This window comes from Martinezella dioscoreae (assembly GCF_009176305.1).
Taxonomy (GTDB): Bacteria; Pseudomonadota; Alphaproteobacteria; order Rhizobiales; family Rhizobiaceae; genus Rhizobium; species Rhizobium dioscoreae.
Genome location: NZ_BLAJ01000004.1, coordinates 631,301 through 688,971, shown reverse-complemented (window position 1 = coordinate 688,971; position 57,671 = coordinate 631,301). Strand labels below are relative to the sequence as shown.

48 protein-coding genes (2 of these 48 running past the window's edge) are annotated in these 57,671 nt (G+C 58.9%); 29 read left to right on the top strand and 19 right to left on the bottom strand.

The window, feature by feature from the left end:
- From GDN47_RS20425 to GDN47_RS20390, 8 genes are all read left to right on the top strand, one after another.
- On the top strand, window positions 1–1,230 hold the 3' portion of the coding sequence (locus GDN47_RS20425; protein ID WP_145635734.1) for a TIGR04028 family ABC transporter substrate-binding protein. The gene continues 396 nt to the left of window position 1, outside the view; only the last 1,230 of its 1,626 coding nucleotides appear in the window; its start codon lies off the left edge, out of view; its stop codon occupies window positions 1,228–1,230.
- A 61-nt stretch (window positions 1,231–1,291) separates the two neighbouring features.
- Complete coding sequence (locus tag GDN47_RS20420) at window positions 1,292–2,233, top strand: ABC transporter permease (RefSeq protein WP_145635732.1); 942 nt, start codon at window positions 1,292–1,294, stop codon at window positions 2,231–2,233.
- On the top strand, window positions 2,233–3,150 hold the full coding sequence (locus GDN47_RS20415) for an ABC transporter permease (protein WP_113352984.1): 918 nt from the start codon (window positions 2,233–2,235) through the stop codon (window positions 3,148–3,150). Before GDN47_RS20420 ends, GDN47_RS20415 begins: the two co-directional genes overlap by 1 nt.
- Window positions 3,147–4,826, top strand: a complete 1,680-nt coding sequence (locus tag GDN47_RS20410; RefSeq protein ID WP_152094123.1) for a dipeptide ABC transporter ATP-binding protein — start codon at window positions 3,147–3,149, stop codon at window positions 4,824–4,826. Before GDN47_RS20415 ends, GDN47_RS20410 begins: the two co-directional genes overlap by 4 nt.
- A 4-nt stretch (window positions 4,827–4,830) precedes the next feature.
- Window positions 4,831–5,883 carry a putative FMN-dependent luciferase-like monooxygenase gene (locus tag GDN47_RS20405; RefSeq protein ID WP_152094122.1) on the top strand — a complete coding sequence of 351 codons (1,053 nt, stop codon included), beginning with the start codon at window positions 4,831–4,833 and terminating at the stop codon, window positions 5,881–5,883.
- A 26-nt stretch (window positions 5,884–5,909) separates the two neighbouring features.
- Entirely contained in the window at window positions 5,910–6,539 is a 630-nt protein-coding gene (locus GDN47_RS20400) for a CMD domain protein (protein WP_152094121.1), read from the top strand.
- Window positions 6,540–6,562: 23 nt separating this feature from the next.
- Entirely contained in the window at window positions 6,563–7,165 is a 603-nt protein-coding gene (locus GDN47_RS20395) for an alkylhydroperoxidase domain protein (protein ID WP_152094120.1), read from the top strand.
- 104 nt (window positions 7,166–7,269) lie between these two features.
- Window positions 7,270–8,631, top strand: a complete 1,362-nt coding sequence (locus GDN47_RS20390) for an LLM class flavin-dependent oxidoreductase (protein WP_152094119.1) — start codon at window positions 7,270–7,272, stop codon at window positions 8,629–8,631.
- 183 nt (window positions 8,632–8,814) lie between these two features.
- Here GDN47_RS20390 and GDN47_RS20385 read toward each other — a convergent pair whose 3' ends face one another.
- The 3 genes from GDN47_RS20385 to GDN47_RS20375 all read right to left on the bottom strand — a co-directional run bounded on the left by GDN47_RS20385 (window position 8,815) and on the right by GDN47_RS20375 (window position 12,252).
- Window positions 8,815–9,585, bottom strand: a complete 771-nt coding sequence (locus tag GDN47_RS20385; RefSeq protein WP_145635721.1) for an SDR family NAD(P)-dependent oxidoreductase — start codon at window positions 9,583–9,585, stop codon at window positions 8,815–8,817.
- 55 nt (window positions 9,586–9,640) lie between these two features.
- Window positions 9,641–10,840, bottom strand: a complete 1,200-nt coding sequence (locus tag GDN47_RS20380; protein ID WP_173002531.1) for an arabinose transporter — start codon at window positions 10,838–10,840, stop codon at window positions 9,641–9,643.
- 62 nt (window positions 10,841–10,902) lie between these two features.
- Entirely contained in the window at window positions 10,903–12,252 is a 1,350-nt protein-coding gene (locus tag GDN47_RS20375) for an amidohydrolase family protein (RefSeq protein WP_152094117.1), read from the bottom strand.
- A 109-nt stretch (window positions 12,253–12,361) separates the two neighbouring features.
- Between GDN47_RS20375 and GDN47_RS20370 the strand changes: the two genes are divergently transcribed.
- A complete protein-coding gene (locus tag GDN47_RS20370; protein WP_152094116.1) occupies window positions 12,362–13,273 on the top strand; it encodes a LysR family transcriptional regulator in 912 nt (303 codons plus the stop codon).
- Between the two features lie 216 nt (window positions 13,274–13,489).
- Here the strand turns inward: GDN47_RS20370 and GDN47_RS20365 are convergent, their stop codons facing one another.
- From GDN47_RS20365 to speB, 10 genes are all read right to left on the bottom strand, one after another.
- A complete protein-coding gene (locus tag GDN47_RS20365; protein WP_152094115.1) occupies window positions 13,490–14,731 on the bottom strand; it encodes a Zn-dependent hydrolase in 1,242 nt (413 codons plus the stop codon).
- Window positions 14,728–15,570 carry a BtpA/SgcQ family protein gene (locus GDN47_RS20360; protein WP_113421135.1) on the bottom strand — a complete coding sequence of 281 codons (843 nt, stop codon included), beginning with the start codon at window positions 15,568–15,570 and terminating at the stop codon, window positions 14,728–14,730. Before GDN47_RS20360 ends, GDN47_RS20365 begins: the two co-directional genes overlap by 4 nt.
- Complete coding sequence (locus tag GDN47_RS20355) at window positions 15,567–16,481, bottom strand: PfkB family carbohydrate kinase (RefSeq protein ID WP_113388576.1); 915 nt, start codon at window positions 16,479–16,481, stop codon at window positions 15,567–15,569. The genes GDN47_RS20360 and GDN47_RS20355 overlap by 4 nt, the downstream gene beginning before the upstream one ends.
- Window positions 16,482–16,486: 5 nt before the next feature.
- Window positions 16,487–17,257 carry a glutamine amidotransferase gene (locus GDN47_RS20350; RefSeq protein ID WP_113396487.1) on the bottom strand — a complete coding sequence of 257 codons (771 nt, stop codon included), beginning with the start codon at window positions 17,255–17,257 and terminating at the stop codon, window positions 16,487–16,489.
- Window positions 17,258–17,283: 26 nt separating this feature from the next.
- Window positions 17,284–18,372 carry a phosphotriesterase family protein gene (locus GDN47_RS20345; protein ID WP_113388678.1) on the bottom strand — a complete coding sequence of 363 codons (1,089 nt, stop codon included), beginning with the start codon at window positions 18,370–18,372 and terminating at the stop codon, window positions 17,284–17,286.
- Window positions 18,373–18,377: 5 nt separating this feature from the next.
- Window positions 18,378–19,385, bottom strand: coding sequence for an ABC transporter permease (locus tag GDN47_RS20340; protein ID WP_233790030.1), 1,008 nt, complete (start codon window positions 19,383–19,385; stop codon window positions 18,378–18,380).
- Window positions 19,386–19,387: 2 nt separating this feature from the next.
- Window positions 19,388–20,185, bottom strand: a complete 798-nt coding sequence (locus GDN47_RS20335; protein WP_113353532.1) for an ATP-binding cassette domain-containing protein — start codon at window positions 20,183–20,185, stop codon at window positions 19,388–19,390.
- Window positions 20,186–20,275: 90 nt separating this feature from the next.
- Window positions 20,276–21,217: an ABC transporter substrate-binding protein gene (locus GDN47_RS20330; protein ID WP_113388579.1), complete on the bottom strand. Its 942-nt coding sequence runs from the start codon at window positions 21,215–21,217 to the stop codon at window positions 20,276–20,278.
- Window positions 21,218–21,338: 121 nt separating this feature from the next.
- Window positions 21,339–21,953, bottom strand: a complete 615-nt coding sequence (locus tag GDN47_RS20325) for a cupin domain-containing protein (protein ID WP_113388679.1) — start codon at window positions 21,951–21,953, stop codon at window positions 21,339–21,341.
- 233 nt (window positions 21,954–22,186) lie between these two features.
- Window positions 22,187–23,242: an agmatinase gene (gene speB, locus GDN47_RS20320; RefSeq protein WP_113353534.1), complete on the bottom strand. Its 1,056-nt coding sequence runs from the start codon at window positions 23,240–23,242 to the stop codon at window positions 22,187–22,189.
- A 96-nt stretch (window positions 23,243–23,338) separates the two neighbouring features.
- Here speB and GDN47_RS20315 point away from each other — a divergent pair, with 96 nt between their 5' ends.
- Window positions 23,339–24,502 (top strand): aminotransferase, encoded by a 1,164-nt coding sequence (locus tag GDN47_RS20315; RefSeq protein WP_152094113.1) that lies wholly within the window; start codon window positions 23,339–23,341, stop codon window positions 24,500–24,502.
- Here GDN47_RS20315 and GDN47_RS20310 read toward each other — a convergent pair.
- From GDN47_RS20310 to hutC, 4 genes are all read right to left on the bottom strand, one after another.
- Window positions 24,479–25,015 (bottom strand): flavin reductase family protein, encoded by a 537-nt coding sequence (locus tag GDN47_RS20310; protein WP_113353001.1) that lies wholly within the window; start codon window positions 25,013–25,015, stop codon window positions 24,479–24,481. The genes GDN47_RS20315 and GDN47_RS20310 overlap by 24 nt on opposite strands.
- Window positions 25,016–25,026: 11 nt before the next feature.
- Window positions 25,027–26,367 (bottom strand): LLM class flavin-dependent oxidoreductase, encoded by a 1,341-nt coding sequence (locus GDN47_RS20305; protein WP_113353002.1) that lies wholly within the window; start codon window positions 26,365–26,367, stop codon window positions 25,027–25,029.
- A 111-nt stretch (window positions 26,368–26,478) separates the two neighbouring features.
- Window positions 26,479–27,420: a LysR family transcriptional regulator gene (locus GDN47_RS20300; RefSeq protein ID WP_152094112.1), complete on the bottom strand. Its 942-nt coding sequence runs from the start codon at window positions 27,418–27,420 to the stop codon at window positions 26,479–26,481.
- Window positions 27,417–28,160, bottom strand: coding sequence for a histidine utilization transcriptional repressor HutC (gene hutC / locus GDN47_RS20295; RefSeq protein ID WP_152094111.1), 744 nt, complete (start codon window positions 28,158–28,160; stop codon window positions 27,417–27,419). Before hutC ends, GDN47_RS20300 begins: the two co-directional genes overlap by 4 nt.
- Before the next feature lie 228 nt (window positions 28,161–28,388).
- Between hutC and GDN47_RS20290 the strand changes: the two genes are divergently transcribed.
- The 8 genes from GDN47_RS20290 to GDN47_RS20255 all read left to right on the top strand — a co-directional run bounded on the left by GDN47_RS20290 (window position 28,389) and on the right by GDN47_RS20255 (window position 41,414).
- Window positions 28,389–29,216 (top strand): transporter substrate-binding domain-containing protein, encoded by an 828-nt coding sequence (locus GDN47_RS20290; protein WP_113331814.1) that lies wholly within the window; start codon window positions 28,389–28,391, stop codon window positions 29,214–29,216.
- 97 nt (window positions 29,217–29,313) lie between these two features.
- Window positions 29,314–29,955, top strand: coding sequence for an amino acid ABC transporter permease (locus tag GDN47_RS20285; RefSeq protein ID WP_113353004.1), 642 nt, complete (start codon window positions 29,314–29,316; stop codon window positions 29,953–29,955).
- Window positions 29,952–30,620 carry an amino acid ABC transporter permease gene (locus GDN47_RS20280; protein WP_152094110.1) on the top strand — a complete coding sequence of 223 codons (669 nt, stop codon included), beginning with the start codon at window positions 29,952–29,954 and terminating at the stop codon, window positions 30,618–30,620. The genes GDN47_RS20285 and GDN47_RS20280 overlap by 4 nt, the downstream gene beginning before the upstream one ends.
- Window positions 30,617–31,408, top strand: a complete 792-nt coding sequence (locus GDN47_RS20275) for an amino acid ABC transporter ATP-binding protein (RefSeq protein ID WP_145635694.1) — start codon at window positions 30,617–30,619, stop codon at window positions 31,406–31,408. Before GDN47_RS20280 ends, GDN47_RS20275 begins: the two co-directional genes overlap by 4 nt.
- An 802-nt stretch (window positions 31,409–32,210) precedes the next feature.
- Window positions 32,211–35,426 (top strand): alpha-1,4-glucan--maltose-1-phosphate maltosyltransferase, encoded by a 3,216-nt coding sequence (locus GDN47_RS20270; protein WP_152094109.1) that lies wholly within the window; start codon window positions 32,211–32,213, stop codon window positions 35,424–35,426.
- A 1-nt stretch (window position 35,427) separates the two neighbouring features.
- Complete coding sequence (treS, locus tag GDN47_RS20265) at window positions 35,428–38,721, top strand: maltose alpha-D-glucosyltransferase (RefSeq protein ID WP_152094108.1); 3,294 nt, start codon at window positions 35,428–35,430, stop codon at window positions 38,719–38,721.
- A complete protein-coding gene (gene glgB / locus GDN47_RS20260) occupies window positions 38,718–40,955 on the top strand; it encodes a 1,4-alpha-glucan branching protein GlgB (protein WP_152094107.1) in 2,238 nt (745 codons plus the stop codon). Before treS ends, glgB begins: the two co-directional genes overlap by 4 nt.
- Before the next feature lie 114 nt (window positions 40,956–41,069).
- Window positions 41,070–41,414 (top strand): response regulator, encoded by a 345-nt coding sequence (locus tag GDN47_RS20255; protein ID WP_113353009.1) that lies wholly within the window; start codon window positions 41,070–41,072, stop codon window positions 41,412–41,414.
- Window positions 41,415–41,494: 80 nt separating this feature from the next.
- Here the strand turns inward: GDN47_RS20255 and treZ are convergent, their stop codons facing one another.
- On the bottom strand, window positions 41,495–43,255 hold the full coding sequence (gene treZ / locus GDN47_RS20250) for a malto-oligosyltrehalose trehalohydrolase (protein WP_152094106.1): 1,761 nt from the start codon (window positions 43,253–43,255) through the stop codon (window positions 41,495–41,497).
- 128 nt (window positions 43,256–43,383) lie between these two features.
- On the opposite strand from treZ, the gene treY reads away from it, so the two are divergent.
- From treY to GDN47_RS20235, 3 genes are all read left to right on the top strand, one after another.
- On the top strand, window positions 43,384–45,858 hold the full coding sequence (gene treY / locus GDN47_RS20245) for a malto-oligosyltrehalose synthase (protein WP_152094105.1): 2,475 nt from the start codon (window positions 43,384–43,386) through the stop codon (window positions 45,856–45,858).
- 97 nt (window positions 45,859–45,955) lie between these two features.
- A complete protein-coding gene (glgX, locus tag GDN47_RS20240; protein WP_145635683.1) occupies window positions 45,956–48,022 on the top strand; it encodes a glycogen debranching protein GlgX in 2,067 nt (688 codons plus the stop codon).
- Between the two features lie 748 nt (window positions 48,023–48,770).
- Window positions 48,771–49,145, top strand: coding sequence for a GFA family protein (locus GDN47_RS20235; protein WP_113396563.1), 375 nt, complete (start codon window positions 48,771–48,773; stop codon window positions 49,143–49,145).
- A 412-nt stretch (window positions 49,146–49,557) separates the two neighbouring features.
- On the opposite strand, the gene GDN47_RS20230 is transcribed toward GDN47_RS20235, so the two are convergent.
- Complete coding sequence (locus tag GDN47_RS20230; RefSeq protein WP_069614226.1) at window positions 49,558–49,830, bottom strand: usg protein; 273 nt, start codon at window positions 49,828–49,830, stop codon at window positions 49,558–49,560.
- 278 nt (window positions 49,831–50,108) lie between these two features.
- Between GDN47_RS20230 and groES the strand changes: the two genes are divergently transcribed.
- From groES to GDN47_RS20185, 8 genes are all read left to right on the top strand, one after another.
- Window positions 50,109–50,423, top strand: coding sequence for a co-chaperone GroES (groES, locus tag GDN47_RS20225; RefSeq protein WP_113353012.1), 315 nt, complete (start codon window positions 50,109–50,111; stop codon window positions 50,421–50,423).
- Window positions 50,424–50,477: 54 nt separating this feature from the next.
- The gene (groL, locus tag GDN47_RS20220; RefSeq protein WP_152094104.1) at window positions 50,478–52,106 is read left to right on the top strand and encodes a chaperonin GroEL; all 1,629 of its coding nucleotides are present in this window, start codon (window positions 50,478–50,480) and stop codon (window positions 52,104–52,106) included.
- 54 nt (window positions 52,107–52,160) lie between these two features.
- Complete coding sequence (locus GDN47_RS20215) at window positions 52,161–52,400, top strand: hypothetical protein (protein ID WP_069614229.1); 240 nt, start codon at window positions 52,161–52,163, stop codon at window positions 52,398–52,400.
- 292 nt (window positions 52,401–52,692) lie between these two features.
- Window positions 52,693–53,106 (top strand): hypothetical protein, encoded by a 414-nt coding sequence (locus tag GDN47_RS20205; RefSeq protein WP_113396496.1) that lies wholly within the window; start codon window positions 52,693–52,695, stop codon window positions 53,104–53,106.
- A gap of 84 nt (window positions 53,107–53,190) precedes the next feature.
- Entirely contained in the window at window positions 53,191–54,285 is a 1,095-nt protein-coding gene (locus GDN47_RS20200; RefSeq protein ID WP_152094103.1) for a glycosyltransferase family 4 protein, read from the top strand.
- A 13-nt stretch (window positions 54,286–54,298) separates the two neighbouring features.
- Window positions 54,299–56,509, top strand: coding sequence for an amylo-alpha-1,6-glucosidase (locus GDN47_RS20195; RefSeq protein WP_152094102.1), 2,211 nt, complete (start codon window positions 54,299–54,301; stop codon window positions 56,507–56,509).
- Window positions 56,510–56,800: 291 nt separating this feature from the next.
- On the top strand, window positions 56,801–57,277 hold the full coding sequence (locus GDN47_RS20190; RefSeq protein ID WP_113353018.1) for an Hsp20 family protein: 477 nt from the start codon (window positions 56,801–56,803) through the stop codon (window positions 57,275–57,277).
- Between the two features lie 95 nt (window positions 57,278–57,372).
- Window positions 57,373–57,671, top strand: the 5' portion of a protein-coding gene (locus GDN47_RS20185) for an Hsp20/alpha crystallin family protein (protein ID WP_152094101.1). 211 nt of this gene lie beyond the right edge of the window; 299 of the gene's 510 nt are visible here — the first part of the coding sequence; its start codon is at window positions 57,373–57,375; the stop codon falls past the right edge of the window.

Sequence of the window (57,671 nt, the reverse complement as noted above, 5' to 3'; positions counted from 1 at the left end):
GTTTCCGAGGTCATCAACAACTACGATCATAGCGAAGTCGTCGATCCCTATACGGTCAAGTTCTACTTCAAGAAGCCGTCTCCGGGTTTCCTGCAGGGAACCGCCGTGATCGGATCGGGCTTGGTTTCCCTAAAGACGCTGGCATTGCCTTTCGACCAGCTCGGCGATGCGACGAAGATCATCGGGTCCGGCCCCTTTGTCGTCGAAAGCGAGACGCTCGGCAAGCAGCTCTCGCTGAAAGCGCGGACAGACTATAACTGGGGTCCAAACAAGTTGGCGCATCAGGGCCGGGCCTATCTGGACGGGATCAAGTACATCATCACCGGCGAGGACAGCGTGCGCATCGGCGCATTGCTTTCCGGCCAGGCCGATTTCATCCGTCAGCTGCAGGCCTATGACGAGAAGCAGGTGTCCGATCAGGGTTTCGCGATCTATGCGGCGCCGACCCGCGGCGTGAACGACAGCGTCGCCTTCCGTCCGGACAATCCGCTCGTCGCCGATATTAGGGTTCGCCAGGCGCTCCTGCATGCGACCAACAACAAGGAAATCGTCGATACGCTGTTTTCGGCAAATTATCCGCAGGCGAAATCGGTCATTTCGTCGGCCGCGGCCGGCTACACGGATTTGTCGTCGAAGCTGACCTACGATCCGGCTCTTGCTGAAAAGCTTCTGGATGAGGCAGGCTGGAAGAAGCGCGCGAGCGGTGTTCGCGAGAAGGATGGCAAGCCACTTTCGCTTGCCGTCTATGAATCCTTGCCCCAGCCGCAGAACAAGGCCGTGCTGCAGCTCGTCGCGCAGCAATGGGCCAAGCTCGGTGTCAAGCTGCAGGTTCTTGCCGGAACCTCGGGAAATCTGGTGACCGACAATGTCGATCCAGCAAGGACGCCGCTGGTCGTCGCCGAGGTCGGCCGCGCCGATCCCGATGTCATCAAGAGCCAGTTCTATCCCAAGAATCGCGATGCCCTGCTGCAAAAGGGCGGCCTCAATCCCAAGGCGACCTTCTCGGATGACAAGCTGAACGGCATCCTGGAAACCGTCGCCTCCGAGACGGATCGCGACAAGCGACTGGCGGCGGCCAAGGCCGCGCAGGAATATCTGCTCGATCAGGCCTATGTCATCCCCTTCTTCGAGGAGCCGCAGGTCTTCGCTGGCGCGCCTTACGTGAAGGGGGTTGCATTCGAGGCCGTGGGACGTCCGTCCTTCTACAGCACCTGGCTCGCTGAACATTGATGAAAAGGGGCTGGCCCGGCGTGGTGCCGGGCCTTCCTTCATGCGAAGACATGGTAGTGGCATGGCAAGATACATATTATCGAGGTTCGGGCAGGCGCTGTTCGTCTTATGGGCGGCCTTCACCGTTTCGTTCGTTTTGCTGCAGTCGCTGCCTGGCGACGCGGTGCTGATCAAGTTCCAGAACCCGGATTACGGACTAAGCCCCGAACAGCTTGCCGATATCAGGGCGGCTTATGGCGCCGACGGATCCTTCCTGCATCAATATGCCCACGCAATCTGGAATTTTTTGACGGGGGATTTCGGCTATTCACTGCAGGCAGGCGTTCCGGTGAGCTCGCTGCTTGCCACCAACCTGCCGCCATCGCTATTGTTGGCAGGTTTGGGTTTTGCGGGTGCGACGCTTCTTGCCGTTCTGATCGCGATTGCCTGCAATCTCTCCGGCTTTGCCTGGCTGCGTGGCCTGATCCAGTCCATTCCGTCGCTGTTCATATCGGTGCCGACTTTTTGGCTCGGCATCATGCTCATTCAGATATTCTCCTTCCGGCTTCGCCTCGTGCCGGTCATCAATCCCGGACCCTGGGAGGGTCTTTTCCTGCCTATCCTGACGGTCGCGGTGCCGATTTCGGCGCCGCTCGCGCAGATATTGCTGAAGAACATCGACGAAGTCCTGACGAAGCCTTTCGTGCCCGTGGCTCGGGCCAAGGGACTTTCGCATGCCAAGGTCCTATGGCGACACGTCGCCAAGAATACGCTCCTGCCGGTTCTGACCGTTGCCGGATTGCTGTTCGGGGAGCTGATCGCCAGCGCGGTCATCACCGAAACGGTGTTTGGCCTCAATGGTATCGGCGGGCTGACGAAACAGGCCGTGGACAGTCAGGATGTCGCCGTTCTTCAAGCGATCGTCGTCATCGCCGCGACCGCTTTCGTCGTCATCAACCTTGTGGTCGATCTTCTCTATCCCGTGCTCGATCCGCGTCTGAAAACCAAGCTGGGAGCTGTGTGATGGCAACGATCGAAACCGCCCGACATCATCCAGACCTCGATTCGTCCGACCGGAACATCAGTATATCGCCCGTGACGCTCAAGACCGATGTTCGTGAGAACGCCGGAGCTGGCAGGCGTTTTTCGCGCATCCGGCCTGGTCTCTTCCTTGCCTGCCTCATTCTCGCGCTGGCCGTCCTTTGGGCACTCGTCCCTAGTCTCTTTACGATCTACGACCCTGTCCAAGGCCTACCTGGGCAACATCTACGACCGCCCAGCGCCACCCATCTCCTGGGGACGGATTCGCTCGGGCGGGATCTCTATGCCCGCATCGTCTATGGCGCGATTCACTCGCTATCGGGCGCGCTCGCGGCCGTTGGCATCGCGCTTGTAGCCGGCACGACGCTCGGCGTCCTTGCCGGATCATTTGGCGGCAGGATCGAGACGGTCATCATGAGGCTGGTCGATGTCATGCTGTCGATACCGGATCTTCTCTTGTCGCTCAGCATCATCGTCCTGCTCGGTTTCGGCACCGTCAACGCCGCGATCGCGGTCGGCTGCACGCTGATCGCCAAGTTTGCCAGATTGGTTCGCTCCGAAGTCGTGACGGTGCGCCGAAGCGAATATGTCGAAGCCGCCTTCGGCAGCGGCGGGACATTCCTCAAGGTGCTCTGGCGCCATATCCTGCCGAATTCGCTGACCTCGGTGATCGCCTTTGCTGCGCTTCAGGCCGGCTGGGCGATCCTGCAGCTCGCGACGCTCGGCTTTCTCGGCTATGGCGCGCCGCCACCGACACCGGAATGGGGCCTGCTGATCGCCGAAGGACGCAATTATATCGCAACCGCCTGGTGGCTGACGGCCGCACCCGGTCTTGTCGTCGTCCTGGTCGTTATTTCCATCAATCGCATCAGCCGGGCAATCGGGAGCATCGGGAAATGACGGCTCCGATCATTGAAACCACTGAGGAAGAGGGTGTGCCGATCCTCGATGTGGCGGGCCTCAGGGTCGCCTATCGCGACAAGAGCGGCCAGCGCACGGTCGTTCACGATATTGGCTTTGAGGTTCGCGCCGGCGAAGTGGTCGCCCTCGTCGGCGAATCCGGTTCAGGCAAGAGCTCCACCGCACAGGCGTTGATCGGCCTTCTGCCCGAAGGCGGCATTCTCCAGCAGGGAACCATCCGCCTGAACGGCCAGGATATTGCCGGCTGGCCGCAAAGGCGGCTGGATGGCATTCGTGGTTCCATCATCAGCCTCGTGCCGCAGGATCCGGGCAATTCGCTCAATCCAGTGAGGACGATCGGCGAACAGGTCGCCGAAATCCTGACGGTGCATGGCCGGGCGTCTGGAGCGGCTGCTCGCGTTCAAGCGATCGAATTGCTGGAACGTGTCGGCCTCAGCCAGCCTCAATTGCGCGCCAGGCAGTATCCCCATGAGCTCTCCGGCGGCATGCGTCAGCGCGTGTTGATCGCCATTGCCATCGCGCTGAAACCTTCGCTGATCATCGCCGACGAACCCACCAGTGCCCTGGATGTGACGGTGCAGAGGCACATTCTCGATCTGATCGACGATCTGCGACGGGAATATGGCACGGCGGTCCTCTTGGTGACCCATGACCTCGGGGTCGCCGCCGATCGATCCGACAGGTTGATCGTCCTGCAGCACGGCCGTATCCAGGAGCGGGGGCGCACGGCCGACATTCTCGCAAACCCGCGAAGCAACTATACGCGCCGCCTGCTTGCCGACGCGCCATCGTTGAATGCGCGGCCGAAGGCCGCGCCGGCACACCCGGTTGCATCCGTCGCGGCGGACGACGACATCGTCGTGGTCGATAGGCTGGTGCAGGATTTCGGTGCCGGTCGCGGCGGCAGTTTCCAGGCGGTCGACGATGTCTCTTTTCGCGTTCGCCGCGGCAGCACCCATGCAATCGTCGGTGAATCCGGCTCCGGCAAGACGACGACGATAAGGATCGTTTCCGCGTTTCAGAAGCCGACTTCGGGCCAGGTACTGATCGACGGGCTCGACCTGGCTTCGTTGCGCGGTGAAGCGCTGAGGCAGCTGCGCAAGAAGGTCCAGCTCGTCTATCAAAATCCCTATGGTTCGCTCGACCCACGCCAGACGATTACGGGAATCGTCGAGGAGCCGTTGTTGAATTTCGAACGGCTGCCCCGCCGTGAGCGATTGGCGAAGGTGGCGGCCACTCTCGACAAGGTCAGACTGCCAGCCGACATATCGCAACGTCGGCCGCATTCGCTTTCGGGAGGGCAGCGCCAGCGCGTCGCGATCGCCCGTGCGCTGGTGCTCGATCCGCGGATCCTGGTGCTCGACGAGGCTGTCTCCGCGCTTGACGTAACGGTGCAGGCGCAGATCCTCGATCTCTTGGGCGAGTTGCAGCGCGAGCTTGGGCTGACCTATCTGTTCGTCTCCCACGATCTCGCCGTCGTGCGACAGATCGCGGACACTGTCTCGGTGCTGAACGCCGGGCAGCTGGTCGAGACGGGTCGCGTCGAAGACGTCTTTTCCAATCCAAGCAGCCCATACACACGCGAGCTGATCGATGCGGTGCCAGGCAAGAAGTTTCCGCGGGCGACCGCGCCCGTCCTTATCAATGCAGGATGATCCCATGAGTACGCCAACATTACCGAAGCGACTGGGCTTCTTCAGCCGGGTCCTGGACCAGGTGGATGCCGGAACCCGCTATAGGCTGGTTGCCGAGCAGATCATCCATGCCGAAAAACATGGCTTCGACACGGCCTGGGTGGCGCAGCATCACTTCAACGGAGACGAAGGCGGCCTGCCTGCGCCATTGGTGTTTCTCGCCGCACTGGCCCCGCAGACCTCGCATATTCGTTTGGGCACGGGTGTCATCACGTTGCCGATGGAGAACGCGGTGCGGGTCGCCGAAGATACGGCCGTGCTCGACAAGCTGCTCGGCGGACGGATGGAGGTCGGCTTCGGAACGGGCGGCACCCCGCAGGCCTTCCTTCCCTTCGGCCTGGAAAGCAGCCAGCGCACGGAGGTCTATGGCAATCATCTTGCTCTCGTGCGCGATGCCTGGGCGGGCGGAGAGCTTGCGGGCGGCAACCGCCTCTATCCTGCGGCACCGCATTTGCGCGACCATGTGTGGCAGGCGACATTTTCCGTTGGCGGCGGCTTGCGTGCCGGCCGCGATGGGGACGGGCTGATGTTGTCGCGCACACAGCCGCGGCCGATCGAGACGCCGCACGCCAAGCTTTGGGACCTGCAGAATCCGATTATCGATGCCTACCTGTCTGCGTTGCCGGCAGGGCGTCAGCCGCGGATATTGGGTTCACGGAGCCTCTTTGTCGCCGATAGCAGGAAAGAGGCCCTTCATTTCGCCGATATCGGCTTGAGGCGGATCGTCGAACACTTCAAGGCGGCGGGCTTCGTGATCCCGGGCGAAACCACGGCTGATTTGATTGGAGCCTTCGATGTTCACGTCGGCACCCCCGACGACGTTATCGCGTCACTTCAGGCAGACACGGCATTGGCGCGGGTCACGGATCTGGTCTTTCAAGTGCATTCCGTCGATCCGCCGCATGAACATATCCTGCGCTCGCTGGAACTGACGGCTGCTCATGTCGCCCCAGCGCTTGGTTGGGTGCGGCAGAACCTAACCGGAAAAGAGCGCCGCTTGGCGGCGCAAATCCAATAGCGGTATCCGAAGAGAAGGCATCGACCATGACTTTGCAGACCAGAGACGTCATCGATTTCCTCGCGGGAATGGATCCTGGGTCCGATCTTGACGGCCTTCGGGCACAACGGCCCGAGACGCGCCTCAATGCTCAAAAGAGCTATGAAGCTCTTTTCGAGCCCGAGCATTGGGGAAGCGTGACCCCGGCGGAGCGCCTTGCCGTCGCCGCCTTTGTCGCTGGCCTCCACAAGGCGCCGGAGATCGCTGATTTTTATTCTTCCAAGTTGCGGGATGAGGCGCACGGCCCGGAGCTCGTCGCCATCATCTCCGCGGAGCTGGAGGTCGGCGATACAACCGGACCTTACGGCCATTATCTGGCTGGCCCGCTTTCCCGTGAGGACCGGCCGGGCTTCGTTTATGAGGTATCGGGCGAAAGCCGGCAACTTCTGGACCTGAAGCTCAGCACGGCGCTCGAACACAGCCACCTTCTGGTCTTCCGTCCGAGGGATGCGAGTGCCGCGGCGCTGCAGAAGCTGCTAGATGCCGGCTGGACGACCACAGGCATCGTTACCTTGTCACAGCTGGTCGCATTTCTCGCGTTTCAGATCAGGGTCGTTACAGGCTTGAGGGCCTTGGCTGCCAATCCAGCCGATGTCGGACGGGTCGCGCAAGCCTGATCGCACGAACAAGGAATCCTTTCATGACCGAAACTGTAATTCATCCCGAAATCGCAGACCGACCAAACGCCTTCACTCAAGCTGAAATCGGCTGGACACCCTGGCTGCGGCCCCTTGATGAAGCGGACTTGACCGAGCGCCACTGGGCAGGCCTTGTGGATGCATCCCGCGCGAAGTCGCCGTATTTCATGCTGCTGGTACGCGATCCCGACATTCTCCAGGCCCGTACCAAGACGGACAAGGATATCTTCTACAATGTCTCGGCCGGCCTTCCTCGTGCTGAGCGTGAACTGGCCGCCACGGCCGCATCGCGGGTGAATGGCTGTGTTTTTTGCGCATCGGTCCATTCTCGCTTCGCCGCCCATCATTCCAAGCGGACGGATGACGTGCAGCGTCTGCTGGATGATGGGCTTCAGGCTGATCTTGGCAGTCGCTGGAATGCGGTTGTCGAGGCTTCAGCCGCGCTCACCGCGACGCCATCGCAATTTGGAGCCAACGAGATCGTCAGATTGCGCGAGGAAGGCCTGGATGATCTGGAAATCGCCGACGTGATCCATGGAGCTGCCTTCTTCAATTGGGCAAACCGATTGATGCTTTCGCTCGGCGAACCGACGCCGGCAGCCTGAAGCAGACGTTGTCGTGATTGAGCGGCGGAAGCTCGTCTGGAGGGCGGCTATGTCGATGGCAAGCGCTACAATACGGCGCGATCGAAACTGAAACGACGGACGAGATGGTCACGCAAAGAAAAAAGATACTGCTCAACGCATTCAACATGAACTGCGTCGGGCACGTCAATCACGGGCTATGGACCCATCCGCGAGATCAGTCCGATCGCTATAAGACGCTGAGCTATTGGACATCGCTTGCGGCGACGCTGGAACGCGGCCTTTTCGATGGCATTTTCCTGGCCGATATTCTCGGCGTCTATGACGTCTACCAGAACTCGGTCGATCTAACCTTGCGGGAATCCATTCAGTTGCCGCTCAATGATCCCTTGTTGCTGGTGTCCGCTATGGCGGCCGTGACGCGGCATCTTGGCTTTGGTGTAACGGTCAATGCCAGTACGGATGCGCCCTATGTTTTTGCGCGGCGCATGTCGACGCTCGATCATCTGACCGATGGGCGCATTGGCTGGAATATCGTAACCGGCTATCTCGACAGTGCCGCGCGCGGCTTGGGACTCGATATGCAGATCGAGCACGATACCCGCTACGATCGCGCAGACGAATATCTCGAACTCCTGTACAAATTCTGGGAGGGAAGCTGGGAAGACGACGCGGTTTTGGCGGACAAGAAAAAGCGCATCTATGCCGACCCATCAAAAGTCCATCAGATAGATCATCAGGGGCAATTCTATCGTTCGCGCGGCTATCATCTTGCCGAACCGTCCATACAGCGTACACCGGTTCTTTATCAGGCGGGTACATCCGGCCGCGGCAGGAAATTTGCTGCCCGTCATGCCGAATGCATCTTCATTGCAGCCGCCGACAAGAACGCAGCACGCGCCGCTGGCCGGGCGCTGCGCCAGGCGGCTGTTGCCGTGGGCCGAAAGCCCGATGACGTGAAAATCCTTGTCGGCATAACTGTCGTAACGGATCGCTCGGCCGCCGCGGCGCGGGAAAAATATACGGACTACCTCTACCATGCTAATCCTGAAGCCGGGTTGGCGCATTTTTCGGCGAGCACGGGTATCGATTTTTCGCGTTACGAGCTCGACGAGACTATCGTCTATGGACCGTCCAACGCCAGCCAGTCAGCAACGCAAACTGCGCAGCAACGAGGCTGGACCAAGCGGCAATTGCTAGGGGAACTGTCCATTGGCGGCCGGTATCCGGTCATTGTCGGCGATGCCGCAACGGTCGCGGATGAGCTTTCCGCGTGGATCGATGAGGGGGAGATCGACGGCTTTAACCTCACCCGCACGGTGGCGCCGGAGGGCTTTGAGGATTTCGTTGATGTTGTAGTGCCAGCCTTGCAGGATCGGGGTCTCTATAAGACTGCGTACGCGGAAGGTTCACTGCGGCAAAAGATCTTCGGGGAAACCGCTCGCCTGCCGGAACGTCACTGCGGGGCGTCTTATAGACGGCGATAGTCAAGCTTGTGGATTTGAAAGGTAGAAACACGTGACGCCCGGAATTCTCTGGACGTGTCGTTTCGGCGGATCGGACCAGATTACGGCGAAGGAGAGTATGCTGGCTTAGTGTTCTTTCGAGTCCCGAATGCTTCCCGTGCGCGCTCCAATAGATTTTTAAAGATCTAAAAGACCGACGGTGAATTATTTCGGCAAAGTCACGCCCGAGATCTCCTCGCAGATTGCGATGAGGCTGTCTTGGAGCGCTGGATCATGAGCCTGCGGGTTCGCGGTCCGACGCTTCAGATGATAGAAGTATTCTCCCGTGACATCCGCCTTCGGGTCGTCGCCGGCTGCCAGCCAGGCTTGAGTCAGATGGGCCTGTGCCATGTCATCAGGTGCGCCAGGGCCGCCCATCTTGGTCGGAACCCATCCGGGCTCCAATGAATTCGAGAACACGTCCTTCCAACGTCGCGCGATCGCGAATGCGAGCATTGCGTCGTGCAGCTTGCTTTCGGCATAGGCCTCTGATCCGTTCCACCTGCGACGTTTCCAGAGAATATCATCGAGATTGGCATCTGCATGATGGTGCATGCCGGACGACAGGTAGACTAGCCGCTTCGGTGGTTCGAGGAGTGCGGTCAGAATGTAGGCCGATAGTGTGTTTATGGCGAAGACATGCGGCAGCCCGTCGGAGGTGAGGCGATGAGCTTCGCGATAGCCGACGGCGGCATTGTGGATCACAGCATCGAACCGTCCGAGCCTGTTGACTTCGGCGGCGAGAATTTTTGCACCGGCGATGGTCTCGAGATCACCGATCACGACTGCCTCCGCCTTCGGAAGAGCGCGGCGGGCATCATTGGCGCGAGCCGGATTGCGCGCATGAAGCACGACCCGGTGGCTTTGTTCGGTTAGACGTTCAGCCACCATGAGGCCGAGACCGGTCGACGAGCCGGAAATGAAGATGCGGGACATGAAAATCTCCTTTGATAGCCGGCGAGCAAGTCTCACAGGCAATGTGGAATAATGGTCAGGATTGCGAAGAGCGGGCGGTCTGGACAAGTGCGGCACCGGCGAGGGCGCAGGCGGCGCCAAAGAGGTAGACGGCCGCATATCCGAACTGTCCGGCGATGATGCCAGCGACCGGACCGGAAATGCCGTAGGCGATATCGAGAAAAGCCACGAAGCCGCCCATGGCGCTGCCACGATTGGCCGGAGGCACTCGCTTCAGCGCTTCGACGCCGAGAGCGGGAAAGATCAGCGCACAACCGAGGCCGGTGACCAGGGCGCCGGCAAGCGCCATCCATTCATTAGGCGTCACCCAGATCAGCGCCTGGCCGGCTGCAACTATCACCGAGGACCAGAATGCGATGCTATAGCCGCTCATTCTGTCGGGCAGCGAGCCGAATACGACGCGCACGAAGATGAAGCCGATGCCGAAGGCCGTCATGACCAAGCCGGCATTGTTCCAATGGTGGGCTGCGAAGTAGAGCGATGCGAAGGCGGTAAGACCCGACAGTGCCACTCCTTGCAGCATCAGCCCGGCCCCTTCGCGCCAGATTTGGCCGATGACCTTATGGAAGGGCAGACGCGGGCCTGCCGGGCTCGTATAAGAGGTCGAACGAAATGCGATAGCGACTGCGAGTAGCGGGGCAAGGATGCAGGCGATCATTGCGGTCTCCAGGCCATAAGACTGATACAGAGCCATGCCGACCGGCGCGCCGATGGCCAGTGCCGCGAACATGGCAATGCCGGTCCACGACATCGACATGCCTGCGCGCTGTGGTCCGACCGAGGCGATCGACCAGGAGACACAGCCGGTGACGAAGAGGCTCTCCCCGAGACCGGCAATCAATCGCCCGATAACAAGAATTGCAAGGCTGACATCGGGCGAGAGAATGGGCATGGCCGCCGCCAGATAGAGCAGCCCTGCGGTCATGCTGATCGCGGCACCTTGCAGGGCGGAACGCTGACCGCCTTTGAGATCGGTCAAGCGTCCCGCATAGCCACGACTGAGCACGGTAGCGAGAAATTGGATGCCAATCACCAGGCCGACGACCAGATTGTTGAAGCCGAGCTTGTCGTGGATGAAGAGCGGTATAACCGGAAGCGGAAGTCCGACCGCGAGATAGCCACAAAAGAGCGCGGCGATGATCCCCGGGGCAGGGCGGGAAAGATATGCGGGAGCGGCTTTCGCTTCCGTCGTCTCATTGATGAGAGATGCTGACATGACAGCCTCCATTCTGAAAAATCTGTGGGGTAGCAGCGTCGCCGAAAAGCGGCGGCACCGATTCAGGCCGCTTCTTCGGGGGCGGGTGCGCCGAGGCGGTCCAGGCGATAGCCGCTCTTTTCCAGCAGGTAATCGCGCGACGCGGCGATCTCCGATGATAGCTTGATGAGATCGGTGCCGACCAGCTTTCCGCCGCGTTTGCGGATCTCGCCGGCGACCATGACCGTATCAACATCCGAGCGCTCGACGGCCTGGACGATCGTGCCGACGGCGTTATTGACCGGTATGACGGCGACCCCGTCGGCACGTACCATGATGATATCGGCCTGCTTGCCGGGCGCCAGCGAACCGACCTCGCTCTCAAGACCCGCGGCGCGTGCACCGTTTACGGTTGCCGCTTCAAGGACGCGCTCGACGGTGATCGGCAAGGGCACATTATCTTCGCCTCGGAATTTGCGGTAACGCATGGCCGAGCGCTGCTGCAGGAATAGGGCGTGCATCTCGCCGAACATGTCGCTGCCGAAGGCCGTGTCGAGATCGATGCCGATAGCCGGCGTCAGGCCATGGTCGATCGCTTGCTGATACGCGAAACTCTCGTCATCGAAACCGAACAGTGCATCGGAACGCGGGTTGACGGTAATGTTCACGCCGGCATTGGCAAAGAGGCGCCACGTCTCCCGCGGAATGCGGGTGCAATGATTGAAGATGCTGTGCGGGCCGAGCACGCCCTCTTCGGCAAATTCCGGGCCGAGCTTGGCTAGATCGCCGATGAACTCGGTCAGAATGCGCATATTCAGGCTGCGGGCGACCTTCCACCAATCGAGATTGAGCTGGCCGAACAGGCCGACACGCACAAGGCCATCGCCTTGGTTCCAGTTGTCCGCCAGCCGCTTCAGATCGCCCGGTAGGTGTGCGGAGGACGCCTTCTTGTCCATGGCGGCGCCGACCATGTGCAGGGCGCGGATACCGCTGCCATCGAGAGCGTCGAGCGCTGCGTCGGTATGTTCCGGGCTGCGGGAGGAATGGCAAGCGTCGATGACGGTCGTGATGCCGGCATCGAGACAGGCGAGCGCGGTGAGCCGGGTGCTGAGATACATATCCAGCGGTCGATAATGGCAGCCCAGCGTTTCCGCCACCACATCGATATAGGCAAAGAGATCGTGCACATCGGGCATCATGCGGCGCATTGCGCCCAGCCACATGTGATGATGGGCGTCGATCAGACCTGGCATGACGATGCTGTCAGAAGCATCAATAACCGTTGCATCGGTAACGGCGATGTTCTGTCCGATGGCCGCTATTCTGCCGTGTTCCACGAGCAGGTCGCCGATGGCGAGATTGCCGACCGTCTTGTCCATTGTCAGTATGGTGCCGCCTTTGAAAAGCGTGCGGGGATGGTTGAGATTGCTCATGATTGGGTCCTCTCAGGTTTAAAGCACGGGACCGTTATCGCTCTGGAATGATCTTGAATTAAGTGCGTTTATGTCAGATGATTCCTGACCAAAAGTCAGGAGTCGGCACATGTCTTTTGATGGACGGATTCTCTCGGGGGTGAGCGTGTTTGCGGCCGTCGTTGAAGGTGGGAGCTTCGTCAAAGGCGCTGAACTGATCGGCATCACCGATTCCGGTGTAAGCCGGGCCATTGGCCGTCTTGAGACACGCCTCGGCGTGCGCCTGCTCGATCGAACGACGCGCTCGGTGACGCTGACCGACGAGGGCCGGCGGTTTTATGAAGAGGTGAAGCCGCACTTGAATGCGATCGAAGACGCTGCCGTGGTCGTGTCCGGCTCGGCAACAGCGGTGCGCGGTCGTTTGAAAGTGGATATCGATCCATTCTTTCTGCCCCTCGTGCTCGCAGGCCGGCTTGGTGGATTCTGCGAACGCTATCCGGATCTATCTATCGAGTTCGTGACCAGAGAGCATGTCGGAGATCTTGTTGCAGACGGTATCGATCTTGCGATCCGGTTTGGCCAGCCTCGCTTTGCCAGCCTGATTGCGCGAAAGCTAATTGAAGCACCAATTCTGACCGTGGCGTCGCCTCGCTATCTGGAGCGCCATGGTCGTCCGGCGCATCCTCGCGACCTCTCCGTTCATCGCTGTCTGCAGTTTATCGATCCCTATACCGGGAGGCCATTCGAATGGGAATTCATCCGGGGAGGCGAGACAATCGATGTTCCGACGAGCGGACCGTTGACGTTCACCGACCCCAAGACCATGCTCGATGAATGCCTTGCTGGAACCGGCATTGCTCAGGTAATCGGCTGGGGGGTTGGGCAGGCATTGGCGACAGGATCGCTGATCGACCTCTTCCCCGACTGGCATGGCGAGCGTTTCCCGCTCTTTGCTTTCCAACCATCACGCAAGCAGCCGCCAGCCAAGGTACGCGCATTTGTCGATTTCTGCGCCGACATTACTGAGGAACTCGAACGTTAGGGGTTGAGGGATGCCGTATACCGCCGATTGATAGTGTGGGCGCTCTTTTTTGAGCGCCTGCGCTAGTCGGCGGAGGGCGGCACCACTTTCCAGCCATTAAAGGCAAATCCATTGGCGCTCGCTGCAACGCGATCGGCATCGTCTGCCGCTGCGTCCGCATGCCGTCGCTGATTCTATCGCGCTATCATCGGCCGCCTTAAGGGGGATGATCATTGCTCATCGAGCCAAGGAAAGGGCAGTCTCAAGCAGTACCTTCGCGCCTGTCTCGATGTTCTCCGAGGTGACAAATTCAGCCTCGTTATGGCTGATGCCGTCTCGGCACGGAACAAATATCATCGCTGTCGGTGCAACACGACTGATGAAAAGTGCATCGTGAAAGGCGCCGGAAACCAATTTCATGTTGGAAACGCCAAGCCTTTCGCAAGCCTTGTCGATCACATCGACGATTGCCGTGTCGAATTGTCTGGGTGCCAAGTCGAAACGTTTTTTGATGAGCACATCGACCATATGGCGCATAGCCGACGCGCGGCATTCCGCGTCGATTTGAGCTTCTATGGAAGAAAGCACGTCTTCTCGCGGATGGCGGATGTCGATGGTGAATGTGACCCTGCTTGGAATGACGTTGACGGAGCTGGGTTCGACGCTCATTCGACCAACGGTCAGCCGCGCCATCGGATCGGCCGGCATGACGAGGAGCTGCAGTTGCGCGATCGCCGCGACGGCCGCCGCCATGGGATCTTTGCGGAATTCCAGCGGAGTCGTGCCAGCATGAGCCGCCTCGCCGCTGAAGGAAACTTCGAGCCATCTGGTTCCTTGTACGCCGGTGACGAGGCCGATCGGGATGCCCGCGCGCTCGAGAACGGGTCCCTGCTCGATATGCATCTCAACGAAAGCGGACACCACATGGCCGACCGGCTGCATCTTGGCTTCCGGCAGTGCCTTCAATGTCGCCTCCAATTCATCGCCAAGCCTGACCCCGTCGGTGCCGCGCGCATCCTGCCACACAGCCATGTCGCCCGCGCCAATAAAGGCCATGGATCCCATGCAGCCGGGAGAGAAGCGGCTACCTTCCTCGTTGGTCCAAGACACAACTTCGACGGATCGTTCCGTAACGGCTCCGGCATCCTCAAGGGCTTCCAGTACCTCGAAGGCGGATAGCGTGCCAAGCGCACCATCAAACCTGCCTCCCGTGGGCTGGCTGTCAAGATGGCTGCCAATCAAAACGGGTGGCAATGAAGGATCATGTCCCTCACGCCGGATGAACAGATTGGCAATCGCATCCTGGTTGGCTTTGAAACCGCGGGCAACGGCCAGTTCCGCAAGCTGGCGCCGGGCCGTCCTATCTCCGATGCTCAACGCTTGACGGTTCACCCCTCCCGCTGGCGTTGCTCCTATCGTTGCAAAATCGGCAATGCGCCGCAGCAGACGCTGCGCATTGATTTGTGGGTATGACGTCATCGATGGATGCCTGTCACGAAGTCTTTTACCCTTTGCGGATCGACTGCGTTCCACCAGACGCCATCATACTTCAGTGAGCTTGCAATGATCACACCATCGGCTACTGACAGAATGTCGTTACCATTTTCCGGCGTCACACCGCTACCGACGAGGGTCGGCAGCCCCGCCGCCCGCTTGATCATTTTGATGTAATCGAGATCGGCTGCATGCCCTGTCCTTTGCCCTGTGGCGATAATGGCATCTGCGTCAAAGAAGACGAGATCCTTGACCTGTTCCTCGATCGGTCGGTCCGCAACGATGGCATGCGCTCCATGTTTGACATGGGCATCGGCGAAGATGCGGATGCCATGGGCATTGAGCCGTGCGCGATAGCGCATTGCGCGGGCAGCTTCTCCCTCGATGAAGCCTTCATTGGCGACATAGGCGTTCGCCCATTGATTGACGCGCACGAAGCCCGCGCCTGCCGCACTGGCGATTGCAAGCGCCGGAATGGCGGCATTCGCAAGAACATTGATGCCGATCGGACCGCCGAGTTCGCGACGGATGCGATCGGAGATGACGGCCATGTAGGCCGAGGTTTCGGGGCCGATGTCATCGGGCTTGGAAAAAGGAATATCGCCGTGGTTCTCGATGATCACGGCGTCGCAGCCGCCGGCAAGGTAGGCGCGGGCATCGTCAAGTCCGCGCTGGTAGACGGTCTCGATCTCCTCGCCGGAGTAGCGCGGCGCACCGGGAAGCGGCGCCAGGTGAACGACGCCTATGATCGCCTTTTCGCGCCCGAAAAGATCGATGAGCGCGTTGCCAGCTATCTGCCCGATGGGTTTCATTGTCCCACTCATGTGTTTTCCAGTTCTGATCTCTTGATGATGTCCGAAATTTCCACCCGCGAGGGGTAGGAGGCGAGCGTTCCAAGACGACCGACGGAGATGCCGGCGGCCTTGGTTGCCACGTTCGCGGCTGCGGTCAGGGGTTTTCCTTGTGCGAGCAGGCCGACGAGGACGCCCGCAAAGCAGTCACCGGCGCCGCTGGTATCAACGACCGCGCTCTTGGGCGCTGCGAGGAAAACTGGTGTTTGATCCGCCTGATCCCATATGAGGCTGCCTTGGCTTCCAAGCGTCACGACGACGCTTCTCGCTCCGTTCTCCAAAAGCAGGTTTGCCGCTGCCCTTGGGCTTTCCATGCCCGTCAGCGCCGCGGCTTCGCCTTGATTGACGATGACAAGATCCACGTCGGCAAGATCCTCGACCGTCATGTCCGACAGAGGACTGGCATTGAGCACCGTCTTCAGGCCTGACCTCCCGGCAAGCTTCAGACAGCTGGCGGTGACCTCCCTGAACAGGTTGCCCTGCATCAGAAGGATGTCGCCCTTGCTCCAGGTCCGCGTCAGGGCCGATTGCCGGATCGGATCGAAGGCTCGCGCGCAGGCGACGGCGCTGACGATGGCGTTTTCGCCGGCTTCTTCCAGCAGGATCGTCGAACGGTCGGTGGAAAGAGGCAGGCGGATCAGTCGATCGACCTCGAGGTCGCTCTTCAGCGTCTCGCTCACGCCATCCGCCATGTCGTCGTCGCCAAGCGCGCTCCAGAAGCACACCGCTGCCCCGCTTCGCGCCGCCGCCACGGCTTGATTGGCACCCTTGCCTCCTATGCCTTCAACGATCGAGGTCGCATTGAGCGTTTCCCCCGGACGCGGCAGGCGTGGCAGGCGGAAGCTCGTATCGACGCAGACATTGCCGACGACGTGGAGGCGCATGGGCGTCAGTCCTTGAGCGTTGCCCAGGCCAGCATCTGCTCGAAGAGCGTCTTGTAGCCGTTCCAGGCAATGAACTCCGGCGGCAGCCAGTGTGGACCGACATCCGAAGTCCAGACGAGTGTCCTGCCGGCGCCATAGGTGCCGGTTACCAAAAGTGGCTGCGAACCATATTCGCCTGAAACCGTCGCAAGCACGTCAGCTCCTGGCTTCGCCTTCACCTCATTGAAACCGAGAAGGTAGGGCCAATCTTTGCCGAGGCCTTTGAGAACCGGGTGGGTGTCATTGCCTGTCACGACGGGCGAAAACCCCTCGGGAACTTCAACGCGGTCATCGATGGCAAGGCAGGTTACCGGCAGCACCTCCTCCACTGGCGTTTTATGATAGCGCGCGCCGCCATTGATGCCTTGGAAGCTGTAATAGCCGCCGAACATCAGCAACGCGCCGCCATTTGTAACGTAATCGCGCAGCAGCTTCAGCCGGTTTGGCGTCCTCTTGGAATGAATCCAGGTATCAGGGTGCAATAGCAGCGTGTTTGCGCCGATATCGGACAGAACGACCGCGTCATATTCCGCGAGTGCTTCGGCTGTCAGCGGGAAATCACGCTGCGCCTCATGGGCCGGCATGAAGGTGACATCAAAGGCGCTGTCCTTCAATGCCTTCAGCAAGTCGTCGGCACCGGTGTGATAGGTTACCGTCGGAAACTGATCGAAACCCTTGATATGGGTGGCGGTCGAAACCCATGATTCACCCGCCAGAAGAACCTTTTTCTTGCTCATGTCTGCTCCTTGGATGCACCCGACCTTCAGGCCGAGGCGGAAAATACCGATTGGGGATTGGTGATCAGCATTTGGTCGATCGCCTGCTGATCGACACCGTGACGCTTCAGTCGCGGCAGGAAATGCTTGAGAATGTAGCCGTAGCCGAAGCCGCCATAGCGGGTCAGCATGATCTTGAGAAAGACGTCCTGAGACAGAAGCAGCCGATCGGCGAAGCCCAGGTCTATGAGCGCCCTGATCGCCCTCGCGTTCTCCTCGTCCGATGGCGATTGCGCATTCTGATCGGCGTAATAATAATCCATGCCGATCATGTCGTATTCCAGGAAGGCACCGCGTTCCGCGAGGCTCTTTTGATAATGAAGATCATTATGGCTGGGATTCATGTGGCAGAGCACGGTGTGACGCAGGTCCGCGCCTTCATCCTCGACCACATCAAGGACGCGATGGGCAAGGCGTTCCCATCCCGGCAAATGGATGGATAGAGGCAGGCCAGTCAACCGCGAGGCTCGCGCCGATGCCCTCAAGGATTTTTGCTCCTCGGCTGTAAAGTCCTTGCTGACGCCGACCTCACCGATGATGCCTGCCATGATATCTGGCTGGGTTTCGCCACCGCCGACGTCGTTGACGATGAAGGCGGTGACCTCGTCCAGATCCATGCCCTTCAGCCACTCCGGATGCGTATGCTCCAGGTAGAAACCGGTTCCCATGATGATCTTCAGACCGGACATGCGGGCGATGCGGGCCAATTGTTCGGCATCGCGCCCTATGCCAAAGTTGGTGGTTTCAACCACGGTATGGCCGCCAAGCTTCTGGAAGCGGGAAAGTTCGGCTAGCGCCAGATCCCGATCATCCAGCGAGACGTTGTCGCGGTTCATATAGGGGTTCATCCGCAACTCGCCGATGATCTCTATTCCAACCGGCTGTTCGGCGATCGCCTTTTCGTCGGGATGGCAAGGGCACTTCCATGAGGTCGCTCCGTCAAGGAAGATGTGCTCATGCATGAGTGTCACACCCATGTCCGCGACCGGAATTGGGCCGAGCACGGTCATCGCGCATCCGGTATGAACGCCAATGGCGTGCCGCGTTCTGGCCCCCTCGGCAAAGAGATGATCCATCATGCTCAGCGGCCTCTTATCGCGCCTTTGAAAAGGCGGAAGTTCAACCAGATTGCCACGAGGATGATGACCCCGGTGACGATCGGCGTGAAGAAGGGCGACATGTGCGAGAGGATCAGGCCGTTGGCGATGACGGCAACCGTCAGTGCGCCGAGCACCGTTCCGACCACTGAACCGCGCCCGCCGAACAGGCTCGTACCGCCCAGTACAACCGCGGCGATGACATCGAGCTCGAAGCCTTGCCCGGCATTTGAGGAACCGGACCCCAGGCGCGCGGCAAGAATGATGCCTGCGACGGAGGCTGCCACGCCCGATATCACATAGACGAATAGGGTGACTCGCCGCGTGTTGACGCCTGAGCGGCGCACCGCCTCGGCATTGGCGCCGATGCCGGTGACGTATCGCCCGAACGGCGTTTCGTTGAAGGCGATATAGGCCGCGATGAGGGCAACGATCGCGATCATCGCGGGGGCAGGGATGCCAACGAACCAGGCCTGGCCAATCGCGGTGAACGGGCTCTGCGGATCGACCGGAATCGAATAGCCACCGGTGATAAGCAGCGCCAGCCCCCTGATGACCGATAGTCCGGCCAGCGTGACGATGAAGGCGGGGATCCGCTCATAGGCGATGAAATATCCTTGGATTAATCCGGTCGCCGCGCCAAGAAGCATCATCAAAACAACGACAATCGACCACGCGATTCCTGCCTGCAGGCAGGCGGCCGAAAGCGTTGCTGCAAGGGCCAATACGGATCCAACCGAAAGATCGATACCGCCTGTCGTGATGACGAAGGTCATGGCCGCCGCCACGATCAACAAGGGGGCGGATTGTCTGACCACGTTCAAGAGATTGGGAGCGGTCAGAAAGACATTTGTAAAGAGGGAGAAGAAAATGCAGACCGCGATGAAAAACAGGGCGATTGAAACAATGCCGCCATTGGCTATCGCCTTGTCGTAGAGGCGAGCCTTCCGCAGCCGAGACGACGTGTCGGTTTGGGCGTGAGAGGATGTCATGGTCATATGGAAGCGCCTCGCTCGGTATGTTGGCCGGCCGAGCGCGCGGAGAACTTGCGACCGACGATCAGGTTGACGACTTCTTCGATATTCGTTTCGGCGATAAGGCGCTCGGCGACGTTTTGCCCCTCATACATCACCTGGATGCGATCGCAGACGAGGAAGAGATCCTGCAGCCGATGCGTGATCAGAATGACGCTGACGCCGCGGGCGCTGACCGTGCGGATGAGCTCCAGCACCGCCTCGACTTCGGCAACAGCCAGGGCCGCCGTCGGCTCGTCCATGATGAGGACCGAGGGATTAAATGACGCTGCGCGTCCAATAGCAATCGACTGACGTTGGCCGCCCGAGAGATTTTCGACCTTCAGACGTGTGTCCGGTATGACAATGCCAAGCCCTTCCAGCATATGGCGCGCCCGTTCATGCATGGTCTTCTTGTCGAGGATTGGAATGCCCGCAAGCTTCCATTTCGGTTCACGCCCCAGAAAAAGATTTCCCGCCACGTCGACGGTGTCGCAAAGGGACAGGTCCTGGTAGACCATCTCGACATGCGCGGCGCGCGCATCAGCGGGCGAGGCAAAGGAAACGGGTTTTCCGTCGATCTCGATCGTTCCTGAATCCGGGATCACCGCGCCCGAAAGCACTTTGCTCAAGGTCGATTTGCCGGCGCCGTTGTCACCGACGAGGCCGAGGACCTCGCCCGGCTTCAAGGTCAACGACACATTGTCCAACGACTGCATCGTGCCATAGCGTTTGGAAATACCGGTCATCCTGACGCGGTAGGTATCAGCGTTTGTCATATCAATGCTGCCTTGCGGAAATGGCCTTAGCCATGATGCCACAACGTCATGGCCGATGCGATCGGCCATGACGTGACGAGATGCGGGGAGTTATTTGAACATGCCCCGGAACTTGTCGACATTTTCCTTGGTGACGATGGTGACAGGCACGTTGATGATCGGATCGATCTTCTCGCCCTTTTTCACCTTGACGAGCGCTTCGACGGCCGCCTTACCTTCGCCGGCCGGATCCTGCTGGATAACGGCCGTCACCCAACCCTGATCGATGCCCTCGATCGCTTGCTTGGTCAGATCCCAGCCGAAGACCTTCACGTTACCTGTTTTGCCCTGGCTGGTGACGGCCGCAACGGCGCCGAGGAGTGCTGGTTCGCCGGTCGCATACAGCGTCGTCATGTCGGGATTGGCGGTAATGAGATTTTCCGCCGCGCTGAGGGCGACATCCTGGACGTTCTGACCGTCCACCGTATCGAGGAAATCGACCTTCTGGCCGCCAGCCTTTACCGCCGCCTTGAATCCATCAAGACGCTGGTTCTGGATGAAGGAATTGAGTGCGCCGACCACGCCGACCTTGGCGCTGCCGCCCATCTTGTCCTTGACGTAATCGGAATAGAACTTGCCGATCTCCTCACCCGCCTTGGTATTGTCGACACCCACGAAGGCGATGTTGTCGCCGTTCGGAATCTGGGCATCGATAGCGATGACCGGAATGCCGGCCTTCTTGGCGGCGGTGATTGCAGGCTTCACTCCGTTGACGTCGATGGCGACCAATATGATGCCGTCGACCTTCTGGGTGATGTAGTTCTCGATGGCGTCATTTTGCGCGCTGGGCACGTTGTTGGCGTTGAATATGACGAGATCGGCGCCGGCTTTCTTTGCCGCCTCCTTGGCGCCGTCATTGATCTGGTTGAAGAAGAGAGCCTGCTGGTTGATCGTCACGAGAGCCAGCGTATTCGCCATCGCGGCGCCGGCACCGCAGGCAAGTGCCACGGTCGCGCCAATCGCGCAACCGAACAGGTATTTCTTGAGATGCATGATCGTTCCCCATGTTTTTGGATTGCAAGGGGAGTATTCAAGTAACTTGAATGCTTGTCAAGTGACTTGAATTTGTGGCTTTGAAGATGATCGCAAGTTCGCTTTCAGGACGGTGGCGTGGCTAGAAGGTCGCCGGTGTATTGACCCAGAAGATGCTTGCGCGATCCGCTCCCACATTGCGATACCAATGGGGCAGCTCGGAATTGAAGACGAAGCTGTCGCCGATGGAAAGCCGGAATGTTCGTTCCCCGACCATCAGTTCGATCTCGCCGGCAAGAACGTATCCAACCTCTTCGCCGACATGCTGGATCGGCCCGGCACTTTGGCCGCCAGCCTCAATGTGGTGGATGTTGCATTGAAGCAGATGGCCTTGCGAATAGGGGATTATCCGTTCGAGAGATATGCCTTCCCCTCTGCGCAATGGGTCGAGTCCAATCAAAGGCCTTGTCCCGGAACGGAAGACGATGCCCTCTTCACCGTCGGCCTCCTCGAACATCCAGCCAATATTCGTACCCAGAACACCGACAAGCCTATGCAACATCGGTAACGAGGGCGAAGCCTTGCCGTTTTCAATTTTCGACAAAAGGCTTTCAGAGCAATCCGCGGCCAGGGCGAGAGCCTTAAGGGTCAAGCCCCGGGTTTGCCTGGCGAGCCTTAGACGGCCTCCAAGCCGCGCCGGATTGGTCAGTATCTTTTCCTCGTTGTCTTCTCCCGATTTCCCGGGGGATCCAATCATGTTCATGTTTCTGGTGTCGCCGTTACAAAGCCAAAGCTTAACGCCACCCCTCTGCATCTGTCTAGCTATCACGAGCGCCAGTGACATGGGCGCCAGGGCGACTTCTCCACCAGCGCCTGTTTCACAGGGAAAGCTGATTGTCGTCCTGAATTCCGTTATGCGGTCCTCTCGTCGACCTGCGGCGACGTTGCTGGAGATTATTCGCGGACTTCGCGCGGATTGGTCCGCAACATTCAGCGTCCGCCGATCGACGGGCTGAACACCATGAGGCTCAGAATCTCGAAGAGCACCTGGGCTCCGGCATGTGCTGTGTTGGTCGTTGCGTCATATTGCGGTGCGACCTCGACGACGTCGCCGCCCACGAGGTTCACGCCCTTCAGCCCGCGGATCAACTCAAGAACTTCGCGCGTCGTCAATCCGCCGATCTCGGGCGTGCCCGTGCCCGGCGCGAAGCTCGGATCGAGGCTGTCGATGTCGAAGGAGAGATAGGTCGGGCCGTCGCCGACGATGGATTTGGCCTTGGCGATGACGGCTTCCATCCCCTTTCCGCTGAGGTCCTCGGCGTGGATCACGGTCATTCCCGATTTATAGGAGAATTCCCATAGGTATTCCGCTGAACCGCGTATGCCGATCTGGATTGTCCTTGTCGGATCGAGCACGCCGTCCAGCACGGCATTGCGGAACGGTCCCCCGTGATGAAATTTGGTTTGATCGAAGGCACCGCTGGTGTCGCAATGCGCATCGATATGAATGAGACCGACCGGCTCCTTCCGGCCGACAGCCTTCAAGATCGGGTGGCTGATGGAATGATCGCCACCCACCGACAGCGGTGCGACGCCGGCATCGACGATCTGGCCGATACGCTTCTCGATGTCGTCGTGGCTGAGTTCCAGCCGGTAGCGGCTCTGGAACGGCACGTCGCCAATGTCGGCGACCCGAAGATCGAAGACCGGCGCCGTTCCCAGAACGTGGTTGTAAGGACCGATCCTTTCGATGGCGCGAAGAGCACGCGGTCCGAAGCGGGAGCCGGGGCGATTGGTGACGCCAAGATCCATCGGGATTCCCGTTATCGCGACCTGAAGATTGCCGAAGTCAGGCTCGTCGGCCGCGACCTGCATGTAGGGCGCGCTGAGGAAAGTCGGCACACCGGCATATGGCGCCAGTCTCGTACCGCTCTTGGAGATGATTTTCTCCGCCACTTTGCGAAACTTCTCGTCGAATATCTCGCCGCCATTGGCGTCTGAAAATTCCGCGCGCAGCTGTTCGAGCCGCGTCTTGTCCCACACCATGCGCATGCGTCTCCGCTTGAGGTTCGTCCCGCTCAACAAAGAGGTTGAGAAAACAATTGGTATCGTTGTAGCAATCGGTATCAAAGAGAAATCGATATGACCGCTGCAAAATCCAATTCGCTCGTTGCCCGCCTCTCGCCTCCGCCCATTCCTTCCGTCGTCGCCTGGGGACGCGAATACAAGGGATCGAAGGGGCCACTCATCGATCTGTCGCAGGCTGTGCCCGGCTATCCCGCACACCCGGAGATGCTGCGGCTTCTCGGCGAGACGGCGGCACAACAGGCGATGACAGGATACGGGCCGATCGAGGGCGAGCCTTTGCTGCGCCAGGCCTATGCCGCCCATGTCGCGGAGCTCTATGGCGCTGACATATCTGCCGGCAATATCCATATCACGGCCGGCTGCAATCAGGCGTTCATGTGCACGGCGATTGCGCTTGCGGGCGCGGGCGATACGGTAGCGCTCACCAATCCTTTCTATTTCAATCACGACACGACGTTGTCGATGTTGGGGATCGGGCGCCGACTGGTCGAGTGCGATCCTGCAACCGGCTTTCTTCCCGATCTCGGCTCTGCCGAAGCCGCGCTTGCGGCCGGCGCGAAGATGCTTGCCGTCGTTACGCCCAACAATCCGAGCGGAGCAGTCTATCCGCCTCAGCTGCTTCACGAGCTTTTCTCGCTGTGCCGAAAATACGGCGCCTGGCTGGTCGTCGACGAAACCTATCGCGACTTCCTGGCCAAAGGTTACGGCCGGCCGCACGCCCTGCTGTCGGAGCCGGGCTGGGAGGATACGCTTGTCCTTCTCTACAGCTTCTCGAAATCCTTCTGCATTCCCGGCCATCGGCTAGGCGCCGTCACGGCGGGCCTCGGGCTCGTCGCTGAGATCGCGAAAGTCATGGACAATATGCAAATCTGCGCCCCGCGTTCGGCTCAGATCGCGGTTGCGTCGGCTTTGCCTGTCCTTGCCGATTGGCGGGCCGGCAACAGGCTGGAAATCGCTCGCCGGGCCGATGCCTTGAGATCGGCGTTTTCCGGGCTGGTGGGTTGGGAGATTGCGGCGATCGGCGCCTATTTCGCCTTTGTTCGCCATCCCTTCGAGGGCCGATCGTCGTCCGAGGTTGCCGAGGAACTCGCGAGGGAACGCGGTGTCGTCTGCATACCAGGCGCATATTTCGGCGAGGGCCAGGAGCGCTACCTTAGGCTTGCCTTTGCCAATGCCGATGTCACTTCCATCGGACTACTGCCGGATCGGCTCCGCTAGGGGGCGATCAGCAGCCGCCGGCAGGTCATGATAGCCGCCTTGCCAGTAGAGCAGCGGTCTTGCGTCCCGCCGGATCTCCATCGCACGGATGTGCCCGATCAGAATGGCATGGGAGTGATGATGGAATGTGGTTTCGAGCTTGCAGTCGAGGACCGTCAGGGCATTTTCAAGAGCGGCTGCGCCTGTCCTGAGGCGATACCACTCGGCACCCTCGTAGCGGTCGGCGCCCTTGCGTCCGCCAATGCCGGAAAAGGATTGCGCGACGTGCTGCTGGTCGGCCGCAAGCACGTTAACGCAGAAACAGCCGTATCGCTGCAGCGCCGGCCAAGAGGAAGAAGTCCTGTTGACGCTGACGATGACGGAAGGCCGATCCGCCGAAAATGAGGAAACCGACGTCGCGGTGAAACCGGTACGGTCCTGGCCGTCACCGACCGTGATCACGCTGACCGCGCCGGCCAAATGACGCATCGATAGCCTGAATTCCGTGTCGCTGATCAGAGCGTCGTTACCCATCGGCCTCGCCCTCACGTCTTGGCAAAGCGGTTTGCCGGCATCGAAATGCCGAGGTTTTCGCGCAGGGTCTTGCCTTCATATTCCTCGCGGAACAGCCCGCGGCGGCGAAGCTCCGGCAGCACGAGCCGCACGAAATCGTCGAGGCTGGACGGCAGGGTCGGAAACATCAGGATAAAGCCGTCGGCCGCACGCGTTTCGAACCATTCCTCCATGTAGTCGGCGATCTGGGCAGGCGTGCCCGTTATGCCATTACCGGTGTGCTTCTCGGCATAGTGTCGGATCAGCTCGCCAACCGTATGGCCGCTCTTGACGAAATCCACCAGTTCGTCGAACAAGGCACGCGATCCCTTTGGCGCCGCCGGCAGACGGTCCATCGGGAAGGGCTCATCGAGGGCCACGCCGCGCAGGTCCGCCTCCAGGAACTCGGAGAGCATCAGCCGCCCGACATCGGGATGCATCTTGTCGATCAGATAATCCACCTTCGCCTTTGCTTCGGCCTCGGTTTCGCCGACGTTGATGACGATGCCCGGCATGATTTTCAGGTCGTCGCGATCACGCCCATAGGCAGCCATCCGGCCTTTGACATTCTCGTAAAAGGCCTGGTTCCGCTCGATGTTCGAGGCCAGGCTGAAGACGATCTCGGCCGTGCGTGCCGCCATGTCCATACCGGGTTCGGAACCGCCCGCCTGGGCGATGACAGGACGGCCCTGCGGCGTTCGGGCGATATTGAGGGGGCCGCGAACCTGAAAATGCTTGCCCTTGTGGTTGAGCGTGTGGTGCTTGTCCTTGTCATAGTAGACGCCGTTTTCGCGATCGAGAAGGAGCGCGCCCTCCTCGAAGCTGTCCCAAAGGCCGAAGACGACGTCGACGAACTCGTTGCCGCGCTCGTAGCGCAGCGCGTGCGGATCGAGCCCTTCGCGATTGAAGTTGTAGCCGGTTTCGTCGTGGTCAGAGGTGACGACATTCCAGCAGGCGCGACCCTTGCTCAGATGGTCGATCGAGGAAAACAGACGCGCCACATTGTAGGGCTCATAGTAGCTTGTCGAGACCGTTGCCACGAGCCCGAGATCGTTGGTCGTCACCGCCAGTGCCGAAAGCAGCGAGAGCGGCTCGAAGCGGTTCATCTTGGTCGGGATGCGGGCGAGTGCATTGGGATCGCCGACGGCGGCCGCCGGAGAATCAGCCATGAACATGAAGTCGAATTTGGCCGCTTCGGATCGCTTGGCGACATCGAGCAGATGCGCGAAGTCGTTGGCGCCGTTGACATCGCTTGCCGGATGTAGCCAGGAGGCCGGATGAAAGCCGAACGTATAGACGAAAGTTCCGAGTTTCATCTTATCGGTCCGCGCCATCGAATTTTCCCTTTATATCGGCCACGCCGTCCCGTTGACGGCGAATGTACAAATTATCGCCAGGCGCAAAATTTCATCAATATCGCGGAGCTGAGTTCCGTTTTAGTTTTTCTAAAATGTCGATGTCGGTGCCGACATGAGGGCTTGCTGGCGAGAAATGGTGAGAAGCCAATCGCGGAACTGGCGTCCGTGGGGTTTTTCCAAGGCCGCCCTATCCCAGGCGAGAAAATAGCTTTCGCGCAAGGGAATGCGTATGTCGATGGGAATGACCAGCGTCTGCGCCTCGAGTTCATCAGCAATCATCGACATCTGCGCGAGAACCACGCCGCGCTTGTTGACGGCGGCGTCAATTGCGCTGCTCGACAGGGTGAAGGAAAGGCCCGCGGCGGTTTCCTCGAGCGCCGCCCCGGTCTTCGCGGCGAATTCAAGCCAGCTCGGATAGGGCGTGAAATGCCGCTCCCATTCGACATGCAGGAGCGGATATTGAAGAAGTTGCGCCGCGGAAGGCGCGTTGCCCTTGATCAATGCCGGTGAGCAGGCGGGAACCACCCAATCGCGGAACAGCTCCGTATAATGTTCATGCTGCAATACGTCCGATCCGTAACTGATGCGGAAATCGATGTCGTCGAAGCCCATGCGCGGTTCCTTGTCGCGACCGACGATCCTCACATGTGCGTTTGGATGAAGGGCCTGCCAGTCGAAGATTCGCCGCCCAATCCATTTGTTGACGACCGAAGATAGCGCACTGAGCACAAGCGCATTTTCGTTGCGTGCCCGTTCCAGGACCTGTTCAGCAACCGCGAACTGCTCGAATCCCTTCGATATTTCCTGATGATAGAGCCTTCCCCATTGGGTGAGTTCCACCGTGCGACCATTGCGCTCGAGCAAGGTGACGCCGAGAAAGCTCTCGATCTTGCGGATTTGCTGACTGATCGCTCCGGGCGAAACCTTCAGCTCCAAAGCTGCCGCGTTCACGCTGCCGCAACGGCCGACAGCTTCGAAAGCCTGCAAGCCTTTGAGCGGAGCAGTCCTGCCGATGTGTTTCTCGTTCAAAAGGCATCTCCCCGCGACGGTTGATCGGTGACAGCTCTCTCGTTTGGATAAAAGTCGCCGGCGAACTGGAAGCGATCGCCGGGATGGATGAACTCGACATAGGTGACCGTGCGACTGCTCTGCCATGTCTGACGGATGAGCATCAGACAGGCTTCGCCGCGTTCGGTTTCAAGCAGGCGCGCCGTCGCGGCATCGGCCGAGACGGCACGAATGACATGCCGGGCCTTCGACCAGGGCACCATGTCCAGCAACCATTTACCGGGTGGGACCGAAGCGAAACTCTCTGTTCTTGCAGATGGCACTACGTCCAGCATGACGATGCGCCGCTCCAATGTATTCGCCTTGCCGTCGACCGCGTGCAAGCAGTGGAGCCGCAGGATTTCCGCCCCCATGGTTTCGCCGAGCCGCATCGCGGTGGCGGCATCGAGCCTCTCGATCTTCCGTATCAGTATCGTGTGGCTATGCTCGTGTCCCGCCAGTTCTGCTTCCGTGGAAATATCTTGAATATCCATCACCGTGCGGTCGATTTGCCGCGAGGCGACGAAGGAACCGAGCTTGCGGCGGCGTATGATCATGCCACGCTCGGCCAGGGTCGAAAGCGCCTTGTTCACGGTCATCCGGGAGCATCGATACTCTTTCAGCAGCTCATGCTCGACGGGTATTCGGTGCCCCGGCGGCCAAATGCCGCTCATGATCTTGCTTTCTATATCCTTCAGAATTCTCTGATGAATTGGGACCAACGCTCGCCTTGCTCCGGCAATGAATTCAGTGTCCGTGGAAACCGCGTCTGCCAAATCCATCGGGCATCATGCGGCATAATTCTTGCGTTCGTTATGTTTTGTATTTGACAGTGTAGGCGAGGCTGTATCTATTTGTATAGACAAAAGGTCATAAAAATCGGCCGGACGGGACAACGTTTGGGGAACCTGAACCTTCCAAAGGAAGGGCACAAAACTGGAGAGAAAGACATGAGGAAGAATTCGCTTCTGAAGGGATTGGTGGGCGCCGCACTTTTGTTTGGCGCAACGATTTCGGCCCATGCGGCTGACACGCTTGCCGCCGTCAAGGCCGCCGGCACCCTGAAAGTCGGCACCGAGACGGCCTTTGCCCCCTTCGATTTCATCGATGCAGGCAAGCATGTCGGCTTGAACGTCGACCTCTTCGACGAGATCGGCAAGGAACTGGGCGTGAAGATCGAATGGGTCACGCTGCCATGGGACGGCGTTTTCCCGGCGCTTGAAGCTGGAAAGTTCGACGTCGTTGCCGGCCCGGCGACGATCACCAAGAAGCGCATGGAGCGTTATCGTTTCACACCGCCTCTGGCCGAAGCAACCATCGCGATCCTGAAAAAGGCCGGTGACAAGACGATCAGCAAGCCAGAAGATATCGCCGGCAAGAAGATCGGCGTTGGCAAGGCAACCGCGCAGCTCGATCAGCTGAAGGAGTTTTCTGACACACTGCCGACGAAAGCCGATATCCGCGAATACCCGGCCTTTACCGAATCCTATGCCGACCTCGCAGCCGGCCGTATCGCCGGCGTTGCCAACTCGCTGCCGAATATTGCATTCGTCGCCAAACAGCGTGAAGGCACGTTCGAAGTCGTGCTGCCGCCCTTCGGCAAGAAGTCCTATTTCGGCTTCATCGGCTTGAAGGATGCTGATCACGCACCGTTGATGGACGCCATCGATGCAGCCATGTTGAAGATCAAGGCTGACGGCCGCATGGCGACGCTGCAGAAGAAGTGGTTCGGCGCAAGCTTCGACACGCCTGACGCCGTCAAGGACCCGGCATTCTGATCAGCCCTCGGAAATCGGCCGTGCCCGCTTTGCTGCCGGGCTCGGCTGATGAGCGAGATCCCAGCTTCCTGGTCACCACGCGGGCGAACACTCAACAATGTCCATCGAGCTCTTTGGATTGCTTCTGCAGGCATCCATCTACACGGTGACGATCAGCTTTGTTTCGATCTTTATCGGTTTCGCAATTGCGATCCTGATTTCGGGAATGTTGCTGACGGGGCGTAGCCTTTTCGTGCGACCTGCCCAGTTTTTCATCAGCTTTTTCCGCGGCGTGCCGCTGCTGGTGCAATTGCTGCTGATCTATAATCTGCTTCCGGCTATCGGCCTCAACGTGCCGAGCATCGTTGCCGCCATCATCGGCCTGTCGCTCTGCACGGCCGCATACCAGGCAGAGAACCTGCGGGGCGGCTTTGCCAGTGTGCCGCTGGGCCTAGTGGAGTCGGCGGAAATGGTCGGGCTGACACCACGCCAGATATTCCGCCGCATCAAGGTTCCGATCGCGCTGCGTCTCACATTCCCAGCTCTCGTCAATGAGGCGATCCTTATCCTGAAGGCGTCGTCGCTGGTCTCCGTTGTCGGCATCGTCGAACTCACCCGCATGGCCCAGGATCTTGCCGGCAGCACCTTCCTGCCGCTGCAGATCTTCGCGGCCGCTGGCCTCATCTATCTCGTGATCAATTGGGTGGTGGCGCTTGCCGGCGGCTTGATCGAAAGCAGATTGCCGGGGGTAGCGCGATGACCTTCGATATCAACGTCCTCATCGGCCAATGGCCTGCCATCCTCAGCGGTGCCGGCGTCACGATCATGATCTGGATCGTGGGCACCATCGCCGCTGCCATTATCGGCTTCCTGATGGCGGTCACCCGGCAATATGGCGGCGTGGTCGTCGACAAGGTGCTGGGTGCCGTCGTGGCGGTGCTGCGCGGCACGCCATTTCTTATCCAGATTTTCCTCGTCTATTATGGCGGGCCGTTCGTTGGCCTCGAGCTCGATCCTGTGCCGGCGGGGCTGATCGGCATTTCGATCTATGGCGCGGCCTATTTCAGCGAAATCTTCCGTTCCGGATTTCGCGCCGTGCCGAAAGGCCATATCGAGGCTGGCGAATGCGTCGGCTTGACGCGCGGGCAGATCATAAGGCGCATTCTCCTGCCGGAGATGACGATGCTAGTGCTGCCGCCCTGCGTGAACATGACCGTCATCCTGATGAAGGAGACGGCGGTCCTCTCCATCATCACCGTGCCGGAATTGACGGCGACGCTCAGTGCGATCGGATCGCAGCAATATGCCTTCGTCGAGGCGCTGTCGGCCCTGGCGCTCTTCTACTGGGTGCTCGTCGAAGTCACCGGCTGGCTTGGCAACCTTGCCGAAACGAAACTTTCCAGATTCAGGTTTTTCAACGCATGAGCGTCCCCGCTATAGAAGTCAGGAATCTCATCAAGACGTTCGGAGAGACCACGGTCCTCCATGGTATCGATCTTGCCATCGAGCCGGGGCAGGTCTCCTGCCTCATCGGTCCATCCGGCTCGGGCAAAAGCACGCTTTTACGATGCATGGCTTTCCTTGAAGAGGCGACGCGCGGAACGATCTCCATCAACGGCGAGGTCCTCGGCTTCACCGAGGATGCTCAAGGACGGCGTGAACGTGTCTCGGCGACTACCAATCGTTCGATCCGCGCCCAGATCGGCATGGTGTTCCAGCAATTCAATCTCTGGCCGCATATGACGGCGCTCGGCAATGTCAGCGAGGCCTTGAAGACGGTTCACAAGATGAGCCGTAAGCAGGCCGAGGATGCGGCCATGGCGCAACTCGTCAAGGTCGGGCTCGAGGCGAGAGCAGGGCATTATCCCTCGCAGCTTTCCGGCGGACAACAGCAACGCGTGGCGATCGCCCGCGCTCTCGCTTTGAAGCCGAAGATCATGCTGTTCGATGAACCGACCTCATCCCTCGATCCGGAACTGACCGGCGAAGTCCTGAACGTCATGCGCGACCTGGCGGCCGAGGGCATGACCATGGTTGTCGTTTCGCACGAAATCGGCTTCGCCGCGACCGTCGGCCAGCAGATCATCTTTCTCGATCACGGCAAGGTGCTGTTTAGCGGGCCACCTCAGGAGGTCTTCAGGAAGCCGAGAAATCCTCGCCTTGAACAATTCCTCGATACCTATCTCGACCGGGGCGCGTCGATGTTGCTCTGATGTTGCCTCGAGCACGGCTTGAGTCGGGCCGGATTATTGCTCCGGCGGACGTGTTTGGGGCCGGCGGCTCGCAGCAGATCATGAAGTATTCACCAAGCCGAAATCAATTCGGCTTGGTGAATGGTGCATGTGATCATAGCTTCTCCCATCCTATAAGCCGCGGATATGTTGCGTGGATTCGGACCCTGCCGCTGCGTTGTCATCCTCGAAGTGTCGTGCGCCATTTCCTCAGCAAGCCCTGATATGGGCGTGAGTGCCTTCCGCCTGCTGACATTATCTTCCCCAGGACCATTGTTGGCATGAAAGGAGGAAGAAACTCCGCTGAACGATGTTCCAGGGACCCAACCAGGAAAAAATCCGGCTGCGGTGCGGTCTGGAGCGCGCCTTCGAAGACGTCTGTGACGCCCTGACTTCTAGAAAATGAATGGCCGCTGGGGAACCGGGAACCTTCTGTATCCTGATCGGTTGGTGTCACCGCGCAGTTGAGGAGATGCGGTTGTGGAGGCGCAACGTCGTTTCGAACGACAATGGCCAGTGAGGGGTGCTGTGTCGACAGTAGACAGCGCTGGGGAATGTGTGGCGACGAACTGCCCGAGGAAGAAACGAGCGAGCGCTTTTTGCCAATCTATTGCGAACGGAAGTGAAAGCATCTTCGTCTGAAGGGCGAGCGATGCTCCTTCATGAGTGGGTTGTTTAAATGAAAGTTGCTCGATTGGAGGGAACAAGCAAGTCGTTCGATGGTTGGTCTTGGTATCGCCGGGAGGGACAATTTATTTCCGCCTGATGCGTGGAGAACAAATTGATGACGTTTGCAGCCGAGCCGGCCGACGCGTTTAGCCATCCCCGGATTTACTATATAAATCCGTTGCTCCTAACTGGACGAGACCAATGGAATGAAGCCTTTGATCATGCAAGCGCTCTCGGTTTCGATATTGTACTTTCCGCTCCGCCCTTCCTCGACGGGAGACGTGCCGGTCTTCGTTCCATGGAGAATTACACGCGATCGGACGCAGAGGCCAAACTTGAAGATGAAGTGAAGGAGGGTCTTTTCGCCCTGGCAAAAGATGCGCGCGAGCGGGGTGTGGCATTTATGCTCGATCTCGCGATAAAGCCGTGCAACGCAGAAACAGGCGTCTCGACCCCTCTCGACCCACGGCGGTCGCCGAGCTCTCCATCTCAGCCCCGCGCGCCATATTCGAGCGAGGTGACCGGCGAATGGGAAACCCGCCTCGCAGACTTCGCGTCCTGCGGGATCATGGGGTATCGGGTCATTGGCCTTGACAGCCTGCCCGCTGATGGTTGGCGACGATTGATGGCAAGTGCGAGGATCGCGGATCCGGAAACGAGATTCTTTGCCTATACCCCGGGAACTGACTTCGCTTTTCGATTAGAATTGCAAGACTGTGGGTTCGACGGAGCCTTTTCGTCGCTTGCTTGGTGGGATCTGCGCGAAGGCTGGTTCCTTGAAGAGTATCGCCTGCAGCTGCCTTTCGGGCCACAGATCACCTTTCCGGAAGCGCCGTTTGGAAGGCGCATCGCGCATGGCAGCGAAAGCAGGGAAATCCGCGAGCGAAAATCACGCCGCGCTCTCCATCTCGCGGCCGAGCTCGGCGATGGGTTGCTTGTGCCGATGGGATTCGAATTCGGCGCCACCTTGCCGCTCGATCCCACATATGGGCATGGAGAGGGTTTGCGTGTCCTCAAGGCCGAGGGAGCTTACGATATCTCGGCCGATATACGCGACCTGAATTCCGTTCCACGCGCGTCCACTCGATGGATGTTTCTTCAATGTGAAACAGCGAGCCAAGTCACGGTGATCGCGCAGGCTGATCGATCCACATTGCGGGATGCAACGCGTACGCGGCTACTCGCGGTCAACAGAGATCTGCGTCGTACCGCGGAACTGCCTGACGACATCATGCATCGCTTGGCCTTGCCTTTCCTGCCCGTCGAGGCGGTGGCTGGTAGCCGGAGAATCGCTCCAGGCGAGGTGCGCGCCGTCACAACGGAGATCCGCCCTCTGGTTTCGGCTGACGAAGGGGAACTGTCCCTCGCTGAAGCGACGGCCTCTCCGCGCATCGCCATCGAACTTGTTACCCCGCAGGTCGATGATGGACGTTTCGCGGTCAAGCGCATCGTCGGCGACACGCTGATCGCCGAGGCGGACATCTTTGCCGATGGCCACGATCTGCTGTCGGCCGCCCTCCTTTATCGCGCCCGCGACGAGCTTGAGTGGCGTCGAACGAGAATGGTCCTTTGCGAAAACGATCGATGGCGGGGCTCCTTCCTGCTCGATCGCATCGGGCGCTTCGAATTCATGGTCGAGGCGTGGAAAAATCCCTTCGCCATCTTCCGCCACGAGCTTCTCAAGAAGAGTGAAGCGCGGCTCGATCTGCGGCTGGAACTGATCGAAGGTGAGGAGTTGATCCGCGATGCTGCTGCCGATGATGGCATATCGATGAGGGACGAGGACAGGGCGGAACTCGCGACGTTGCTTGCCGAGCTCGAAAGGCGTGACGGGCCAGGCAGGCTCGAATTGCTGCTTGCCACACGAACAAACGACCTCATGGCGCTCGCCGACCGCCGCCCCTTTACCTCGCACTCGCGAACTTATGGTGTGGAAGCGGAGCGCCGCGAAGCGGCCTTTGCGAGCTGGTATCAGATCTTTCCACGTTCGCAGAGCGGTGACCCCAATCGCCACGGCACTTTTGAGGACGTCATCGCACGCTTGCCGGCCATCCGAGATATGGGCTTTGACGTGCTCTATTTCCCGCCGATCCACCCGATCGGCCACACCAACCGCAAGGGCCGCAACAATTCTCTCATCGCCGCTCCAACTGACCCAGGCAGTCCTTACGCGATTGGTTCGGAGGACGGCGGGCATGAGGCGATCCATCCCCTCCTTGGCGGATTCGATGACTTCGAGCATCTGATTACGGAAGCCAGGCGGCTCGGATTGGAGATCGCACTCGACTTAGCGATTCAAGCCTCCCCCGACCACCCGTGGCTAAAGGAACATCCGGGCTGGTTCGACTGGCGGCCCGACGGCACGATCCGTTATGCGGAAAATCCGCCGAAGAAATACGAAGATATCGTCAATGTCGATTTCTACGCGCCGGAGGCGGTGCCAGCACTTTGGGCCGAACTGCGCGACATCGTCGAAATGTGGATCGAGGAAGGCGTGGAAATTTTCCGCGTCGACAATCCTCATACCAAGCCCTTTCCCTTCTGGGAGTGGATGATCGGCGATATCCGCGCGCGTCATCCGCAGGTTGTGTTCCTTTCGGAAGCCTTCACAAGGCCGAAGGTGATGTACCGGCTGGCGAAGGTCGGCTTCTCCCAGTCCTACACCTACTTCACCTGGCGCAACACAAGAGCGGAGCTGGAGGAATATCTGACCGAACTTACTCAAAGTGAGGTGAGGGAATTCTTTCGCCCGCATTTCTTTGTCAACACGCATGATATCAACCCGGACTTCCTCCAGAACGCGCCGCGCTCCGCCTATCTCATCCGGGCCGCGCTCGCTGCCACCCTATCCGGTCTTTGGGGCGTCTATAACGGCTTCGAGCTTTGCGAAGGACGGCCGGACGCCAAGCGCAAGGAATATGCCGATAGTGAAAAATACGAGATCCGCGCCTGGGATTACGACCGCCCGGGTAACATCAAGGCGGAGATCTCGATCCTCAATCGCATTCGCAAGGATAATTCAGCGTTGCATTCGCATCTCGGCCTGACTTTCCTGCCCTCCTCGAACCCCAACGTCATGTTTTTCGAGAAGGCAAGCGTCGGGCGCCACAACGTTCTGCTTGTGGCCGTGACGCTCAATCCGCACGCGATAGAGGAAAGCAATGTCGAATTTCCGCTCTGGCGGTTCGGCCTGGCAGACGATGGCACACTCGCTTTCGAGGATCTCGTCAGCGGGCAAAGATTCAGCCGTACGGGCAAGTGGCAGATGATTAGGCTCGATCCCGCCCATTTGCCGTTTGCCATCTGGCGCGTCAGGGCAGGGGAGGTCTGAGATGGACACTGTTCACATGGCCGAGAGCGATAAACTTGCCGACGACCCGCTATGGTATAAGGATGCGATCATCTACCAGCTGCACATCAAGTCGTTTTACGATGCCAATGGCGATGGTATCGGCGACTTCGAGGGCCTGTACCAGAAGCTCGACTATATAGCCGCACTCGGCGTCAATGCCATCTGGCTCCTGCCGTTTTTTCCCTCGCCCCGACGCGATGACGGCTATGATATCGCAGATTATCGCAATGTCAGCCCGGACTACGGGACGCTAGAGGATTTCCGGAAGTTCGTGGCGGCGGCGCATGAACATAATATCCGCGTCATCATCGAGCTTGTCATCAACCACACGTCGGACCAGCATCCCTGGTTCCAGCGCGCGCGGCAATCGCCTGCCGGAAGCCCCGAACGTGACTTCTACGTCTGGTCGGATACCGACCTGAAATTTCCCGAGACCCGCATCATTTTTCTCGATACGGAAAAGTCGAACTGGACATTCGATCCCGTGGCGGGCGCCTATTATTGGCATCGCTTCTATTCGCACCAGCCCGATCTCAATTTCGATAATCCGCTGGTCATGAAGGAAATTATCGATGTCATGCGCTTCTGGCTTGAGACCGGCATCGACGGCTTCCGGCTCGATGCGATCCCCTATCTTGTCGAGCGCGAGGGCACCAACAACGAAAACCTGCCGGAAACACATCTGATCCTCAAGCAGATCCGCGCGGCGCTTGATGCAACACATTCCGGCGTGCTGCTCCTTGCCGAGGCAAACCAGTGGCCGGAAGACACGCGAGAATATTTTGGCGACGGCGACGAATGCCACATGGCGTTCCATTTCCCCTTGATGCCGCGCATGTACATGGCGATTGCCAAGGAGGATCGCTTCCCGATCACCGATATCATACGTCAAACGCCGGAAATTCCCGAAATCTGCCAATGGGCGATCTTCCTCCGAAATCACGACGAGTTGACGCTCGAAATGGTCACCGATGCTGAACGCGATTATCTGTGGGAGACCTACGCCTCCGACAAGCGCGCCCGCATCAACCTTGGCATCCGACGGCGGCTGGCGCCATTGATGGAACGCGATCGCCGCCGTATCGAGCTCATGAATGCGTTGCTGCTGTCCATGCCGGGAACGCCCATCGTCTATTATGGGGACGAGATAGGCATGGGAGACAATATATATCTCGGCGACCGGGACGGCGTGCGCACCCCGATGCAATGGTCTCCCGATCGCAATGGCGGCTTTTCGCGCGCAGATCCAGCGCGCCTCGTATTGCCGCCGGTTGCCGATCCGCTCTATGGCTTCGAGGCATTGAACGTCGAGGCACAGGTGTCGGACGCGCATTCGCTGTTGAACTGGACACGGCGAATGCTGGCGCTGCGCGGTCGCCACAGCGCCTTTGGGCGGGGTTCGATGCGCTTCCTGGCACCGGCCAACCGACGGATTCTCGCCTATTTGCGCGAATATGGTGACGAGGTCATTCTTTGCGTCGCAAACCTGTCGCGCGTTCCTCAAGCCGTGGAGCTCGATCTGCAGCAGTTCGAAGGGCGGGTTCCCGTGGAGTTGACGGGCATGTCGCCATTCCCGCCGATCGGACAGCTCACCTACCTGCTCACACTGCCGCCCTATGGTTTTTTCTGGTTCCAGCTCGCTGCCGAGGCCGACGGACCAGCCTGGCGCACGGCACCGCCCGAGCAACTTGTCGATCTGGTGACGATCGTTATCCGGCGCAGCCTCACGGAACTTGCCGAGCTGCCGCATCACGCGGCGGTGTTGAGCAGGGATATCCTGCCGGCCTATCTTGCGAAGCGCCGTTGGTTCGGCGCCAAGGACCAGGCTCTGCAGGAGGCAAGGCTCGTTTCCGCGACGCCGATACCCTTTGCCGACGGTGTCGTGCTCGGAGAGATCGAGGTCGTGCTGCCGGATCATGTGGAAAGCTACCAGTTGCCGCTCGCAGCCGAATGGGACGATACGGCGACCAACGTGCTCGCCCAGCAGCTTTCCCTTGCCCGTATCCGGCAGGGCAGGCGGGTGGGATTCCTGACTGATGGATTTGCCATCGAACTAATGGCGCGTGGCATCCTTCAGGGCCTGTGCGACCGCTCGACGGTCAGCGGACGCACCGGCATGATCGAATTCATCGGCACCGACCGGCTCGATTGCCTGGCCCTGACGGAGGACATGCCGATCCGTTGGCTTTCGGCCGAACAATCCAATAGCTCGTTGCTCGTGGGCGACTTGGCGATGATCAAGCTGATCCGCCATGTCTTCGTCGGCGTCCATCCGGAAGTCGAAATGACGCGCTATCTGACGGAACATGGTTACGAGCATACTGCCCCTCTTCTGGGCGAGGTGGCTCGGACCGACGGCGAAGGTCGCCGATCGACGCTTATCATCGTGCAAGGAGCGATCCGCAATCAGGGCGATGCCTGGAATTGGATGCTGTCCAACCTCCGACGCACTGCCGACGAGATTGTTATCACGGAGTCCGCCGTCGAGGCGGCCGATGAGCAGCTGCAGCCGCTTCTGCATTTCGTTTCCATGGTCGGCGAACGGCTCGGAGAATTGCATGTCTTATTGGCGCAACCGACCGACAACGAAGCCTTCGCGCCACGTCGGGCGGAAGCACGCGATATCGCCGGCATTTGTAAAACCGTAACGGGCGAGATCACCTATGCCTTTTCCAAGCTGACCGGCCTCGAAGACAGTGTCGAGCCCGAGATCGCGGAACAGATATCCCTGCTGCTTGCCGAACGCGACAGGATCCTCGAGCTTGCCGGTGCGCTGGCGGACGAGGCGAAAGGCACGTTGTTGACGCGTGCGCATGGCGATTTCCATCTTGGCCAGATCCTGGTGACGGAGGGCGATGCCGTCATTATCGATTTCGAAGGCGAGCCGGCGCGCAATCTCGCGGAGCGTCGCGCCAAGACGAGCCCATTGCGCGACGCTGCCGGCCTGCTGCGGTCGCTCGACTATCTCTCGGCGACCGCCATGCTCGAAAACGACGCTATTTCGGATCATCATGATGCCCGCCGCCGAGAGGTGATCCGCCGCTTTGCGGAAAGTGCGGAACGCATTTTTCTGACATCCTATATCGAGGCATTGGCGGCTTCGCCCGATTTGCCGAAAACGCCCGCCGAGGTGCGGCGGATCATCGATATCTTTCTTCTGGAGAAGGCTGCCTATGAGATCGCTTATGAGGCCCGGAACCGTCCTAAGTGGCTTCCGATCCCGCTGAACGGACTTGCCGCGATCATAGCCCGACTTTCGGAGAGCCGCTCATGAGCGACGTTGCCGATATTCTCAGCGGAGTGGATGCGGGTTCGATACATGCCGTGGTGGAGGGACGGCATGGAGATCCTTTTTCGATCCTCGGCATGCACAAAGGTGTGGACGGCCGCTACAGCGTCAGGGCCTATCTTCCGGGAGCCTTGCGTGTTGAAATCCTCGATCGAGACAGTGATCGCGTTCTGGCATTGGCCGATCTCATCCATCCGGCCGGCCTGTTCGGCGCGATGCTTGCCGAACGCAACGCCTATTATCTGAGAATTCAATGGCCCGACGCGGTCCAGGTGACGGCCGATCCCTATAGCTTCGCGCCGCTGCTCGGCGATCTTGATCTCCATCTGATCTCGCAAGGGACGCATTACAACCTGAGCAAGGCTCTCGGCGCAAATCCGATGACAATCGACGATGTCGCGGGCGTGCGTTTTGCGGTCTGGGCGCCGAATGCAAGCCGCGTGTCCGTGGTCGGCGACTTCAACGCCTGGGACGGACGCCGCCATCCGATGAGGCTCCGGCCGCAGGCAGGTGTCTGGGAGATCTTCGTTCCGCATATCACGGACGGCGAGCGTTATAAGTTCGAGATTCTCGATCGCTTCGGCAATCCGCTTCCGCAGAAGGCCGATCCCGTCGCACGGGCCGCGGAGCCGGCGCCATCGACGGCGTCCGTGGTGGCTTCGTCCGAGCCTTTCCGCTGGAACGATCATGACTGGATGGACAAGTGCCGAAGCACCGATCATTTCGCCAAGGCGCTTTCGATTTATGAGGTCCATGCCGGCTCTTGGCTGCGCAACATGGAAGATGGCGGCCGCGCGCTGGATTGGATCGAACTCTCGCAGCGGCTCGTTCCCTACGTCCGCGAAATGGGTTTCACCCATATCGAGCTGATGCCGATCATGGAGCATCCTTTCGGAGGATCATGGGGCTATCAGCCGCTCGGTCTGTTTTCGCCGACCGGGCGCCATGGCACGCCCGAAGATTTCGCATATTTCGTCGATCGCTGCCACCAGGAAGGGCTCGGTGTCATTCTGGACTGGGTGCCGGCGCATTTTCCGACGGATGTCTGGGGATTGGCGCGTTTTGACGGCACCGCCCTTTATGAGCACGAAGATCCGCGAGAGGGCTTCCATCGCGACTGGAACACGCTGATCTATAATCTTGGCCGTAACGAGGTCAAAGGCTTCCTGATCGCGAGCGCGCTCGAATGGCTTGAGCGCTATCATGTGGACGGATTGCGCGTCGATGCCGTCGCCTCCATGCTCTATCGCGACTATAGCCGCCCGGAAGGCGAATGGATCCCGAACCGTTACGGCGGGCGCGAAAACCTGGAAGCCATCGAATTCTTCAAGCATTTGAATAGCATCGTTCACGAACGCCACCCGCACGCGCTGATGATCGCGGAGGAGTCGACCGCTTTTCCGAACATCACAAAACCCGCCGCGGAAGGCGGGCTCGGCTTCGACATGAAGTGGAATATGGGATGGATGCATGACACGCTCCATTACATGTCCGACGATCCGGTCTATCGAAAGTATCATCATGGCTCGATGACCTTCGGCATGATCTACGCCTACAGCGAACGCTTCATCCTGCCGTTTTCACATGACGAAGTCGTGCATGGAAAGGGTTCCCTGCTCGCCAAGATGCCTGGCGATCCCTCGCAGAAGATGGCCAATCTTCGCGCTCTTTTCGGCTTCATGTGGGGGCACCCGGGTAAGAAGCTTCTCTTTATGGGCGGTGAGATCGGTCAATGGTCGGAATGGAGCCATGACGGTTCCGTCGAATGGGATCTCCTGGATGAACCCTCTCATGCTGGCCTGCAGCGGCTGGTGCGCGATCTCAACCGAATCTACGGGCATTTTCCATGCCTGCAGCATGGCGATACCATGCCGGACGCTTTTGAGTGGGCGGTTGCGGATGATGCCGAACAGTCGGTTTTCGGGATGCTGCGCTTTGATGCTGGACGGCGGCCGGCCATTCTGGTCATTTCGAATTTCACTCCGATTTTCCGGAGCGGATATAGGGTAGGTGTTCCTTTTGCCGGCCTCTGGCGGCGGATACTCGATACCGATGATTTAGTTTATGGCGGAGCAGGTATGGGCTCTGGTGATCGTCTTAGCGACGATTTTCCCGCGCATGGGCGCCGCCAGTCTCTTCTCGTCGATCTTGCCCCTCTTTCGACAGCGATGTTTCTCTTTGAGGATGGAGAAGCGATGACGGGAGGTGAGCAATCCTGAAGTTCCGCGTCGTGGGAAGTAGTCGATGCCGTCGTGGTTGCGCGGAACGGTCCGGTAGCGAACATCGTCTTTCTTCCAATTTGATCCATCTTTTATTGCATGAGGAGGTTGCTAATGAAAATCATGATCGTCGAAGACGAGCCCTTGGTGGCACTGGAATTGGAGCGCATCGCTATCGAAGCTGGCCACGAAGTCGTGGGCTCCTTCATGACCGCGGAACAGGCCCTGGCCTACGCGTCAAAGGCAGAGGTGGCTTTCGTGGATCTCGGCTTGGCCGATGGCCATAGCGGAGCGGGGCTTGCTCGCCGATTGACGGATCGGTTCAGGATAAAAGTGATCTTTGTGACCGGCAGCCCGGAGCGGGTTGGTTATGGCCTTGAAGGCGCGGTTGGAATAATCGACAAGCCATTCACCGACAAAGCAATCATCGATGCCTTGGAAAAGGCGCGGCGCCTATAAGGTTAAGTAGGCTTGGCCTCTGAGGGGATCGGGTTGCCTGAAGGGCAGTAGAAGCTCGTCCCTCAGATTTGCGAAATAGCTCACGACAGGCTCCAGACAATTCCCCATGGTCCGATCGAGTTGTCTGTCATGCCGTTCGACGAAAAAAATGCTTGTCCCTCGATCGGACTTTTCAAAATAACAGGCGTGTTCGACAAATTGGCTGCCAAATGAAGATTTGTAGACCCGAGTTTCCAGCGCACTCGGATTGGCGAGGCGTCTGGATCGTAGGTCGCCAAGCAACTATGCGCTTCGACGAGGAGCGGCACGACCATTTGATGTCTGAGCTCTAGCAACTGCCGGTAATAGCGTCCCGTTGCCGGGTTCTCATCCATTTTATCCCAGCGCAATTTTGCGCGGAGGAAGGTGGCTTCGGCCGTCGGGTCGCATGCATCCTCCGCTTCGAAGCCGGGCAGGCGCTTCAGTTCCTCCTTGCGGCCAAGCCTTATCTTGGCGTTGAGCTCCTCATCGAAATCGCAAAAGAAGGGAAAGGGATCGGTAGCGCCCCATTCCTCACCCATGAACAGCATGGGGATCTGGGGCGAGAGAAGATAGATGGCTGCGATAGCCTTTATCGCCTCGATGGGGTGGGAAGAAATCATACGATCGCCGCGCGCTCGATTGCCGATCTGGTCATGGTTTTGGATGAAGGAGATAAAGGCCGATGGCGGCAAGCCAACGCTTGGCGATCCCCTTGGCCGCCCTCGATATTCCATGTGCTCCCCCTGAAACGCGAAGCCCTCGGCAAGCGCGCGGCTCAGGCGCGGTGTCCAATCGGCATAATCTTCGTAGTAGCCGAAGGTCTCGCCTGTGGCCGCCACGTGGAGAGCGTGGTGGATGTCATCATTCCACTGTGCGGTAAAGTGGCGCGGCTTGCCGTCGTCATCGCGCGCGAGGAGAGCCGCTTCATTATCCTCGTTTTCGACGATCAGGTGCACATGGCGTTCAGGGAAGGCGCTTCTGACGCGACCGGCAAGTTCGAGAAGGATATGCGGATCGCTATCGTCCTTCATCGCGTGAACGGCATCGAGCCGCAAACCATCCATCCGAAACTCGCTCAGCCAATAGACAGCGTTTTCTATGACGAAATCGCGGACGAAGCGGCTGCTGTCGCCATCGTAGTTCAGGCCCTTGCCCCAGACGCTTTCGTGCCGGTCGCCGAAGATCGGCGCGTAGCGGGGCAGATAGTTTCCGTCCGGCCCGAAATGATTATAGACCACATCGAGAAAGACGCAGATGCCGCGCTCGTGGGCTGCATCGACGAGCATTTTGAGATGTTCGGGGCGGCCGTAGCTGCCATCTGGTGCATAGGGCAAAACACCGTCGTAACCCCATCCATACCGACCGCGAAAATCCGAAAGCGGCATGATTTGAATGGCCGTTATGCCGAGGCGCTGCAAATGGTCGAGCTTTTCGATGGCCGCCAGAAATGTGCCAGCTTCCGTGAAGGCGCCGACATGCAGTTCGTAGATGACGATCTCCTCCCAGCGGCGTCCCTTCCATCCCTGCGTTTTCCACGTGAACGTTGGATCGATCAGCTCGCTCGGGCCGTGAACGTCTTCGGGCTGAAAGCGCGAGGCAGGATCCGGCACGGCAAACCCATCGGCCAGCACGAACTTATAGCGATCGCCGATCTGCGCGTCGTTGACTTCGACGACATGCCAGCCGTCCTGGCTCCGCCGCATGGCCCATTCTCCGCGCTGCTCGATGCGGACGAGCGCGCTCTCCGCCAAGGGCGCCCACAAGCGGAACAAGACCGCATTCTCATTGATTTGTGGTCCAAATGCGAAGCCGTGCTGCATGACACCCTATCCGTCAATGACGCTGAAATTTTCCTGCATCCAACGCATCTTGACCGGAACGGTTCCTGGGGTGGGAACAGATCTCTTTCAGTTCCGTTCTTAAGAGCCCCCGACGCAGCGAGGAAGCCATGACCGTCTCAACCTCTACCTACCGCCTGCAGTTTCGCGGAAATGTCACCTTTGAAAGGGCAACGGAGCTGGTTCCCTATCTGAAGCGTCTCGGCATTAGCCACGTCTATGCCTCGCCGATCTTTGCGGCCAAGAAGGGATCGACGCATGGCTATGATGTCACGGATGCGAACGAGATCGACCCGGTGCTTGGCGGTCGCGCTGGGTTCGATGCTTTCTGTGCGGTCTTGCAACAGGCGAAGCTGGGCCTGATCCTCGACATCGTGCCCAACCATATGGCCGCTTCCGTGGAAAACGTGTGGTGGCGTGACGTGTTGCGGCGTGGATCGGGCAGTGTCTATGCCGGCCATTTCGATATCGACTGGCAACGCAAGCTCACCTTGCCACTTCTGGGACGCCCGTTGGAGGAAAGCCTGGCCGCGGCGGACTTTCGTCTTCGCTACGAGCCTGCGGATGGTTGCATCTATCTGGCCTACTTCGACAATCTGCTTCCGCTTTCGATCGCAAGTGCCGACCGGCTGGCAGCGGACATAGGAACGGATGCGGAGCGGTTGCTCGCATTTTCGAGGGATGCGGCCGCCATGAGAAAACTTCTCGCGGAACAGCATTGGCAATTGCTCTATTGGAAAGATGCCGCCGAAAACCTCAGCTACAGGCGCTTCTTCGAGGTGGCAGGCCTGGTCGGGATGCGGGTGGAGGACCCACGGGTCTTCGACGACACGCATCGGCTGATCATCGAATTGGTTCGTTCCGGACAGGTCCAAGGATTACGCGTCGACCATATCGATGGACTGGCCGATCCGAAGGGCTATCTCGAGCATTTGCGGCAAGCCGTTGGCCCGGACACGTTCATCGTAGTCGAGAAAATCCTTGCCCGTGGTGAGAAGCTGCCGGCGGATTGGCCGGTGGCGGGAACGACCGGCTACGAATTCATCGCCGCCATGGCCGATCTCTTCGTGAACGAGGAGGGATTGCGCAAGCTGGACGAAGCCTACAGGCCCGTTAGCGAGGAAGATGCCGACTTTGCCACAGGTTTGCGCAAGGCGAAGCTGCTGATGGTCGAGCGCAATTTCGCCGGTGAGACGAGGCGTCTGACGAGGCTGGCATGCTCGATTTTTGCGGATTTCGACGAGGAGGAAATAGCGTCGGCGCTTCGCGAGCTGCTGGTCGCCTTCCCGGTTTACCGTACCTATGCCTATCAGGGAGCTGCATCGTCCGATGATGTGACGGTCGTCGAGATTGCCTGTGGGAAGGCAAGAAGCCGATTGTCGACCGTTGATGCCCTCGATGCACTCGCCCGTCTTTTGAAAGAGGAGGTTTCTGCAGCCGAAGCTCTGGAGTTTCGAGCCAGATTCCAGCAGCTCAGCGGTCCGATCATGGCAAAGGCGGTCGAGGACACCCTGTTTTATCGGTATAACCGCCTCATCGCATTGAACGAGGTCGGAGGCGAGCCACACGCGCCACCGGGCTCGGTGGCGGCCTTTCATCAATTCATGAACGACCGGTTTCAGCGGCAACGCTGCGGCCTTTCCACGACCTCGACGCATGATACCAAGCGGGGAGAAGACACTCGCGCCCGCCTATACGGCCTTACGCAGGATCCTGATGCCTGGATTGCAGGCGTCGAGCGATGGCGCAACATGAATTCTCCTTTTCGCTCCAGCCTTGCCGATGGACCCGCGCCCGAGCCCAATATCGAATGGATGCTTTACCAGGCGCTTGCCGGCATCTGGCCGCAGGACATCGAAGGAGCCGATCGGAACGCACTGAAGGAACGGTTTTGCGCCTATGTGTTGAAGGCGATCCGAGAAGCCAAGCTCCGGACGGATTGGATGGATGAAAACCCTTCCTATGAGCATTCGGTCGAGGCCTATGCCGCCGCCTTGTTTTCGGAGGATAATCGGGAGTTCATCCGTGATTTCGACCGGACGCTGCGTCCTTTCATGGAGCTTGGTTTCCGCAACAGCCTGTCGCAGTTGCTGATCAAGCTCACGGCTCCCGGTGTTCCCGACATCTATCAGGGTAGCGAGCGTCTCGATTTCAGCCTTGTCGATCCGGACAATCGACGACCGGTCGACCATCCGTGGACTGACACGGAAGCGGCCGGTGCCCTCGCGATGGATCCCGCTTTCTTGAAACGGCATGTCATCCGCACGGTGCTGCGCTATCGCAATCAGCACCCCTTTCTTTTCCTCGAGGGCGAATATGTGCCTTTGGAAACCAGCGGCGCACGAGCGTCCAATCTCGTGGCTTTCGCTCGCGTTCACGAGCGGGAAACAGCGGTTACGATCGTGCCGCGTCTGGTCGATATGCCTTCATCGGATTTCTGGAAAGACACCGCTGTGATGATGCCGCGAGAGCTCAAGGCGCCGCTATACGATCTCTTGACGGATAAGCCTTCGTCAGCTGGCGATCTTCTGGCAGCACAGCTGTTTACCGATCATTCCCTATCCTTTCTCGTGGGGAACCGGTGACGATCCTGGCGCCGATGCATGCGTAGTCCGACCTCAAAGCCGGAACAAAGCGCTTCACAGGGTGTTTCTGCTGCGCAGCAACGATCACGAGGATTTCATGACGGAAGGCGGCAAGAGGCATGCGATCGAGCCTGGAGATTACACGCGCCTGGGAGCGAATTATGACGGAGAGGGTGTCAATTTCGCACTTTTCAGCGCCTATGCGGAAAAGGTGGAACTCTGCCTTTTCGACGAAAGCGGAAAGGAGGTCGAGCGGATCGCTCTGCCGGAATATACCCATGAAATCTGGCATGGCTATGTGCCTGGACTGAAGCCAGGTGCCTTGTATGGCTACCGCGTGCACGGCCCGTTCGATCCCGAAAAAGGGCATCGTTTCAATGCGCACAAATTGCTCGTCGACCCCTATGCCCGCGAGCTTGTGGGCAACATCGAATGGTCGCAAGCCCAGTTCGCCTATCGTCTGGACGACGAGCAAAAGGATCTTTCCTTCGACGAGACCGATAGCGCCGGACAGGTGCCCAAATGCCGTGTGGTCGACCTCAAGAATGAAACATCGGATAACAAGCCGTCGGTCGCGTGGCCTGAGACCATTTTCTATGAGGCGCACGTCAAGGGAATGACGATGCTGAATCCGGCAATTCCGGAGCCGTTGCGTGGCACCTTTGACGGTCTGGGGCACGGGGCGGTCGTCGATTACATCAAGAGCCTCGGCGTCACCTCCATCGAACTCCTTCCCATCCATTTCTTTCCCGATGACAGTCACTTGCTCGACAAGGGCTTGCACAACTATTGGGGCTACAACAGCCTTGCCTTCTTCGCGCCGGCAACTCGTTATTACGGGCCTAAGGGCCTTTCAGGCTTTCGCGACATGGTGCGTGCCTTCCACGATGCCGGTATCGAGGTCATCCTCGATGTCGTCTATAATCATACCGCGGAGGGCAATGAACTCGGTCCGACCCTTTCCTTCAAGGGTATCGACAATTTCTCCTATTACCGCACCCTGCCGGACCAGCCCCGCTACTACATCAACGACACCGGCACCGGCAACACGATCAACACGTCGCATCCGCGCGTGCTGCAAATGGTGACGGACTCGCTGCGCTATTGGGTCGAAGAAATGCATGTCGATGGCTTTCGTTTCGATCTCGGCACCATTCTTGGCCGCGAACCCCAGGGTTTCGATCAGCGCAGCGGCTTCTTCGACGCGGTCGGCCAGGATCCGGTGCTTGCCAAAGTCAAACTTGTCGGCGAGCCGTGGGACATTGGCCCCGGCGGTTATCAGGTGGGGGGATTTCCGCCGGGCTGGGCGGAGTGGAATGACAAATATCGCGATACGGTCCGGGATTACTGGAAGGGCACACCTGGCATGACAAGGGATTTTGCCGCCCGCATCTTAGGGTCGGGCGACGTTTATGATCTTCGTGGCCGCCGCCCGTGGGCCACTGTCAATTTCATCGCCGCCCACGATGGCTTCACGCTTAATGATCTCGTCTCCTATAACGAGAAGCATAATGAGGCCAATGGCGAAGACAACAATGACGGCCACAACGACAACCGCAGCTACAATTACGGCGCTGAAGGTCCGACGGATGATGAAGCCATCAATACCGTTCGAGAGCGCCAGAAACGCAATTTTCTCGCGACCCTCTTTCTGTCGCATGGTACGCCGATGCTGCTGGCGGGTGATGAGGCCGGCCGCAGCCAGATGGGCAACAACAATGGCTACTGTCAGGACAACGAACTCAGCTGGCTGCATTGGGACGATCGATATGGCAGCGCCGAGGCGCTTTATACCTTCGTCAAACGGCTGATCGCCTTGCGTCAGGCACATTCCATCCTCAGACGAGAAAATTGGCGCGATGGTCTGATTGTCACCTGGCTCAATCCGACCGGCGGAGAGCAGACGGACGAGCAATGGGACGATGAAGCAAACACGGCGATCGGCCTGCGCCTGTCGCGTGAGCAACCCTTCGAAGAGGGCTGGGATGATATTCTAGTCCTTTTCAACCCTCGTGATGGAGATGTCGACTTTACCTTGCCGGATGACAAACGCTGGGCGCTGGAACTATCGACATCCGATCCTGATGGGCAGGATCGGGGCGGGGTCGACAAGAAATTCTTGAAACTTGAAGCCCGCAGTCTCTCGCTTTTGAGGCCCGCCTGAAACAAGCGTGAGTGAAATGAAAATGCACGTCGCGGGTCTTTAAGAGCGTGGAAGCTCGGACAAGCGACGGAAATCTCGATCCCGTCCAGTCGAAGGTACCGTCGATATTAGGTTATTCCGGCGGTATGCGGCTTTAGTTATCTCACTGCCCCGGCCGCCGATGAAACGAATATTGGCACTTGGTTGTCGTTTTGTAGCTCATATGATTTCTTGTGCTATGCCGCGAACAATACGGGTTGCCCATCCCATTAGCTCTCGCGGTATGTAAAACTGCCATTCACCGGAATTTTGGTCTGGAATCCAGGCCGGTCGGCTCCGTTTTGTTTCTTGCAAACCTAAATATCTGTTGCTGTTTGGAAACTTTTCCTGGTCTCCGAACTTTGATGGGAGGCCGTGAGATAATGCATGAGTGTATGCATGGGTGTTCCTCCTGTAAGGGATCGACCCTTGTCGCACCGTTTCCAAATTCCACGAGTGCTCGGCCGAGCCGGAGGAACTAATGCCGTTAACATATCACGTTGGTATCCATGACGAGGGTTTTGCCTATCGCGTCGGTGATGTTTGGTCGGAGACGTTTCCCGATCACGGGAGTGCGCTTGCCGCCGCCAAATCTGCGGCGGCCCGCCAACAGCAGGGCGGCGAAGATACCGAAATCAGCTACCAGCTGTCCGATGGACGCTGGCGGACCGAACAGGTCAGTCGCGGGGAAGGCCCAATCACGAATGTAAGCGATGACGCGGACAATCCCATGAAGGAATTAACCGGATCATGCCGTTGCGGGCAAGTGCGTCTAACGGTGCGCGGAAAACCGCTACGTATCGGCATTTGTCATTGCACGGATTGCCGGCAGGAAAGCGGATCCGCCTTCACTTATTTCGGCCTATGGCCCGCAAGTGAATTTCACTATGAAGGCGCGACGAGCGAGTTTGCTGGACGCGAGTTTTGCCCGCGTTGCGGTTCGCGCGTGTTTGCCGTTGGCGATAGCGAGGTCGAGATCAAGCTTGGAGTCCTGAGCGCGGCACCCACGCATCTCAGACCCAGCTATGAGGTTTGGACCAAACGGCGGGAACCCTGGCTTTCATCGATCGAAGGCGCGGAGCAGCACGAGGAGGATAGACGATGAGGCGCGCATGATGGCGGGCTAGCCGCCGTCAAAAACAGGAAAAGCGGACCAAATGGTACGCGTGACTGGAATGCTTCTCCGCTTACTCGGCCTTCCCACGCAATGAAGGTCTGATCGACAAAGTTATTGGCGAAAGCCGTGAGCAGGACTGATGGAGATATCGGCCCGTCGATGCTGACATTCTTCGCATGCAATAAATAATCACGAGGGCGTTACGAGGATGACGCGCCCCCGTTCCTGATGAACCTAAAAGACCAGCAAGGATTCAAATCCTTCCAGCCGATAATCTTCTCCGCCCGGCAGGAGCTGAGCCTTAGCCTCCCCGGCCTGTCGAGGGTTGGCAAGGGAGAACGACCGAGCTCATCAAGCCTTGATTATCGAAGACTGGGGAAGGAAAGTTTCGGTTCGGGTCCTAATGGAGCTTGAACTCGCCTTCGACACGACGCCATTCGTTTGGACCGATCAGGCGCCGATGGCTGTAGCGGACGGAATGCAGCGGCCCGTCGAGATTGGTTTGCCAGAAATCGAGAAACCTATGCATTTCGGGAAAATCGGGCGCCAGGTCGTAATCCTGCCAGACGTAGGTCTGCAGGACGGATTCGAAATCGGGAATGTGATAGAGGATATGCGCGGTGGTCAGCCCATAGCCGTTTAGTTGACCTTCCAGTTCCGACGAAAATCGCATGCTTCATCTCCGTTTCGTGACAGTCGGATGGTGGCGCAAATTTTTGCGGCCATCAATGGGTTTTCAACGCAGAGTGCCATTTTCTTGTTCCATTCCAGCATGTTAGCAGCCGCCTGAGGTGAGTGCTAATTTTTTTGTCCATCCCTCTTGAAATCGAAAAATACCAAAACCAGATCATTTCGCGCAAAAGGCTCGAACGAGGTTTTGCACCCGCCCGGACTGGTCATCCGGTCCGGTGAGGGGATCAACGTCATCTTTTTTGCTCAACGGAGGAAAACATGTCGTTCCGACCGCTTCATGATCGCATTCTTGTCCGCCGCGTCGATTCCGAGGAAAAGACCAAGGGCGGCATCATCATTCCCGACACCGCCAAGGAAAAGCCGCAGGAAGGCGAGGTTATCGCCGTCGGGCCGGGCGCGCGCAACGACGCCGGCCAGATCCAGGCCCTCGACGTCAAGGCCGGCGATCGCATCTTGTTCGGAAAATGGTCCGGCACTGAGATCAAGATCAACGGCGAAGACCTGCTCATCATGAAGGAAAGCGATGTCATGGGCATTATTGAAGCCCAGGCCGAGCGGAAACAGGCTGCCTGAGCCTCCACGCCACGAACCATCAGTCTGATAGCTGCCTATTGAGGAGTTAAAGAAATGGCTGCGAAAGAAGTCAAGTTTCACACCGATGCCCGTGAACGCATGCTGCGAGGGGTCGATGTGCTCGCCAATGCGGTGAAGGTCACGCTCGGCCCGAAGGGTCGTAACGTCGTCATCGACAAGTCCTTCGGCGCTCCGCGCATCACCAAGGACGGTGTTACCGTCGCCAAGGAAATCGAACTGGAAGACAAGTTCGAGAACATGGGCGCCCAGATGCTGCGCGAAGTCGCCTCCAAGACCAACGATCTTGCCGGCGATGGCACCACGACAGCGACGGTTCTCGCTCAAGCGATTGTCAAGGAAGGCGCCAAGGCGGTCGCGTCCGGCATGAACCCGATGGATCTGAAGCGCGGCATAGACCTCGGCGTCGACGCTGTCGTGGCGGAACTGAAGACCAACGCCCGCAAGATCTCCAATAATGCGGAGATCGCCCAGGTCGGCACCATTTCGGCTAACGGCGATGCCGAGATCGGCCGTTATCTCGCCGAAGCCATGCAGAAGGTCGGCAACGAAGGCGTCATCACGGTTGAAGAAGCCAAGACCGCCGAAACCGAACTCGAAGTCGTTGAAGGCATGCAGTTCGACCGCGGCTATCTCAGCCCCTATTTCGTCACCAATACCGACAAGATGCGGGTGGAGTTCGAGGATCCCTATATCCTCATCCATGAAAAGAAGCTCTCGAACCTGCAATCGCTACTTCCAATCCTGGAGGCCGTCGTTCAGACCGGCAAGCCGCTCCTCATCATCGCTGAGGACGTCGAAGGCGAAGCGCTTGCGACCCTCGTCGTCAACAAGCTGCGTGGCGGCCTGAAGATCGCTGCCGTCAAGGCTCCGGGCTTCGGCGATCGCCGCAAGGCCATGCTGGAAGACATCGCCATCCTGACGGGCGGCACTGTCATCTCCGAAGACCTCGGCATCAAGCTCGAGAACGTTACCCTCGACATGCTCGGCCGGGCGAAGAAGGTGGCGATCGAGAAGGAGAATACGACCATTATCGATGGCGTCGGCTCGAAATCGGACATCGAAGGCCGTGTTGCCCAGATCAAGGCCCAGATCGAAGAAACCACCTCTGACTACGACCGCGAAAAGCTGCAGGAACGCCTTGCCAAGCTCGCTGGCGGCGTTGCCGTTATCCGCGTTGGCGGTTCGACCGAAGTCGAAGTGAAGGAAAAGAAGGACCGTGTCGATGACGCGCTGCATGCAACCCGAGCCGCGGTCGAGGAAGGCATCCTGCCGGGCGGCGGCGTTGCTCTGCTGAGAGCCGTCAAGGCGCTTGACAGTCTCAAGACGGAAAACGACGACCAGCGCGTCGGCGTCGATATTGTTCGCCGGGCAATCGAGGCGCCGGTTCGCCAAATAGCAGAGAATGCCGGCGCGGAAGGTTCGATCATCGTCGGCAAGCTGCGCGAGAAGACCGACTTCTCCTATGGCTGGAATGCCCAGACGAATGAATATGGCGATCTCTATGCTCAAGGCGTCATCGATCCGGCCAAGGTCGTGCGCACCGCACTTCAGGATGCAGCTTCGGTCGCGGGCTTGCTGGTGACGACGGAAGCCATGATTGCCGAAAAGCCGAAGAAGGAGGCACCTCCCGCATTGCCTGCTGGAGCTGGAATGGACTTCTAACGGTCAAGCCCGCTCCACCTTCTGGTGGAGCGGGCTCCGCAATGGAGATCACGAATGGTTCAGACGATCATCAAGAGATCAGATGCGCCGCTCGATTCGCGCGACCTGGACCTTTGTCAGCGCGTTTTTGATGAGATCCGGGCAGCGGCGGATATTCCGCGCAAATCGGAAGAGGGCGAGCGGATCGCTGCTATAGTAATAGAACTATACCGCCAGGGAGTACGAAATCCGCGGCAGCTGAAAATACTGGTGCAGGGTGCGCGCGGCACCTTTCCGGAGGTGGCGGAAGGATGAACAGCCATCTTTCTCTTTCGCGGGAAGATCTGCGGATCTGCATGGACGTCGTCAAATCGATAGCGCGTGCTAAAGGGGTCTCTCGTGATCCTACTGCCGTTGCGCAGATCATGACGACGGTCGCAAGATATTATAGCAGAGCCCTGCACGAACCGTCAGCCTTGCGCGCGGCGGCACTCTCCGAGCTCGAAGGCAATTCATTTGCTGAGGGGGCGCCATGGAGGGTAACGGACCAAGCTGAAGCTTCCTAACGTGGCCAGAACTCAGCGATCAGACATCGATGGAGCCAGATATGAGAAAGGAAACCGACAGTATCACAATGAGCGACCCATCCACCGCTGCGGTCACGTCGGCGCATTTGTTGTATCCTGCCCGACATTTTGCCCATCCGCGCGATGTTCTGTCGGCGGAGCATATCACCAAGGATCACAAGCGCGCCATTCTTGCATCCTGGGCCTCGGATATATTCGCAATCGAATCGATGCCCGGCTTTCGGCGCTTTCCAGGCGCGGACCATGTCGTCTCCTATGACGACATCATCGCCGCTTTAAAGTCCTTGGATGACGGCCAAGACATGATCTCGTCGCGGCCTGCGGAGGCCGATAAACTTCGTTGCCAGAGATCGCGGCTGCGCCGTTTTACCGGCCGTTTTGTTTCTAGCAGCCTGAGAAAGGGAGGTCGCCGCCGCCAGATATCAGAAGCCTAGACGTCGCCTTGTAAACGCGTGCCTTTTTAGGACGCTACCCGATTTTTGCCGTCCATTCTTTGCTCTTATGAGGAGGTTTTGCCGATGAAGATCGCCCAGATTGCGCCGCTTGCCGAAAGCGTTCCACCGAAGCTTTATGGGGGAACCGAGCGCATCGTTTCCTATCTTACCGAAGAACTTGTCGCTCAGGGTCACGACGTCACGCTGTTTGCTAGCGGTGACTCCGTTACCGATGCAACCTTGGTGGCGTGCTCGGAGGTCGCGCTCAGGCTCAATCCGGCCGTCAAGGATCATCTTCCGCATCAAGTCGTCCTGCTGGAGGAGATCCGCCGGCGGGCGCATGAATTCGATGTCCTACATTTCCATATTGATCTCTTGCATTTCCCGCTGATCCGGGATTTTTCGGATCGTACAGTCACGACGCTACATGGACGTCTCGACCTGCCGGATCTCAAGCCTTTCTACAAGGCTTTTCCTGATATCCCGCTTGTATCGATCTCCAATGATCAGCGTCGCCCGATGCCACCGGTCAACTGGTCCGGAACCGTGTATCACGGTCTTCCGACCAATCTTCTTTCCTTCACGGCAAAGCCCAAAGGCAACTATCTTGCCTTCCTGGGACGAATCTCCCCCGAGAAACGTCCGGATCGCGCGATCCGCATCGCAACCAAGGTTGGTATGCCGCTGAAGATCGCCGCCAAGATCGACAATGCGGACAAGGCCTATTGGGACACGGTGATCGCGCCGATGGTCAAGAGCCATCCGAACGTCGAGTTCATCGGCGAAATCAACGAGCACCAGAAGGCCGATTTCCTTGGTAATGCCGGCGCGTTGCTTTTCCCGATCGACTGGCCCGAACCGTTCGGGCTGGTGATGATCGAGGCAATGGCATGCGGCACCCCGGTAGTCGGGTTCGGATGCGGTTCGGTTCCGGAAGTGATTGATAACGGTGTTTCAGGCATCGTCGTCGATAGTGTTACGGAGGCGGCCGAGAATGTCGAATGGGCGCTGCGCATGGATCGCCACAAGGTACGCGCGACTTTCGAACGGCGTTTCAGCGCGGAACGGATGGCGCGAGACTATCTCGCTATCTATCGTAACCTGCCCGGCGTTCGCACGAAGGCGGCGTCACTGCGCCGAGCCAATGGCCAGGATCTGGATCTCCAGGTCGTGGCGTAGGAGACATGGCAGCATGTCGACCGCTTCTGTGGACAGCAAGCCATCCGTCGCGTCGGCAGAGCCGGCCGCCCCGGTGGCGCAATTCTTCATACCGGCAACCGCATCCCTGCAGGAGCGGCGACCGCGCACCTTGAAGCACGGCGATACCTTCGCCGTCTTCGACCACAATGGCGATGCGCTTTCCGGGCCTGGTAGCCCGGAGGGCCTTTTCCATCGTGATACGCGTTATCTCTCGCATTTCTATCTGACGATCAACGGCAAGCGGCCAATGCTGTTGTCGTCGACGCTGCGTGAGGATAACGCGACGCTCACCTGCGATCTCACCAACCCCGATCTTTTCGACGAAAAAGGTAAGCTCACGCTCGGCCATGATCTCATTCATCTTCGCAGATCCCGCTTCTTGTGGAATGGCGGTTGCTACGAGCGGCTGGCCATCCGGAATTATGACGATCGGCGGCAGCATGTTCGTGTCGAAATCGTATTTGCGGCCGATTTCGCCGACCTGTTCGAGGTTCGCGGAACTGTGAGAGTGCGTAAAGGCCGCCATCTTACCCCCGTGGTGGAGCAGGATTCGATCTTGCTTTCTTATATCGGGCTTGATGAGCGAAAGCGGTCGACCCGCATTTGCTTTGATCCAAGGCCGGATCAAATTTGCAGCGATCAGGTTATTTATGATCTCCATCTTGAGCCGCATGAGGCGCGATCGTTTTTCATCGAGATAGGTTGCGATCGGGTCGCTGGCCGGCGACCGAGCCACCGTTCCTTTTTCCTTGCTCTAAGGGATGCGCGCCGAGCCTTGCGTTCGTCTTCCTCACGCGCGGCATCGATCGTTACGTCCAACGAGATCTTCAACGAGGTGGTTCGCCGCAGCGTCTCCGACCTCTACATGCTGATGACCGACAAGCCGGAAGGACCTTATCCCTATGCCGGCATTCCCTGGTTCAGCACCGTCTTCGGCCGCGACGCCCTGATCACCGCGCTGGAAACGCTCTGGCTCGATCCGCAGATCGCCCGCGGGGTGCTCGGCCACCTGGCGGCCAACCAGGCGGCGGAGATCGACCCTATCGCGGACGCGGAACCAGGCAAGATTTTGCACGAGGTCCGCTATGGAGAGATGGCCGAACTCGGTGAAGTGCCCTTCCGCCGCTATTATGGCAGTATCGACTCCACGCTCCTCTTCGTGCTGCTGGCTGGCGAATACCTCAAACGTACGGCAGATTTTGCCACGATCCAGTCGCTGCTCCCTGCCATCGAGGCGGCTCTTGCCTGGATCGACGAACATGGCGATCGAGACGGCGACGGTTTCGTCGAATATGGACGACGGACGGAAGAGGGCCTAATCAATCAGGCTTGGAAAGACAGCCACGATTCCATCTTTCACATCGACGGCACGCTTGCGAAGGGACCGATCGCGATTGCCGAGGTGCAGGCCTATCTCTACGGCGCCTGGCAGGGGGCCGCCGAGATCTTTCGCAGGCTCGGCAAGGCGGAACGAGCCGCGAAATTCCTGGCGAGGGCGGAGGGCTTGCGCCGGGCTTTCGACACGAGCTTTTTCGACGAGGAACTTGGCACTTATGTGCTTGCTTTGGACGGAAATAAGCGCCCTTGCAGGGTTCGATCGTCCAATGCCGGCTATGCCCTCTTCACCGGCATAGCCTATCCCGAAAGGGCACGCGTCGTTGCCCGAACGCTGATGGGTGCTTCGTCCTTCTGCGGCTGGGGTGTCCGCACCATTGCCTCGACCGAGGCGCGTTACAATCCCATGAGCTATCATAACGGCTCGATCTGGCCGCATGACAATGCCCTGATTGCCGCCGGCCTTGCCCGCTACGGCTATCGCGCTGAAGCAGCGCGGATTTTCGAAGGCCTGTTTACGGCGTCGACCTATATCGACCTGCGCCGGCTTCCTGAACTCTTCTGCGGGCTGCCGCGCCAGCACGCGCAGGGACCGACCTTCTATCCGGTCGCCTGTTCTCCGCAGGCATGGGCGGCCGCCGCGCCGCTCTTCCTGCTGCAATCGTGCCTAGGCCTTGATTTTGACCCGAACGCGCAGCACGTCAGCTTCAACGAGCCGCAGCTGCCTCCTTTCCTCGATGAGGTGTCGCTGCGGCGCCTGCAGATCGGCAATGGGTCGGCCGACGTCACCATCCGCCGATCCGGTCGCCACGTCGTGGTCGACGTCATTGATCGTCGAGGCGATATCAGGGTGCTGACAACGGCATAGGCGGGCGGCGAAGAAGGCAGTGTCGTCGCCTTGCCTATTCCGGTTTCTCTCTATCGGAGCCAGTACGTCAACCAGAGCAGTAACTCTGCCGCTCGGCATCTGCCGTATTACCCGAATCTGGTCACGCGAAAATCAATTTTTTTGTCGGGGAGTTGCGCTACTCTTGAAACTGTAAGCCACGGAATTATATTAATATTGTTCGATTGCCCAATGGGAATCGAACGAAGTCCAGGAGACGTCATGCTCTTGGCGTCTCCTTGTATCCATGTTGCTTATAAGGAGGATATGGCTATGAGGACAAACCTCGATTTCTCACCCCTGTTCCGGTCGAGCATCGGCTTCGATCGAATGTTGAATGCGCTCGAAGCGGCAAGTCGCGTCGACACGATCGACAACTGGCCCCCGTACGACATCGTCAAGTCCGGCGAGGATAGCTATCGCATCGCCATGGCAGTGGCGGGCTTCTCGCAGGACGAATTGACGATCACCCAGGAGCAGAACATGCTCGTCGTCTCGGGCCAGAAGGCAAACGCTGAAGATGTGCAGTATCTGCATCGCGGCATCGCCGGCCGCTCGTTCCAGCGCCGGTTCGAGCTTGCCGATCACGTCAAGGTGGTAGGTGCCGGTCTCGTCAATGGTCTGCTGACGATCGATCTCAAGCGCGAAATCCCCGAAGAAATGAAGCCGCGCCAGATCGCCATTACGACCGACATGGCTCTATCAAAGCCTGAGACGAAGCAGATAGAGGCCGAAAAGCAGGCGGCTTAAGCTTCCACACAAGCGCAATTCGCACAAAGGCGCCGAGCATGGCTCGGCGCCTCCAGGCGAACTTTGCCAAGTGAGCAAACGGAAAGGAGAAAAACATGAGTGTTCGCGATTTGATTCCCTGGAATCGCAACAATGGCAATCAGATTCCGACTGTCCTGCGCGACGACGACCGTGATCCCTTCCTGTCGCTTCATCGCGAGGTAAACCGTCTATTCGATAATGTCTTCCGCCGCTTCGGCACCGGCCTGTCATCCTTCGGAAACGGCTCCGTCTTCAGTGCCGGCTGGCCGAACGTCGAGATCTCCGACACTGCCAAGGAGATCAAGGTGACCGCCGAAGTGCCCGGGCTTGAGGAGAACGACATCGAGGTCCTGCTCAACGATGGTGTGCTGAC

Excerpts from the sequence above, each read along its gene's own strand:
- GDN47_RS20420 (WP_145635732.1), top strand. The coding sequence starts at position 1,292 with ATGGCAAGATACATATTATCGAGGTTCGGGCAGGCGCTGTTCGTCTTA.
- GDN47_RS20415 (WP_113352984.1), top strand. The coding sequence starts at position 2,233 with ATGGCAACGATCGAAACCGCCCGACATCATCCAGACCTCGATTCGTCC.
- GDN47_RS20410 (WP_152094123.1), top strand. The coding sequence starts at position 3,147 with ATGACGGCTCCGATCATTGAAACCACTGAGGAAGAGGGTGTGCCGATC.
- GDN47_RS20405 (WP_152094122.1), top strand. The coding sequence starts at position 4,831 with ATGAGTACGCCAACATTACCGAAGCGACTGGGCTTCTTCAGCCGGGTC.
- GDN47_RS20400 (WP_152094121.1), top strand. The coding sequence starts at position 5,910 with ATGACTTTGCAGACCAGAGACGTCATCGATTTCCTCGCGGGAATGGAT.
- GDN47_RS20395 (WP_152094120.1), top strand. The coding sequence starts at position 6,563 with ATGACCGAAACTGTAATTCATCCCGAAATCGCAGACCGACCAAACGCC.
- GDN47_RS20390 (WP_152094119.1), top strand. The coding sequence starts at position 7,270 with ATGGTCACGCAAAGAAAAAAGATACTGCTCAACGCATTCAACATGAAC.
- GDN47_RS20385 (WP_145635721.1), bottom strand. The coding sequence starts at position 9,585 with ATGTCCCGCATCTTCATTTCCGGCTCGTCGACCGGTCTCGGCCTCATG.
- GDN47_RS20380 (WP_173002531.1), bottom strand. The coding sequence starts at position 10,840 with ATGTCAGCATCTCTCATCAATGAGACGACGGAAGCGAAAGCCGCTCCC.
- GDN47_RS20375 (WP_152094117.1), bottom strand. The coding sequence starts at position 12,252 with ATGAGCAATCTCAACCATCCCCGCACGCTTTTCAAAGGCGGCACCATA.
- GDN47_RS20370 (WP_152094116.1), top strand. The coding sequence starts at position 12,362 with ATGTCTTTTGATGGACGGATTCTCTCGGGGGTGAGCGTGTTTGCGGCC.
- GDN47_RS20365 (WP_152094115.1), bottom strand. The coding sequence starts at position 14,731 with ATGACGTCATACCCACAAATCAATGCGCAGCGTCTGCTGCGGCGCATT.
- GDN47_RS20360 (WP_113421135.1), bottom strand. The coding sequence starts at position 15,570 with ATGAGTGGGACAATGAAACCCATCGGGCAGATAGCTGGCAACGCGCTC.
- GDN47_RS20355 (WP_113388576.1), bottom strand. The coding sequence starts at position 16,481 with ATGCGCCTCCACGTCGTCGGCAATGTCTGCGTCGATACGAGCTTCCGC.
- GDN47_RS20350 (WP_113396487.1), bottom strand. The coding sequence starts at position 17,257 with ATGAGCAAGAAAAAGGTTCTTCTGGCGGGTGAATCATGGGTTTCGACC.
- GDN47_RS20345 (WP_113388678.1), bottom strand. The coding sequence starts at position 18,372 with ATGGATCATCTCTTTGCCGAGGGGGCCAGAACGCGGCACGCCATTGGC.
- GDN47_RS20340 (WP_233790030.1), bottom strand. The coding sequence starts at position 19,385 with ATGACATCCTCTCACGCCCAAACCGACACGTCGTCTCGGCTGCGGAAG.
- GDN47_RS20335 (WP_113353532.1), bottom strand. The coding sequence starts at position 20,185 with ATGACAAACGCTGATACCTACCGCGTCAGGATGACCGGTATTTCCAAA.
- GDN47_RS20330 (WP_113388579.1), bottom strand. The coding sequence starts at position 21,217 with ATGCATCTCAAGAAATACCTGTTCGGTTGCGCGATTGGCGCGACCGTG.
- GDN47_RS20325 (WP_113388679.1), bottom strand. The coding sequence starts at position 21,953 with ATGATTGGATCCCCCGGGAAATCGGGAGAAGACAACGAGGAAAAGATA.
- speB (WP_113353534.1), bottom strand. The coding sequence starts at position 23,242 with ATGGTGTGGGACAAGACGCGGCTCGAACAGCTGCGCGCGGAATTTTCA.
- GDN47_RS20315 (WP_152094113.1), top strand. The coding sequence starts at position 23,339 with ATGACCGCTGCAAAATCCAATTCGCTCGTTGCCCGCCTCTCGCCTCCG.
- GDN47_RS20310 (WP_113353001.1), bottom strand. The coding sequence starts at position 25,015 with ATGGGTAACGACGCTCTGATCAGCGACACGGAATTCAGGCTATCGATG.
- GDN47_RS20305 (WP_113353002.1), bottom strand. The coding sequence starts at position 26,367 with ATGGCGCGGACCGATAAGATGAAACTCGGAACTTTCGTCTATACGTTC.
- GDN47_RS20290 (WP_113331814.1), top strand. The coding sequence starts at position 28,389 with ATGAGGAAGAATTCGCTTCTGAAGGGATTGGTGGGCGCCGCACTTTTG.
- GDN47_RS20285 (WP_113353004.1), top strand. The coding sequence starts at position 29,314 with ATGTCCATCGAGCTCTTTGGATTGCTTCTGCAGGCATCCATCTACACG.
- GDN47_RS20280 (WP_152094110.1), top strand. The coding sequence starts at position 29,952 with ATGACCTTCGATATCAACGTCCTCATCGGCCAATGGCCTGCCATCCTC.
- GDN47_RS20275 (WP_145635694.1), top strand. The coding sequence starts at position 30,617 with ATGAGCGTCCCCGCTATAGAAGTCAGGAATCTCATCAAGACGTTCGGA.
- GDN47_RS20270 (WP_152094109.1), top strand. The coding sequence starts at position 32,211 with ATGACGTTTGCAGCCGAGCCGGCCGACGCGTTTAGCCATCCCCGGATT.
- treS (WP_152094108.1), top strand. The coding sequence starts at position 35,428 with ATGGACACTGTTCACATGGCCGAGAGCGATAAACTTGCCGACGACCCG.
- glgB (WP_152094107.1), top strand. The coding sequence starts at position 38,718 with ATGAGCGACGTTGCCGATATTCTCAGCGGAGTGGATGCGGGTTCGATA.
- GDN47_RS20255 (WP_113353009.1), top strand. The coding sequence starts at position 41,070 with ATGAAAATCATGATCGTCGAAGACGAGCCCTTGGTGGCACTGGAATTG.
- treZ (WP_152094106.1), bottom strand. The coding sequence starts at position 43,255 with ATGCAGCACGGCTTCGCATTTGGACCACAAATCAATGAGAATGCGGTC.
- treY (WP_152094105.1), top strand. The coding sequence starts at position 43,384 with ATGACCGTCTCAACCTCTACCTACCGCCTGCAGTTTCGCGGAAATGTC.
- glgX (WP_145635683.1), top strand. The coding sequence starts at position 45,956 with ATGACGGAAGGCGGCAAGAGGCATGCGATCGAGCCTGGAGATTACACG.
- GDN47_RS20235 (WP_113396563.1), top strand. The coding sequence starts at position 48,771 with ATGAAGGAATTAACCGGATCATGCCGTTGCGGGCAAGTGCGTCTAACG.
- GDN47_RS20230 (WP_069614226.1), bottom strand. The coding sequence starts at position 49,830 with ATGCGATTTTCGTCGGAACTGGAAGGTCAACTAAACGGCTATGGGCTG.
- groES (WP_113353012.1), top strand. The coding sequence starts at position 50,109 with ATGTCGTTCCGACCGCTTCATGATCGCATTCTTGTCCGCCGCGTCGAT.
- groL (WP_152094104.1), top strand. The coding sequence starts at position 50,478 with ATGGCTGCGAAAGAAGTCAAGTTTCACACCGATGCCCGTGAACGCATG.
- GDN47_RS20215 (WP_069614229.1), top strand. The coding sequence starts at position 52,161 with ATGGTTCAGACGATCATCAAGAGATCAGATGCGCCGCTCGATTCGCGC.
- GDN47_RS20205 (WP_113396496.1), top strand. The coding sequence starts at position 52,693 with ATGAGAAAGGAAACCGACAGTATCACAATGAGCGACCCATCCACCGCT.
- GDN47_RS20200 (WP_152094103.1), top strand. The coding sequence starts at position 53,191 with ATGAAGATCGCCCAGATTGCGCCGCTTGCCGAAAGCGTTCCACCGAAG.
- GDN47_RS20195 (WP_152094102.1), top strand. The coding sequence starts at position 54,299 with ATGTCGACCGCTTCTGTGGACAGCAAGCCATCCGTCGCGTCGGCAGAG.
- GDN47_RS20190 (WP_113353018.1), top strand. The coding sequence starts at position 56,801 with ATGAGGACAAACCTCGATTTCTCACCCCTGTTCCGGTCGAGCATCGGC.